Origin of the sequence: Endozoicomonas gorgoniicola (genome assembly GCF_025562715.2) — a bacterium.
Lineage (GTDB): Bacteria > Pseudomonadota > Gammaproteobacteria > Pseudomonadales > Endozoicomonadaceae > Endozoicomonas_A > Endozoicomonas_A gorgoniicola.
In genome coordinates, this window is the sequence record NZ_JAPFCC010000001.1 from 691,509 (window position 1) to 749,179 (window position 57,671).

The following is a 57,671-nucleotide window of genomic DNA, read 5'->3' on the forward strand; positions in this document are numbered from 1 at the left end:
AAAGTTCATGTTCTTATCCGGGGAGATCTGTTCAACATGCGATTGGTCAATCCCAGTTCTCAGCCACTGGTTACAACAGGCTCGGCGGACAGGGCTCATCATCCTGTTCGAGCAAACCCGATGTCCACCAATAGCGCCCGCAGGAGTAATTCTGTGTGGTGATTGAACAGAAGTCAGCAGACGTCATAGTAGTTGTTTGACAGAATTCGTTAATCTGATTGGAAGTCGTCAACGAAGGACTGAACACCGATGAAAAGAGGAGACTGATTCCCTCAACACAGTGCAGCCGTCCGGCGACTCACTGGGGTTGGCGAAAGAATCTTTAACCAACTTTGAACCACGATCTACTGAGTTGCGCACTGGAACCAGCCAATTTGCTGAAAGCATGGAAACAAGTCAGAAGTAACAAAGGAACTCCCGGAATAGATGGGATCACCATTGAAGCCTATCCTGACTTTGCCCGTCAGCGCTGGCCTTCAGCGCGCCAAGCCTTACTCAATGGGACTTACAGACCATCTCCCGTCCTCCGGGCTGTTATAGAAAAGCCCGATGGTGGAGAACGGTTGCTGGGCATCCCGACAGTCATGGATCGAGTGATACAACAGGCCATTGTGCAGGTATTATCACCCATCTTTGACCCTGACTTCTCTCCCAGCAGCTTTGGTTACAGACCGGGAAGGTCTGCACAAGATGCTGTACAGCAGGTTAATCGATACATTAAGCAGGGGCTGCATCAGGCGGTTGATGTTGATCTGAGTAAATTCTTTGACACAGTCAGCCACGATGTTCTTATGTCGAGAGTCTCTCGAAAGATTCACGACAAGCGTCTGTTGAAGCTGATTGGCCGCTACCTTCGTGCTGGCGTCATGATTGATGGGCAATGCTACCCAACCCGGGTAGGTATGCCACAAGGCGGTCCACTTTCACCGCTGCTGTCGAATGTCCTTCTCGATGACCTGGACAAGGAGCTGGAGTACCGGGGGCATTGCTTCGCACGCTACTGCGATGACTTTGTGATCCTTGTTGGCAGCCAGCGAGCTGGGGAGCGAGTGATGGAAAGCATCACAAGTTACCTTGAGCGCAAGCTGAAACTGAGGATAAACCCGACAAAGAGCAAGGTGGTGAAAGCTACCGAAGCTGAGTTCCTGAGTTTTACCTTCACAGGGAAGCGAATCCGCTGGTCGGAGAAGAGTCTGAACCGTTTCAGGCGGAAAATCCTGAAACTCACTGGCCGAAGCTGGGGAGTATCGATGGAATATCGCTTGAAGAAGCTGACCGAATATATCCGGGGCTGGATGGGTTATTTCAGGATAACCGAATATTACAGTCCCATACCGCGACTGGATCAATGGATACGTCGGCGGATTCGCTGTTGTTTTATCAAGCAGTGGCGAAAGCCGAAAACCCGTTACAGAAATTTAATCAGGTTAGGTGTTGATCACATCAAGGCCGCCTCGATTGCAGCCAGTAGCAAAGGGTATTACCGGCTAAGCAAAACCTATGCGGCACAGTTAGCATTAAACGACAGTTCTCTCAGTAAACTCGGGCTTGTTTCCCTGAAAGATTTGTGGATCAGGTTTCACCATCCTCGGTGAATCGCCCGGTGCGGACCCGCACGCCGGTGTGATGTGGGGGCTGGAGGTTAGAGACCTCCGGCTACCCGATTTAGCTGCGATTTGACGATCTTGATAATAGCAACCATAATGCAACCATATAGACACTAAAAAGGTTGTTAACTATGCCAGCACTCACGATAAAAAATATTCCTGACTCTTTGTATAAAAAGCTAAAAGAGGCTGCTAGTGCGCACCATAGAAGCATAAACAGTGAGCTGATCCACTGCCTTGAGCAAATGCTATTACCCAAAAGGGTAAGCCCCGCAGAACACCTGAAAAAAGCCAGGGAGCTACGACAAGGCATAGACTCCGACATGATTAATGTTGATGACATTCATGATGCTATAGATCGAGGTAGAGCATGATTGTTGTTGACACTAATGTACTTGCATACCTGTACTTGCCCACCAAGTACACACCAAATGCAGAAAAGCTACTGGAAAGTAACCCTGTTTGGGCTGCTCCCCATCTTTGGCGAAGTGAGTTTCGCAATGTATTGGCTTTGTACCTACGAAAAAATATTATCACTTATGAGAGAGCATTGCAGATTCAGGCTGAAGCTGAAAACCTCATGATTGGCAATGAATTTGAAATGAAGTCAATCAATATTCTTTCCCTCGTAAATAGCAGCGAATGCTCAGCTTATGATTGTGAATTCGTTTCATTAGCCGTAAATTTGAATACGAAGCTCTACACGATGGATAAAAAAGTTCTCAAAGAATTTCCAAAAATATCCTGCTCTCTGAAAGATGTCATCTGTTGACTTCAAGCAGCTAACGCCTGGTTCAGCCGCGTGCCGAAGGCACGTCGGGTGAGCGAAGCGAACGAACTGCAACCATTTGGTACGCCCGGCATGGGCATGAACTTATGGGGTGAAAGTCCCCTGTGGGTAAACCAGCATCGGATCTGGAGCCGAATAAGCCCACCGATGATAACCACTAGCTTAAGGCAAGTGCAATCTCACGAGGGGTTGTGCGGAGGCAGTCTGACTGCAAAAGTGCGAGCCGACGGACAGAAATCGTATACAAGGCCGAGTCTCGTGGGCGAGTGAGCCAAGGATCACAAAGCCCTCTGGTTTGAGAGATACGGTAAATGCGGCGGTTGTGTACTGAAAGTTCATGCTCTTATCCGGGGAGGTCTGTTCAACATGCGATTGGTCAATCCCAGTTCTCAGCCACTGGTTACAACAGGCTCGGCGGACAGGGTTCATCACCCTGTTCGAGCAAACCCGATGACCACCAATAGCGCCTGCAGAAGTAATTCTGTGTGGTGATTGAACAGAAGTCAGCAGACGTCATAGTAGTTGTTCGACAGAAGTCGTTAATCCGATTGGAAGTCGTCAACGAAGGACTGAACACCGACGAAAAGAGGAGACTGATTCCCTCAACACAGTGCAGCCGTCCGGCGACTCACTGGAGTTGGCGAAAGAATCTTTAACCAGCTTTGAACCACGATCTACTGAGTTGCGCACTGGAACCTGCCAATTTGCTGAAAGCATGGAAACAAGTCAGAAGTAACAAAGGGGCTCCCGGAATAGATGGGATCACCATTAAAGCCTATCCTGACTTTGCCCGTCAGCACTGGCCTTCAGCGCGCCAAGCCTTACTCAATGGGACTTACAGACCATCTCCCGTCCTTCGGGCTGTTATAGAAAAGCCCGATGGTGGAGAACGGTTGCTGGGCATCCCGACAGTCATGGATCGAGTGATACAACAGGCCATTGTGCAGGTATTATCACCCATCTTTGATCCTGACTTCTCTCCCAGCAGCTTCGGTTACAGACCGGGAAGGTCTGCACAAGACGCTGTACAACAGGTTAATCGATACATTAAGCAGGGGCTGCATCAGGCGGTTGATGTTGATCTGAGTAAATTCTTTGATACGGTCAGCCATGATGTTCTTATGTCGAGAGTCTCTCGAAAGATTCACGACAAGCGTCTGTTGAAGCTGATTGGCCGCTACCTTCGTGCTGGCGTCATGGTTGATGGGCAATGCTACCCAACCCGGGTAGGTATGCCACAAGGCGGTCCACTTTCACCGCTGCTGTCGAATGTCCTTCTCGATGACCTGGACAAGGAACTGGAGTACCGGGGGCATTGCTTCGCACGCTACTGCGATGACTTTGTGATCCTCGTTGGCAGCCAGCGAGCCGGGGAGCGAGTGATGGAAAGCATCACACGTTACCTTGAGCGCAAGCTGAAACTGAGGATAAACCCGACAAAGAGCAAGGTGGTGAAAGCTACCGAAGCTGAGTTCCTGAGTTTTACCTTCACAGGGAAGCGAATCCGCTGGTCGGAGAAGAGTCTGAACCGCTTCAGGCGAAAAATCCTGAAACTCACCAGCCGAAGCTGGGGAGTATCGATGGAATATCGCTTGAAGAAGCTGGCCGAATATATCCGGGGCTGGATGGGTTATTTCAGGATAACCGAATATTACAGTCCTATACCGCGACTGGATCAATGGATACGTCGGCGGATTCGCTGTTGTTTTATCAAACAATGGCGAAAGCCGAAAACCCGTTACAGAAATTTGATCAGGTTAGGTGTTGATCACATCAAGGCCGCCTCGATTGCAGCCAGTAGCAAAGGGTATTACCGGCTAAGCAAAACCTATGCGGCACAGTTAGCATTAAACGACAGTTTTCTCAGTAAACTCGGGCTTGTTTCCCTGAAAGACTTGTGGATCAGGTTTCACCACCCTCGGTGAATCGCCCGGTGCGGACCCGCACGCCGGTGTGATGTGGGGGCTGGAGGTTAGAGACCTCCGGCTACCCGATTTAGCTGTTCCTTCCAAGCTGTGAACTCTCGTATTTTTGCCCAATATTATCAACTCTGACCCATCCACATACTCTGAACTAAAAATGCTACAAGTTTCACAGACCTTGAGCTTATTTGCCCCAGATACAAACTCTGTTGCCTATTCTGGCGCTGCACGAAGGAAAGAAACTCTGAACCTGCTTGCCGACCACAAACTCAGGAGGTGATGCGAATGGAATGAGCCAAAAACTCTTGATTCGATGGTCGGCATTGCACGCTGGAAAAAGCAATAAGCCTGATCGCCAGATTGCACAGAACCAAAGAAGTCTTTTGCTGATGAACGCTACCGCCTACCAGCAAAGATAAAACTTACAGTACATTCCTTTGCGCATTTAGGGCTGACATGGATGAAAAATATACGACCGTTCCCAATCGCTAACTTTGTACGAAGAGAATACTGGTTTCAGGTGTTGATTTCGAGGGTTATATGAAATGAAAACAGCCTCTTGCTTTTGAGAAAGAAAAGGGACTGAAGTTTAGCGGACTAGCCCGCCCGGCGGGCACACAACCCAGAGTAACTCTTAGCTGCCAACCTCAATTCTTCGTCCTACGATAAGGAAGGAGGCATATCCGAGCCAGAGACCGAACGCACACTGGTGCTCTTGCCCGAAGTTTAGCGTGGTCGGGAGGCTGGCGACCGCATCACTGATGACGCCTGGCGATCTCGTTCAGAAGACTACATATGATCGACAGCCCCATACCCGGATATGCCTTCGTTCAGTAGTGTAGGAACGCAGTCATGAAACACAACCCAAATCCGGCTAAAGTTCAAAAGCGGATATCTGGCCATCTAAAAACCGTGAACCTCTATGCTGCAGGCATTGATATTGGTTCAGAGTTCCACTTTGTTGCTGTCCCTAAAGAGCTCGATGAACAGTCGGTTCGGTCTTTTGCCTGCTTTACCTCTGATCTCGAAATGATGACTCAATGGCTCGTGAAAATCGGAATTACGACCGTGGTCATGGAGTCTACCGGAATCTATTGGATTCCCGCTTTCGAAATGCTTGAAGAGCACGGCCTTGACGTCAAACTGGTGAATGCTCGTCATGTTAAAAACGTCCCTGGTCGTAAAAGTGATGTGCAGGACTGTCAGTGGTTACAACAACTGCATACTCATGGCCTGCTTGAGGGAGCTTTTCGCCCTGAAGATCAGGTGTGTGCCTTGCGTGCCTATATGCGTCAGCGTGAAACCCTGATCCGTTACCGGGCGTCGCACATACAGCACATGCAGAAAGCTTTACGGCAAATGAACCTGTTGTTGGACAATGTCGTTGCGGATATCACTGGCAAAACGGGGATGGGTATCATTCTCTCCATTCTCGCGGGAGAGCGTGACCCAGAGGTACTGGCCAAACACCGGGACTCTCATTGTAAAAAATCAGAGAAAGTCATTGCTAAGTCACTGCATGGGCATTACCGGGTGGAACACCTATTTGCCTTAAAGCAGTCTGTTGAGCTTTATGATTTTTACGAAAAGCAAATTGAAGCTTGTGACAAGGCATTGGAAGACCAGTTGAACCAGTTTGATGATAAGTCCGAGAGTATCTCTCTGCCTGCAAAACGCAAATCAGCCAGCGCCCCTGCTTTTGATGTAAGAACTCACCTTTACCGGGTGACAGGGGTAGATCTGACATCGATTGAGGGAATAGAGGAAAATACCGCCCTGAAGGTAGTTTCTGAAATTGGTACAGACATGAGTCGCTGGCCGACAGTGAAGCACTTTTGTTCCTGGCTGGGACTGAGCCCGGGAAACAAGATATCAGGAGGCAAAGTGTTGAGCAGCAAGACCAAAAGAATCCCTAACCGGGCCGCTTCTGCTCTGCGTATGGCTGCACTGACTCTGGTGAGTTCGAAAAGTGCGCTGGGAGCCTATTATCGTCGAATGAGAAGTAAGCTGGGGGCACCAAAAGCGATTACAGCGACTGCACATAAACTTGCCCGGCTGATTTACAGCATGCTGAAAAACGGCTCAGAGTACGTAGATAGAGGTCAGGACTACTACGAGGAGCAATACCGTGACCGAGTCATTAAAAACATGAGAAAGCGCGCTGAAGACATGGGTTACAAACTGGTCGAAATTGAAACAGCCGCACCATCTTGACTCTATGCAAATAACTAGTCCCGAAGGAGTTACTCAGAAGCAATTTCTGGCTGCTCTGATTCAAATAGTACAGCAAAAGTAGAAGCGTCTAATATCTATAGTGTCACTGACTTTGATTACACAATGAATAATCAACAAGCGGTTTCTCTATCATTTGGTCAAACAAATGAAAATTTTTGTTCTGCAACGATTTATAGATCCTCTGTAGCCAAAGGCTATAAAATTCAATCCAAACAAAATAACAACAAATCAATATCTGCTGACTGTCATTGGGACGGTAAATATTATGTCCAGTCTTCAAAACATCAGACATCAGTAGACCTCGAAATTTCTGACCTTGACAGGAATGCAAAAAATGCAGTTCTTAACATTTCATTGAAACTGATTGAACCAAAAAGTGGAGAATTCTTCACCTTGAACAACGTAGCTCTTAATCTTAGTGGCAATAATTTCGATAGCCTGGTGAAAGAAATATAACAAAAAGTTCCAGTTCGTTCCGGGGCTTCGCCCCTCCACCCGACGCGCCTTCGGCGCGCGGCTGAACTTGGCGTTATGCGGATAAACTCAACATATGATTTCTGTCGTAAACTTCAGATTTGTTGAGCATTTGGGTTTGTGAGCCTTTCCCAAGCTGGCGAATTGACTCTGTGCCTACCAATAATCAGTGTCGTGCAATGCCAGCAGAAAGTTCAGTTCTCTTCCCCGCTGCCAAGATGGTTTCGTGCCTGGTAGCGGCAGGGAGGCGCGCCAGCCCAGAGTTCAGAATGTTTGGCAAAGTTCAAACAAGCTGGCCGCAGCTTCCGAGTGCTTACCGCTTGGCATGGCAGCACATGGTTTCTGTGCGCCTTGTTGGCGTTAGTCTGTGCCCGGCTGGCAAGCAAGCTCTGTGTTCGTGCAACGCCAGTAATGAATTTTCTGTTTCGGTGCTGTTGGCAGGTTCCGAGAAAAACTCAACAGGTTTCGCAACGGTGGCAAAGTTCTTGCCCAGCAACAGAATCCGAGTAAAGCAAATCCGCATAACAAATGGTTGCAGTTCGTTCGCTTCGCTCACCCGACGTGCCTTCGGCACGCGGCTGAACCAGGCGTTATGCGGATAAACTCAACATATGATTTCTGTCGTAAACTTCAGATTTGTTGAGCATTTGGGTTTGTGAGCCTTTCCCAAGCTGGCGAATTGACTCTGTGCCTACCAATAATCAGTGTCGTGCAATGCCAGCAGAAAGTTCAGTTCTCTTCCCCGCTGCCAAGATGGTTTCGTGCCTGGTAGCGGCAGGGAGGCGCGCCAGCCCAGAGTTCAGAATGTTTGGCAAAGTTCAAACAAGCTGGCCGCAGCTTCCGAGTGCTTACCGCTTGGCATGGCAGCACATGGTTTCTGTGCGCCTTGTTGGCGTTAGTCTGTGTCCGGCTGGCAAGCAAGCTCTGTGTTCGTGCAACGCCAGTAATGAATTTTCTGTTTCGGTGCTGTTGGCAGGTTCCGAGAAAAACTCAACAGGTTTCGCAACGGTGGCAAAGTTCTTGCCCAGCAACAGAATCCGAGTAAAGCAAATCCGCATAACAAATGGTTGCAGTTCGTTCGCTTCGCTCACCCGACGTGCCTTCGGCACGCGGCTGAACCAGGCGTTATGCGGATAAACTCAACATATGATTTCTGTCGTAAACTTCAGATTTGTTGAGAATTTGGGTTTGCGAGCCTTTCCCAAGCTGGCGAATTGACTCTGTGCCAACCAATAATCAGTGTCGTGCAATGTCAGCAGAAAGTTCAGTTCTCTTCCCCGCTGCCAAGATGGTTTCGTGCCCGGTAGCGGCAGGGAGGCGCGCCAGCCCGGAGTTCAGAATGTTTGGCAAGGTTCAAACAAGCTGGCCGTAGCTTCCGAGTGCTTACCGCTTGGCATGGCAGCACATGGTTTCTGTGCGCCTTGTTGGTGTTAGTCTGTGCCCGGCTGGCAAGCAAGCTCTGTGTTCGTGCAACGCCAGTAATGAATTTTCTGTTTCGGTGCTGTTGGCAGGTTCCGAGAAAAACTGTAAGCGGTTGGTGAACCCCATCTACCCCTATTTCCACCAATCCGCTATTTTTAAATCATCCGGTGTGAGATTCATTGGTAACAGGTGCTCAACACTTGCCCCTTTAGGTAATTGCGGAACTCTGGACAGCACATAGCGGAACCAAGCATAAGGCTCCAGACCGTTGGCTTTGGCCGTTTCGATCAGGCTATACAGAACTGCGCTGGCATTGGCACCATTAACGCATTGGGCAAAGAGCCAGTTCTTGCGACCGATCACAAAGGGTTTTATCGCTCGCTCTGCGGCATTGTTGTCAATGTCCAGCAGTCCGCTATCAAGATAGCGCATCAGATAAGGCCACTGATTTTGCGCATAAGTAATGGCTTTGCCCAGCTTGTTTTTCGGGGCTATTTTCGGTTGCTGCCTGTCCAGCCATTTTTTCAGCTTATCCATAACCGGTCGGCTTTCCGATTGCCGGATCTGGAAGCGTTCTTCAACAGATTTGTCTTTGATCCTTCTCTCTATGGCGTAGAGCGTCTGGATCATGTTCAGCACCTGGGCCGGTTTGCTGATTTTAGTTTGCGGCCCACCCTTCTTTTTGGGGATAGCGTCCAGAGCTTCCTTGAATTTTCTGCGGGTGTGCGCAAGGCAGCCAACCAGCTCAATCTCTGGCTGCTTGCTGCTCAGGGTTTTATAGGCAGGCAAGCCGTCACACTGTAAATAGCCGCTAAAACCGGACAAAAACGCTTGTGGCCGTCCGTGATCCCTGCCTGACTGGTAGTTGTACAACACAACGGGAGAACCCAGCTGCCCTGTCGTACGATACAGCCACATGTAGGACTTGTTTTGCGGTGTACGATCAGGTTCGTTCAATACCTGTAGTGGTGTTTCATCCGCCTGGATGCATGGCTGCTTAACCAGCATCTTCTGTAAAGTGTCGTACAGTGGCTGAAGTAAAACCGACACCCTGATCATCCATTCAGACATTGACGCACGACGGATCTCTACGCCCATGCGCTTGAGGATAAACTCCTGACGGTACAGTGGCAGGGCGTCGCAGTATTTGCTGGTGATAATCCAGGCCAGCAGGCCGGGGGTAGCAATACTCTTGGGGATAGGCAGTTTCGGCATCGGCGCTGTCTTAACGCCAGACTCGCACTCACAGCGGTACTTTAACCGCTGAAATTCAATGACTTTAACCTGGGCCGGAACAATGTCCAGCTTGCAGCTACTTTCGTGACCAAACGCCTGAAGCGCTTTGCCGCAGCAGTCGCATTGTTTTTCTTCTTCGGAGACATCCAGTGTTACAACATCACGGGGCAGGTCTTCAGATAATGTTTTTCTGACAGGCTTTTTCCGCTGGTGAGCCTCAATGGTTTGGGTTTCAGGCTCTTGCTCTTCTTCAGTGGCTTCTTCAGCCAGTTCTTCCGCTTCATTAAAGCCGTCATTCACCACCCTATTCAGGAATAAATTTCTTGGTACGTTGAGCCCAAAATAAAAATGATCGTCGATTGCCTCTCCGATATTCCAACCATGTGTTTCTCCGTCCCGTTAACCGACAGCACATGAATCCCATCAAAGCACAGGAAAACCCATCTGCCCGTTGGGTTCTGGGCTGGTTTCTTCTTCATGTCCGGGAACGTTCGGCTCTGCCTTTTCAGTTCATAGCGGATTCGATGCTGAATTGCAGCATAGACCATAAGGCAGAGTGTCATCACCATTAACAGGGCCTCAATACGCTCAGGTTTTTTGAGATACAGTGAAGACACCAGAAAATCAGGGCTCTTCAGGAAGCGAAAACCTCTCTCAACCTGCTGCTGGGATTTATACGTCCTCAGTAGTTCGCCAGCGTCAAGCCGGGCTGTATCTGTATCGTTGGTTGCCAGAACAAAACAACCCAACGATGCTTCTGCATCACGACGAGTCTGTACAGCAACCGCGCAGGAGCCTGTCACATAATATTCATAGTGGTCGGGAACTGTCCCATCAGCAGGACGGCCTTTGGTTTTATAGCAGGGACTCTCGATGATCTCAGGTTCAGCCTGGCAGTATACGGACTGTTTTTGCCATAGCTTGAAAGCTTCCATGGCATCCGATTCGCAACAGAATGGCTTCTTGCCCAATTTCTCAAGTTCCTTGAATTCCTTCAGGGACTTTTTCTGCATACGCCTTGTCAGTGTCTTCTGTTCTGTTTTCTGGCTTTGATTATTTCGAAACAGTACCCAACGTTGTACGACACCTGCATAGTCAGACAGAGTTTCTACAGATTCGTAATGCTCAAACCCTTCAACCTCAACCATTGAGCGCAATGGCGCACTTTGAACCAGTTCTTTGGCTGCACCAATGTTGAGAGGAACTCTGGAGATAAACAACTGATCCTGCTGACTCAGTTCCTGAACGGTTTCAGCCACATACAATGCGGCATCACCGATGAAGTAACGGGCATTAAGTGCCGCTTTGAAGCTCTTTATATGCTCAGAAACCACTTGTTTGAAACTGGTCTTGTCCGTCACATTACCGCTGGCTGCTTTCATAAACATCGGAATGCCTGCCCGGTTTTCGGTCAGCAGGAGCAATATGGCCTGGTTCAGATCAGGACGATGATCTCGGCTGTAGCCCTTGCAAAGCCTGATGCAATTGAGGTCTTCGCCACTGACTTCCTCCTCGCTGTTATAACGGCCATCGACGTGAAATCCTGTGCCATCAAGGTTGAGTGCATCACATGGCAATTTGAGATGCGTAGCCACCTTGATAGCCAGCTCAAAATAGACTTTACTGACACCCAGTTCAAACAGTTCATCCAGTGTTCTTCCAAGAACTTTGTCGTTTATGTGCTCGGGCTCAATCCCCTCTCTGATCAGTTTATCGAGGGGTTTATTGGAGAAGAACTGAGGGAACATGTGGAGAGACTGCCCCGTAAAGCCGAGGCCATTGATAATCATCGCGACAACGGCCTCACCGTGGGAGATGTTCCATTCGTCAGATACTTTGGGCGCGCGCCTGTCGATATGGTCGGCAATGCCCAGCTCTTTGCACATTCCAGCCACTAGACCGAGATGATCCATGACCTGAGAGCGGTATTGAATAGGAGGCATAACAAGGCTTCTTGATATTTGCTTATCTGATAATAGATAGCAGGTATTAGGAAAATGTCATGCTGGGTGGTGAATGTCGGTTAAAGAGCAGTCCCTGATCTTCAAAACGTTCGCTGGAGGAACCAAATTTCTTATGCTGATATAACCGGAACTGTTCTTCATACCACGCCAGTTTCGTCTTCAGCTGGATAATTTCGTAAGCGGTTGGGGAACTCCATCTACCCCTATTTCCACCAATCCGCTATTTTTAAATCATCCTGTGTGAGCTTCATAGGCAACAGGTGTTCGACACTGCTGCCTTTGGATAGCTGAGGTAATTTAGACAGTACGTAGCGGAACCATGCATAAGGCTCCAGACCGTTGGCTTTGGCCGTTTCGATCAGGCTGTACAACACTGCGCTGGCTTTGGCTCCATCTACGCATTGGGCGAAGAGCCAGTTTTTGCGACCGATCACAAAGGGTTTTATCGCTCGCTCTGCGGCATTGTTGTCGATATCCAGTAGCCCGCTATCGAGGTAGCGCATCAGATAAGGCCACTGATTTTGCGCATAAGTAATGGCTTTGCCCAGCTTGTTTTTCGGGGCTATTTTCGGTTGCTGCCTGTCCAGCCATTTTTTCAGCTTATCCATAACCGGTCGGCTTTCCGATTGCCGGATCTGGAAGCGTTCTTCAACAGATTTGTCTTTGATCCTTCGCTCTATGGCGTAGAGCGTCTGGATCATGTTCAGCACCTGGGCCGGTTTGCTGATTTTAGTTTGCGGCCCACCCTTCTTTTTGGGGATGGCGTCCAGAGCTTCCTTGAATTTTCTGCGGGCGTGCGCCAGGCAGCCAACCAGTTTAATCTCCGGCTGCTTGCTGCTCAGGGTTTTATAGGCAGGTAAGCCGTCACACTGTAAATAGCCGCTAAAACCTGACAAAAACGCTTGTGGCCGTCCGTGATCCCGACCTGACTGGTAGTTGTACAACACAACGGGAGAGCCCAGCTGTCCTGTCGTACGATACAGCCACATGTAGGACTTGTTTTGCGGTGTACGATCAGGTTCGTTCAATACCTGTAGTGGTGTTTCATCCGCCTGGATGCATGGCTGCTTAACCAGCATCTTCTGTAAAGTGTCGTACAGTGGCTGAAGTAAAACCGACACCCTGATCATCCATTCAGCCATGGACGCACGACGGATTTCTACGCCCATGCGCTTGAGGATAAACTCCTGACGGTACAGTGGCAGGGCGTCACAGTATTTACTGGTGATAATCCAGGCCAGCAGGCCGGGGGTGGCAATACTCTTGGGGATAGGCAGTTTCGGCATCGGCGCAGTCTTGACGCCAGACTCGCACTCACAGCGATACTTTAACCGCTGAAATTCAATGACTTTAACCTGGGCCGGAACAATATCCAGCTTGCAGCTGCTTTCGTGACCAAACGCCTGAAGCTCTTTGCCACAGCAGTCGCATTGTTTTTCTTCTTCGGAGACATCCAGCGTTACAACATCACGGGGCAGGTCTTCAGATAATGTTTTTCTGACAGGCTTTTTCCGCTGGTGAGCCTCAATGGTTTGGGTTTCAGGCTCTTGCTCTTCTTCAGTGGCTTCTTCAGCCAGTTCTTCCGCTTCATTAAAGAGCAGTCCCTGATCTTCAAAACGTTCGCTGGAGGAACCAAATTTCTTATGCTGATATAACCGGAACTGTTCTTCATACCACGCCAGTTTCGTCTTCAGCTGGATAATTTCCAACTGAAGCGATTCAAAGGTCGGGCTGTCTGGCGTAGTGATCGTATTCATGTCGTTTATTATCCGACAGGCGCCCTGTAGTTTGCATTGAAGCAGGTCATGGAAATTCAGGCGGCAGGCTGGTAGTGCAGAGGTTGATGGGCTTTTTTCTGCTCTACCGGCAACCCGTCCAAGAGCCAGTTCAGTTCTCGGCGTGTTAATGCGATGGCCTGATCCGGAGCGTCCTGACGAGGCCAGTTAAAACAGCCCTTTTCCAGGCGGCGATAGTAGAGCCAGAAGCCGTTGGTTTGCCAGTGCAGAATCTTGAGCTTATTGCGCCCCCGGTTGCAGAAGACAAACAGGCTTTCGGAAAATGGATCCAGTTCCAGCACTTCACTGACGATGAGGGACAGGCCGTCAATGGACTTGCGCATATCCGTCACGCCGGGTACCAGGTAAACGCTGAGAGATGAGGATGCACCAATCATGCGACCTCCAGAAGGTTGAGAACCTGCTTTAAAGCACCCGGGTCAAACCCGGCGGCCAGCTCAACCCGGAAGCCCCCGGGGCTGATAAGGGAGATACCTGTTTCGGTTGTTTCTGCGGGTGTCTGTTTTTTGCTGACTGGTTCTTCTGCAATAGAAACAGGAATCAGGGGTTGTGAATCCTGAACTGGCTCAATGACAGCCTGGTTGAAGTGACGTCGCTTGTGATAGCCGAACGTTTTGACCGAAAGCTGATGCTTCCGGGCGTATTCCGTCTGGGACAGGCCGCTTTTATTCCAGGCGTGGATGTGGTTTTTCCAGAAATCGTTGGTGCGATAGGTTGTCATGACTGCTTCCTACAGTTTGGAAGCATTAGTGTTCAGGATTTTAAAGCAGTCTGGTAGATGGAGTTAGCCTGACGCTTACATAATTTCCAACTGAAGCGATTCAAAGGTCGGGCTGTCTGGCGTAGTGATCGTATTCATGTCGTTTATTATCCGACAAGTGCCCTGTAGTTTGCATTGAAGCAGGTCATGGAAATTCAGGCGGCAGGCTGGTAGTGCAGAGGTTGATGGGCTTTTTTCTGCTCTACCGGCAACCCGTCCAGAAGCCAGTTTAGTTCACGGCGGGTTAATGCGATGGCCTGATCCGGAGCGTCCTGACGAGGCCAGTTAAAACAGCCCTTTTCCAGGCGGCGATAGTAGAGCCAGAAGCCGTTGGTTTGCCAGTGCAGAATCTTGAGCTTGTTCCGTCCCCGGTTGCAGAAGACAAACAGGCTTTCGGAAAATGGATCCAGTTCCAGCACTTCACTGACGATGAGGGACAGGCCGTCAATGGACTTGCGCATATCCGTCACGCCGGGTACCAGGTAAACGCTGAGAGATGAGGATGCACCAATCATGCGACCTCCAGAAGGTTGAGAACCTGCTTTAAAGCACCCGGGTCAAACCCGGCGGCCAGCTCAACCCGGAAGCCCCCGGGGCTGATAAGGGAGATACCTGTTTCGGTTGTTTCTGCGGGTGTCTGTTTTTTGCTGACTGGTTCTTCTGCAATAGAAACAGGAATCAGGGGTTGTGAATCCTGAACTGGCTCAATGACAGCCTGGTTGAAGTGACGTCGCTTGTGATAGCCGAACGTTTTGACCGAAAGCTGATGCTTCCGGGCGTATTCCGTCTGGGACAGGCCGCTTTTATTCCAGGCGTGGATGTGGTTTTTCCAGAAATCGTTGGTGCGATAGGTTGTCATGGCTGCTTCCTATAGTTTGGAAGCATGAGTGTTCAGGATTTTAAAACAGGCTGGTAGATGGAGTTAGCCTGACGCTTACGAAAAACTCAACAGGTTTCGCAACGGTGGCAAAGTTCTTGCCCAGCAACAGAATCCGAGTAAAGCAAATCCGCATAACAAATGGTTGCAGTTCGTTCGCTTCGCTCACCCGACGTGCCTTCGGCACGCGGCTGAACCAGGCGTTAGCTGTAGCCAGAGTACAGTGAATGGTTTTCATCCGTTTCAGTGTTCTTGTCGTCAAGTTTTTTTGGTTCTGAGTTGCTTTCAGCAAAGCAGAAAAACTCAGCAAGTCAAGTTCAGTACAAGCTGGCGAGAGAGGACGGTGCATTTTCCAGCGTGCAATGCCGACCATCGAATCAAGAGTTTTTGGCTCATTCCATTCGCATCACCTCCTGAGTTTGTGGTCGGCAAGCGGGTTCAGTGTTTTGTAAGCGTCAGGCTAACTCCATCTACCAGACTGCTTTAAAATCCTGAACACTAATGCTTCCAAACTGTAGGAAGCAGTCATGACAACCTATCGCACCAACGATTTCTGGAAAAACCACATCCACGCCTGGAATAAAAGCGGCCTGTCCCAGACGGAATACGCCCGGAAGCATCAGCTTTCGGTCAAAACGTTCGGCTATCACAAGCGACGTCACTTCAACCAGGCTGTCATTGAGCCAGTTCAGGATTCACAACCCCTGATTCCTGTTTCTATTGCAGAAGAACCAGTCAGCAAAAAACAGACACCCGCAGAAACAACCGAAACAGGTATCTCCCTTATCAGCCCCGGGGGCTTCCGGGTTGAGCTGGCCGCCGGGTTTGACCCGGGTGCTTTAAAGCAGGTTCTCAACCTTCTGGAGGTCGCATGATTGGTGCATCCTCATCTCTCAGCGTTTACCTGGTACCCGGCGTGACGGATATGCGCAAGTCCATTGACGGCCTGTCCCTCATCGTCAGTGAAGTGCTGGAACTGGATCCATTTTCCGAAAGCCTGTTTGTCTTCTGCAACCGGGGACGGAACAAGCTCAAGATTCTGCACTGGCAAACCAACGGCTTCTGGCTCTACTATCGCCGCCTGGAAAAGGGCTGTTTTAACTGGCCTCGTCAGGACGCTCCGGATCAGGCCATCGCATTAACACGCCGAGAACTGAACTGGCTCTTGGACGGGTTGCCGGTAGAGCAGAAAAAAGCCCATCAACCTCTGCACTACCAGCCTGCCGCCTGAATTTCCATGACCTGCTTCAATGCAAACTACAGGGCGCCTGTCGGATAATAAACGACATGAATACGATCACTACGCCAGACAGCCCGACCTTTGAATCGCTTCAGTTGGAAATTATCCAGCTGAAGACGAAACTGGCGTGGTATGAAGAACAGTTCCGGTTATATCAGCATAAGAAATTTGGTTCCTCCAGCGAACGTTTTGAAGATCAGGGACTGCTCTTTAATGAAGCGGAAGAACTGGCTGAAGAAGCCACTGAAGAAGAGCAAGAGCCTGAAACCCAAACCATTGAGGCTCACCAGCGGAAAAAGCCTGTCAGAAAAACATTATCTGAAGACCTGCCCCGTGATGTTGTAACGCTGGATGTCTCCGAAGAAGAAAAACAATGCGACTGCTGTGGCAAAGAGCTTCAGGCGTTTGGTCACGAAAGCAGCTGCAAGCTGGATATTGTTCCGGCCCAGGTTAAAGTCATTGAATTTCAGCGGTTAAAGTATCGCTGTGAGTGCGAGTCTGGCGTCAAGACTGCGCCGATGCCGAAACTGCCTATCCCCAAGAGTATTGCCACCCCCGGCCTGCTGGCCTGGATTATCACCAGTAAATACTGTGACGCCCTGCCACTGTACCGTCAGGAGTTTATCCTCAAGCGCATGGGCGTAGAAATCCGTCGTGCGTCCATGGCTGAATGGATGATCAGGGTGTCGGTTTTACTTCAGCCACTGTACGACACTTTACAGAAGATGCTGGTTAAGCAGCCATGCATCCAGGCGGATGAAACACCACTACAGGTATTGAACGAACCTGATCGTACACCGCAAAACAAGTCCTACATGTGGCTGTATCGTACGACAGGACAGCTGGGCTCTCCCGTTGTGTTGTACAACTACCAGTCAGGTCGGGATCACGGACGGCCACAAGCGTTTTTGTCAGGTTTTAGCGGCTATTTACAGTGTGACGGCTTACCTGCCTATAAAACCCTGAGCAGCAAGCAGCCGGAGATTAAACTGGTTGGCTGCCTGGCGCACGCCCGCAGAAAATTCAAGGAAGCTCTGGACGCCATCCCCAAAAAGAAGGGTGAGCCGCAAACTAAAATCAGCAAACCGGCCCAGGTGCTGAACATGATCCAGACGCTCTACGCCATAGAGCGAAGGATCAAAGACAAATCTGTTGAAGAACGCTTCCAGATCCGGCAATCGGAAAGCCGACCGGTTATGGATAAGCTGAAAAAATGGCTGGACAGGCAGCAACCGAAAATAGCCCCGAAAAACAAGCTGGGCAAAGCCATTACTTATGCGCAAAATCAGTGGCCTTATCTGATGCGCTACCTCGATAGCGGGCTACTGGATATCGACAACAATGCCGCAGAGCGAGCGATAAAACCCTTTGTGATCGGTCGCAAAAACTGGCTCTTCGCCCAATGCGTAGATGGAGCCAAAGCCAGCGCAGTGTTGTACAGCCTGATCGAAACGGCCAAAGCCAACGGTCTGGAGCCTTATGCATGGTTCCGCTACGTACTGTCTAAATTACCTCAGCTATCCAAAGGCAGCAGTGTCGAACACCTGTTGCCTATGAAGCTCACACAGGATGATTTAAAAATAGCGGATTGGTGGAAATAGGGGTAGATGGAGTTCCCCAACCGCTTACAGTGTTTTTTTCCCTCGTGCAACGCCAGCGCAAACACCAGAGTCTGTCTCTGGGGCAAAAAATCTCTGGTTTATTCTGCTTCTCAACCTTTTGACTCTGTGCCAGTGGCCAGTTCAGCGAAAAAAATGTTGGGCAAAAATGATCAAGTTCATTCTTTAAACGCTACAGCTAACAAATGGTTGCAGTTCGTTCGCTTCGCTCACCCGACCGCCTTCGGCGGCGGCTGAACCAGGCGTTAGGCGCTAAAATAAACATCGTAAAAATTGAACCAATCAGCTATCTTATGACTCATAGTTATATGCTCTCAAATGAGCATCAATAACTTATTTTCTAAATGATTTATCCATGGGAGTGCTCAGATTGCCAACTATTTTAAGAATCGGGCCATACAGGTTTTTCTTCTATTCCAATGAGAATGGAGAACCTGCCCATATTCATATTCAGCGTGACAAATCTCTCGCAAAATTCTGGTTAAAACCTGTCATGCTTGCAAGTTCAACAAGATTCTCCGCCAAAGAGATAAGAGAGCTTCAAAAGCATGTAGAAAAAAATCGAAATCAATTCTTGGAGGCATGGAATGAATACTTTAAAGGTTGAAGCCCACCCTTTGGCACAGGATGTTCAATTTTCTGAATCTGAGCTAATTGTTAGCTTGGTTGACGGCAGAGTTATTCTCGTACCAATTTCTTGGTTTCCATCTCTTGCAAATGGAACCAAACAGCAACTCAGCAATTGGGAGTTGCTAGGCGAAGGAGATGGTATTCATTGGCCTGATCTTGATGAAGATTTGAGTGTTAAAGGTCTCTTGCTCGGCATCCACTAAAAATTCGATAAGTGCAAATCGCGCCTAACAAATGGTTGCAGTTCGTTCGCTTCGCTCACCCGACGTGCCTTCGGCACGCGGCTGAACCAGGCGTTATGTGGCTTTCCTGACTTTCATGATTGATGACTATACTCAGGTGTGTTTTCTGCTGGGTCACATTACTTGAGCTATATCATGAAATTTCGATTCCTATCTTTCTTGTATCTTGTTGTGTTTTTTGGGAGCCCTGTTCAGTCTGACAACAGAAATGTATCCTTTATCTGTAACTGCTCAAAATTGACTGGCAAATCAACCTCTACAGGTCAAAGAAAGTTATCCTGATCTTTCGTATATTTCACCGTATGCACCTGCCTGACTCACTATTCTCCAGTACAGACAATGAACAATACGCCACTTCAACCATTTTTTTTGAGAATGCTAGAGATCTTTTATATTTGACATAGAAATATGCATCTTTAATTATTTTATCAATTCTTTTTTCTTGGCTTTCCCAATCATAAGAAACGATTTCCTCTAATAGTTCATCATGATCAGAAAGATATTCAAGCACCGATTCGGTGTGTATGTCAGATTTATAAAAAATAGAACAGATTATAAAACCTGAATTCGTATCATAAGTGCATAACCTCTGTAACCAGAGGATTGTTTCAGAACCTTTGAAGTGAATCAGAACTCAGGGGTATTCTGTAAAGCAACCAAACCATACAGAGGAAGCCAAGGATGGCCTATACACACCTGAGCTCTGAAGAGAGATATTATATCGAAACTGAACTCAAAAATGGGACTTCACAAAACAAAATTGCTAAAAAGCTTGGCCGTTCACAGCCTACCGTGTCGCGAGAAGTAAACCGCAATAAAGGGCAAAGAGGGTACAGGCACCAACAGGCTAATCGCACAGCTCGGCAGCGGCACAAAGATAAGCCAAAAGCTATTAAGCTGACAGACGACATTAAACAACGTATTTCAAACGATATCCGTTCAGATTGGAGTCCTGAACAAGTGGCTGGAAGGCTTGAAAAGGACGGTGTAATCAAGCTGCATCATGAGACGATTTATCAATTTGTAGCGGATGATAAACGGCGCGGAGGCTCGCTCTATAAGCACTTGAGGCACCAGAAAAAAACTTATCGAAAGCGATACGGTTCAGCTCATAACCGAACCGGTATACCAAATCGGGTTGGCATTGAAGAACGCCCCGAAGTGGTCAACAACAGAGAGCGAGTTGGTGACTGGGAAGCTGATACTGTAATAGGTAAAAATCATAAAGGAGCCATCGCTACATTAGATGAACGAAAAACCAAGCTTCGCCTTGCTGTCCCTCTACCAGGCAAGAAGGCAAAAGCGGTTAAACAGGGAATAATTGACGTACTCAAGCCTCTGAAAAGGTTTGTAAAGACAATAACATACGACAATGGAAAGGAGTTTGTTCAGCATGAATCAATTGCCAAAGCTTTAAAATGTGACAGCTACTTTGCTGCCCCCTACCATTCTTGGGAAAGAGGCCAGAATGAGAATGCTAATGGTTTGCTAAGGCAGTATTTCCCCAAGTCGATGGAGCTTAATGGCGTGACAGAAAAAGATGTCATCATTGCAGTGGATAAGCTGAACAACAGGCCAAGAAAGTGCCTGGGCTACAAGACTCCTTATGAGGCATTTAAAGAGTCAACTGGAATAGATGCAAGAAAAGTCATGGGTTATGCACTTATGACTTGAATTCAGGAAAGAAGAATCTTCAAAATTTGAAATTATTTGATCGCATAAATTTAGTAACTGCTCAAAATTGACTGGCAAATCAACCTCTACAGGTCAAAGAAAGTTATCCTGATCTTTCGTATATTTCACCGTATGCACCTGCCTGACTCACTATTCTCCAGTACAGACAATGAACAGTTGCGTTCATTCGTCAAAAACCTTCTCGACACGGTCGAGAAGCAATCTGTGCAAATTGAAAGGCAGCGCGTTCAGATCGAACAGCTGGTCGAAGAGAACGAACAGCTTCGAGCAGAAATTCGCCACCTGAAGAAGCACAAGGGCAAGCCTAAAATCAGGCCTAATGTCTCGGACAAGGGCGATGATCAGGAAGACAGCTCTTCTGCGGAAGACACTGATCAGGCTGCCGGGAAAAGTGACACTGATCGTCCGCCGAAAAGTAAACGACCACGATCACAAGAAGCCGGTGAAACCGCTGCACCACCAATGACTGTTGACCGAGAGGAAATCTGTTCAATCGCTGCTCCCGGTGAGAACTGGCGCTTCAAGTGCTATATCGACTTTTTCCATACTGAGCTGGACTTGCGTTTTGTCACTACTCGCTACAGGCGTGAGTATTACACAACTCCGGAAGGCGGGGTGTCAGCCCCGCTACCTGATCATGTGAAAGACCGTTTTGGCGACAACCTGAAAGCCCATCTGCTGGATTTTTATCATTCATGCAGTACGACACAGCCACTACTGCTATCTTGGCTGCACGACCATGGATGCTCAATATCAGAAGGTTCCCTGAGCAACATCCTGACGAAAGGCCATGATATTTTCCACCAGGAAAAAGAAGAATTGCTGGAAGCAGGGCTGACTTGCTCTGATTATCTCCAGGCCGACGACACAGGTGCTCGCCACCAAGGAAAAAACGGCTACTGCCTGTTTATCGGCAACCCTTATTTTTCCTACTTCCATAGCAGCGACAGTAAGAGCAGGATTAATTTCCTGGGCTGTCTGCAAGGGCAGCAGCGGCTTTATCTTCTCAACGACGTTGCCATTGACTACATGGAGAATCAGGTTGATGTGTCGAAGAAGTGGATCACTGCGCTATCCGAATGCGGCGAGAAGCGTTTCTCAACAGAAGAAGAGTGGGAGAGCTTCCTTAACAGCATTGGTTGTGCTGCCCCGCAACAAAGGCGCTGGGCGACAGAGGGTGTTTTAAAGGCCGCATTGATGCTCAATCATCGCCTTGAGAACCTGATTATCCATAGCGATGGAGCCCGGCAGTTTGATACAGCCTTTCAGCATTCGCTGTGTTGGTACCATGCGGGAAGAAACATGGACAAGCTGATACCGGCCAATGACCTGGAACGAGCCGCCCGTGACACCGTGCAGGATCAGTACTGGTGCCTCTACGACGACATTGAGGCCTACCAGAAAAAACCAACGGACAAGGAGAAACAGAAGCTCTACCAGGAGTTTGATCGTTGGGTAACACAGCGGGTTGACTACCCTGCCTTGCAGGCTGAGTTGGGCAAACTGATGGTTGTCAGGGAAGAGCTGTTATTGGTTCTTGAGTATCCGTGGCTGCCACTGCACAACAACCTGAGCGAGAGGCAGATCAGAGAGTATGTGAAACGGCGAAAGGTTAGCGGTGGTACCCGGAGTAAACTTGGGAGGAAATGCCGCGACACCTTTGCCAGTTTGAAAAAGACCTGTAAACAACACGGGGTGTCCTTTGCCAACTATCTCAGGGACAGGCTGACTGGAACCAATCTGATTCCGCAGCTGGGGCATCTCATCCTGAAGGCATCAGGCTATCAGGAAACGGTTCTTGCCAATGGAATATGAGCAGTTACCTTTCAGGATCCCTTTGCTTCCCTGAACCCCCGTATGACCGCCAGCGAGATTATTGGTGAACCACTGATTATCCATAAACTGGTTAAGAACAAAGCAGAGCTTGCACAACGGGTTGAAGAGTTGATGGACCTGGTGGGACTAAGCAGACGTCTGGTCAACACCTACCCTCACGAACTGGACGGAGGAAGACGGCAGCGTATTGGTATAGCCCGGGCGCTGGCACTGAATCCAAAGTTTATTATTTGCGATGAGCCGGTATCGGCGCTGGATGTTTCTATTCAGGCTCAGGTGCTGAACCTGATGCAGGATCTTCAGGATAAGCTGGGACTGACTTATATCTTTATCACCCATGACCTCTCGGTTGTTAAACACTTTTCCGATGAGATTGCGGTGATGTATCTGGGGCAGATGGTTGAAAAAGCAACGGCAAAGGAGCTGTTTGAGCGACCATCCCACCCTTATACCAAAGCGCTGTTATCAGCCATTCCAACCACAGACCTGGATCAGCTGATGGAGCGTGAAGTGTTGCAGGGGGAAATCACTTCACCCATCGACCCTGCTCCGGGTTGCCGTTTTGCCGGGCGGTGTAAATATACGACGGCAGATTGCACCGCAGGAGAAATTCCCCTGCGTGATATCAGTAACAATCATTTTGTGGCCTGTAGCCAGGTGGGGTGTGCGACTCATTAGTCTGCTGCCCGGGTTGATGTGTGTTGGAAAGTTTAGTGTCTGGAATGCCATATCCCTATGTACGGGACAAAAAATTATAAACTCTTGATTTATCGGGTCTGGAGGGTATGAGCTGACCTTTCCATCAGGTAACCTATCCGGTCTCTCAACTCCGTAAAGTTTACCGTTGTCGTACATGGAAGAAGTCAGCTCATTAGCCGAGAAGCTTAAGGCTCATTTACCCCTGCATCAAGCCCGAATCAACTTCATCTCACAATTTGTTCTATCTTTGATACGCGCCCGTTCTACTAATCTCTACCGAGTAGCCGAAGAGTTCCAGTCTGAAGCCGATGCCGAATCCAGTTATCGACGCATCAAACGGTTCTTTGCTGGTTACGAATACAGCTATGAGCAGTTGGGGGAATTTATCCTGAGCTGCCTCGATATGGATCGCTATACGCTATGCATGGACAGAACCAATTGGAAGCATGGCTCTAAGGATGTGAACTATCTGGTGGTCTCTATTTCCTGGCAAGGAAACTCTATACCCATTGTCTGGGAGTGTCTGGACAAACGTGGTGGCAACTCCAATACAGATGAACGCATTGCCTTGATAGAGCGGGTTTTGAAGATTATTCCGGCGGAAAAAATTGACAACCTTCTGGCTGATCGTGAGTTCATAGGTCATGACTGGTTTGAGTGGTTGCGACAGAAGAAAATATTGTGTCGCCTCCGTATAAAAGGTGATGTCGCAGTAGAGCATGACAATCGCAAAACCACAGCGGGGAAGCTTTGCCGTAGTGTGAAGTTTAATCAAACCGTCACTTGGCATACCAGAAAAAAAGTGGCGGGAGTACCGCTTTACATTGCTGCGCACCGCACCTTGAAAGGGTTGCTCATAGTTGTGGCTACTGAAAAGCCGGACGGCATGATCGAGGACTATTACAAACGCTGGGATATAGAAACGCTGTTTGGTTGTTTGAAAAGTCGTGGGTTCGATATGGAGTCTACACATATGACGAAGCACGACCGCATGGACAAACTTATGGGACTCCTCGCCATTGCGTTCGCGTGGTGTCTGCTTGTGGGGCACTGGCATTACGGTGAGGCTAATCAGCTCCCACTGAATAAACATAACAGACCAGCAAAAAGTCTGTTCAGACTGGGGCTTGACATGCTCAGACGAGTACTTAAAAACAAATGCGCAAAAAATGATCAGATTGCATTTCAGGAGCTGTTAAATGTTTTGTCCCGTACATAGGCCATATCCTCAAGCAGATAGCGCTTGTAATAATTGTAAATAAGCTTCTTGTTTCAACTTGAGGCTGAATGCTTTCATCGGCAGTTTCATTTTCATCAGTCTCAGGTTCATTCTGAGTGAGCATTTCAGTAATGCCAATAGAGGTTAGCCAGTTCATCGCATTACAGTGATGGTTGTTTCTGGCTTGAATCAACGCTTCCTGAAAGGCGCGAGGATTCCGTTGCTGATTTTCTCGCAGCCAGTTTAAAATTTGATCGAACTCGGACGGGGTGGGCTCTCTATCTTCGCTATGAGAGAAATAAGGATTTACATAAAAAGTTCCCCCCATGTTATCGTTTGGATAAGGCTCATACGAGAAACCTTCATCGTCAAATTCAAGGCTATCAGTAGAACGTTCTTCCCAGATTTGGGGCTGTGTTGCAAGAATTTTCAGTATCAGGCGTACATAATGAGAACTATACGGGAACTTTTTATGCCCAAGGATAAGGTTAATAAGGCGGTAGTTTCTGTTGGGTAATGCAGCTTGGATCAGACTATCGTAATTGAATGGAAAATTCTGAAAAGAACCATGAGAGGTTATTATATTAAACAGTGCCTCACCTAAAATAGGGTTCTCACTGATACTAAAGGCTGATTCCAATAAGCGGTTAATTCTGAAGTTGGGAATAAAGGTTTCATCTGTACGGGCATCTATTGCTATATTCGCCAGAGCTGTGAGTTGACTGTTGTTTATTGTAAGGTTTTCTTCATCAATTGAATGTTGGATAAACCACCAGATAGCGTGAGCATTTGTATTAAGCAACTGTAAGGGGGTATAGGTAGAACCATCCAGAGTTAGATTTGAGTGAAGCCATTGATATACGCCACTATGTCCCAGCTCAGAAGCCCAGTTATCGAATTTGCTTAACTCTTGGATTGTTTTATCGAAAGGCATACCTGCAATCCTTGTTAAATCATGGGCAATGGGGGCAAGAACAGCATTAGCTGATACTGACTGCAACAAAAAGCTAATGAGTAAAAAGCGCTGGCAGAATGTTCTCATGATGAAAACCTGACAAGGATAAATTTTTTTAGAGTAAACTTGCAGAGAAGTAGTTTAGATACTGAATCAGTAATGGTCAGATTAATCAGTCATTATTCGGATAGCCCTACCCGTTCCCCAATGTAAACATAGGTCAGTGCGGTTTACGATGCTATCGATAAGCTATATTCTTCGATGATTTTCTCAGCTCTATGATTTGGCTTAATGAACGCTCCAGCTTTCTTAATACACGACAGTAAAAAGACACAGCGGTTGACTGGTAATCATTATTCGTCTTCCTGTTTCGAGCTGAGTGGCGACTGGGTCCATGCATCTGTCCAGCCATATAAACAACAATTGTCAGATGTTCTGAAGCAGGAAAAAATCGAGGTTATCTACTTTTCTGAGGGCAAAGGCTTTCGCTGGGACTCTGGCACCATGGCATTTATCCTGTCCTGCCAGCGACTGTGCCAGAGATATAACTGCACACTGGACGTTCAGCAGTTGCCTGACGATATTCAGTCCCTGTTAAAGTTGGCTACCAGCGTTCCTCCTAATCAGGAGAGCAATAAAAAGCACATTGATTATTTTCAGCTTTTTCGTCAGGGTCTGGACTGGATTAAGGACTGGTTGCGTTTTTCCGGGGAAGTAAGCCTCAGTGTTCAGAAAATGATTCGGGGACGCAGCGATGCGCGCTGGTCTGATGGTATAAACTTTCTACATCAGGCGGGGCCGTCTGCCGTTCCCATCGTTACTCTGCTCAGTTTTCTGGTAGGAATGATCCTTGCTTATCTGGGAACGGTACAATTGCGGCAGTTTGGTGTAGAGGTGTATGTGGCTAACCTGGTGGGGCTGGGCATGGTGCGGGAAATGGGCGCATTGATGACCGGTATTATTATGGCCGGGCGCACTGGCGCGTCTTATGCTGCACAGTTGGGTACCATGCAGGTTAATGAAGAAATTGATGCACTGACGACGCTGGGTATCAAGCCTGTCGATTATCTGGTTTTGCCCAGAATGCTCGCCCTGATAGTTGCCATGCCTTTACTGACGATTTACAGCAATATTCTGGGGATGCTCGGGGGCGCTATGGTGGCTATCAGTATGGATATTACGCCACGAATGTATTATTTCCAGTTATCCCAGGCGTTTTCGATGGCGGATTTGACGACAGGTGTCTTCAAAAGCATTATCTTTGGTGGTCTGATCGGTTTTGCTGGCTGTCATGCCGGCCTGAGATGTGGGCGATCTTCGGCTGCGGTGGGGCAGGCGACAATGTCTGCGGTTGTGACGGCTGTTGTTTATCTGGTGGTAGCGGATGCCGTACTGAACATTCTGTACTTTCATCTGGGTATTTAAACGACATGAACTCTACAGTAAATCCAGATCGCGACAATGCCATCGAAGTGCGTAATCTCAGGTTACAATATGGTCACAAACTGATTCAGAAAGACCTTAATTTTAATGTTCAAAAAGGCGACGTATTTGTCATAATGGGCGGCAGTGGCTGTGGTAAAAGTACACTGCTGAAGCATATGATTGGCCTTTATTCTCCTGCTCAGGGGCAGATTCTTTATCATGGTCAGGACTATTTTTCTGCCTGTGAAGAAAATCAGCTGTCAATGCGCATGCGCTGGGGTGTCACTTATCAGGGTGGAGCTTTATTCAGCGCAATGACCCTGGCTGAAAATATCGCCTTGCCAATGCAGCAGTACAAAGACTGGGACAAGGATGAAATCAGGGACCGGGTGGCCTATAAGCTGGCTCTGGTCGGCCTGTCCGGTTATGAAGATTACTATCCTTCAGAAATCAGTGGTGGCATGAACAAACGTGCCGGGTTGGCGCGGGCGTTGGCACTGGACCCTGAGGTTCTGTTTTTCGATGAGCCATCCGCCGGGCTGGACCCTCTCAGTGCCGGACGTCTTGATGACCTGATTCTGGAGCTGAGTCAGTCGTCCGGGGCGACGGTGGTTATTGTTACCCACGAGCTGGCGAGTATATTTGCCATTGGCAATAACGGTGTTTTTCTGGATGCTCAGTCCAGAACTCAACTTGATACCGGGGCACCGTCTTATATGCTCAGGCACAGTAAAGCACCGTTGGTGCGTGAATTTCTATCCCGTGGTGAAATAGCTTCGAATCCTGTATGACTTTCACCGAAATGACCCAAGGAGTAAGGACAGGCTGTAATGAGTCGCACAGCGAATAAACGATCTTTAGGCACAGCATCCCGCCCGATCATGGTGGGCATTTTTATGCTGGCTATGGCTGCACTGGTCACTGCACTGATTGTCTTTGTGAATCAGGGCAATTTTTCCGGCAGAAACAAAGAACGCATGGTCGTCATATACGACACTAGCATTATGGGTCTGAATATCGGGGCGGCAGTGACATTGCGGGGCGTCAAGATTGGTGAGGTAGCCGATATCAAAGCCAAGCTCTATGACGACTCTCATCTGGTGTTGAATACGGTCTATGTTGACATCTATCCTGATACGATTGTTTCGTCAGACGAGACCACCGAACTGAATCTGGATGAACTGTACCATCGAGGGTTGGGCGTTAAGCTTAAGACTCAAAGCCTGTTGACCGGGCTTTTGTATATGGAAGTTGATTTCTACCAGAAGACTCAGCCCCGGTTTACGGATGTCAAAACCCGATATCCCCAGATTCCTACCGTCCCCAGTGATCTGGAAAGTCTTACCGAGCAACTTCACGATATGAATCTGCCGGAACTGATGAACGACCTGGGTCAGCTGGCAAAGAATCTTAAAGAGGTCACAGATACCGAAGCATTCCGGCAACTGCCCGGAACAGTGAACGACGCTATGTACTCATTCCGGATTATGTCGACAAAGATGGGAACCAGCATGTCGGATATGCGCAATGAGTTTGTTGGTATGGCGCAGGGTATGGAAAAAATGTCCAGAACCATTGCCGATGGCTTTCCACAAACAAACGCCAACATTAACAGGATGCTGGAGACTCTGACGCAGACTCTGGACTCTATGAATGAAACCATCGAACTGCTGTCCGATACTGTGGCACCGGATTCACCGCTGATTTATCAACTGGAACGCAGTGCAACTGACCTGAGGAGCTCGGCAAGGGCTATGCAGGGTTTGGCGGAACTGCTGGAAGAGCAGCCAAATGCGTTGGTATCAGGAAAAAGCCAGGAAAGATAATGAAGATTGTGTTGTATCGCTCACTCGCTGTATTCATGGTTCTGCTGCTGGCTGGTTGTGCCAGCTCAGTACCCTATCGTTACTACACTCTTCAGCCAATGGCTGAACAACAGGAAGCCGGGCTGACAGGGTCTGTCGGGATTATGCCGGTTGTCATACCATCCTGGCTGGATCGCAGTAATATGGCTTACATTGATGATGGGTTTCAGTTGCATAAGCTTTGTCTGGATCGCTGGGGTGAACCTCTGGAAGAGTCCATTACCCGGGTGTTGACCCAGAATCTGCAACGTAAAAACCCCCGGGCCGATGTGTTTCATGGTCCCTGGTTACGCAGTCAGAGGCCGGATATCGACATTCAGGCAGAGGTTCAGAACCTGATGCTGAAAGGCCGGCAGCTGGAACTGGAAGTCAGCTGGCGTATAAATGGCGAGCGTCACGTGAATCGCTATAAGGCGACCATCGATGAACAGCCTTCTGCCGTTGAACTGGCAAGAGCCATCAGTGGACAGTTGCAGCAGTTTTCAGATGATCTGCAGCAGAGCCTGATGGCCGGGAGTTAGAAGGGAGTATTAGTGTTTTGAGTTTGGTCAGTTTGAACAAACACAACTATGCCTGTGCCCCCTGTTGGCTGTGATGCAGTAGTGACACTTTTTGCCTCAAGACTGGCTATTCTGGCATCGCGCTGCTGGATCTTTAACTTAAGGTTGGCTATTTCGGCATCGCGATTTTTAAGAGTAGCCTTGAGGTAATTATTGATAACTGTGTCATTGGCCTTCACAGAACTCTCATTAGGCTTCGTTGCTTCTCCCTGTTCAGAAGTAGAATGTCCAGAGCCATATTTTTCTTCATAATAAGCCTCAAAAGCATTTTCAACTATTTTTATCTCTTCACTATAGTGCTGTAATGTCTTGTCGTAGTTGTTCATTTTTTCTGTTAAGGCTGTATTAACTTTTATTAAGGATTTATTCTCGGCTTCGAGATTTTTAACTCGCTGACTCATCTCGCAGTAATTTTTTTCCTTATTTTGCCTGGACTTTCGTGCAGACTCCCTGTTTTTTCGCTTTCTCTCATTTGCTTTAGAGATTTTTTCTGGATCGTCCTGACTATAAGTGACTTCTCGTTTCACTTGAGGAGTGGGGGCAGCGACAGTTGGTTGGTTGAAGCTTAGGGAAGAAGCAGACAAATTTATCCCATCGTCATCCCCGCGAAGGCGGGGATCCACTGTCGTGGTAGATTCCCGCCTTCGCGGGAATGACGGTATATTTTGTTCTGCCGCGTCCCTTAGCTGCCAGTCAGGAAGAACTGTTGTTGTACTGGGGCTTGTTGTCGTTTCTGTTACTTGATCAGGCCTGCTGCTGATTTTTGGATCGCAAAAAACGTTGATAATAGGCAGGTCAGGATTTGTAAAATAGTTTAAGGGAGAGAGGTTACATACACTGTCTAAATTATCAGCAGATTCAGGTGACTTTTTTGGTATGTGGAGGCCATCTTCAGGTACAGTTTTTTCACTGACTTGATGCCCCCAAAAAACACCGCCTGCCTCACTGTCTTTAATGTCATGGTAGCGCGAATCATGGGCTTTTTCGCCCGTGCCAAAAATATTTTCTGGCAGCCCAAAAGAACTGTTTCCCTCAATATTCATAATAACTTTCCTCTCAGTGGTTCCTGGTAATACGATATAATCCAACTTTTAAAAGCGTGCTGCTCATCAGACTGCAATAATGGATATTTGTTCATTACTTTTATAAAAAAAGTGCTTTAACGGTTGTTGAGGGGTAAGTTGAGGGGTAAGTTGAGGGGTAAAAAGTGAACCAATATTCTTTTTGGCAGTCATACCGTATAACCTGCTGCTGACTATATGCTGGTGGTGTTTAAATCATGGAACCCTGAAAGAAAAATATTATGGATATTAAAAAGCCCAGCTCCCCAGAGGTGCCCGTTAAATCATTTCAGGATCAAGCAAAAGACTCTGAAATTCCTGAAGCAGATAATAACTTTATGGGACTTCCTGTCAGAAAGCGACCTGCTTCAGAGGTAGAACTCTTAATCGGCAAACGCTTTCGACAGATATTACCCGCAGGTCAGTCTGTTCCTACGGCGAACGCCGGTTCATGCTCATCAGTGGAGGAAGAACTAACAGATGCTCAGAAAAAGCAGCAGGAGCGCAAGGCTAGAAACAGAGTCAGTTCGCAAAAATTCAGAGATAAAAAAAGAAATGAGCTCGATAGCCTGAAGAAAGAACTTGAGTGTGCCAGGGCAGAGCTTGTAAAAGCTGATATCGATAAAGAAATTCTGAGGGTGGAGCTGACGAGTAATGAAATCGAGATTAATCGACTTAAGGCAGAAATCCTGCAGCGTGATAAAACGATTGCCAGCCTTAGGGAAGTAGCAAATAAAAATATCCCACCGTCATTCCCGCCTTCGCGGGAATGACGGAGGAGCTGGTATGTTTTTGAGTGCCACTTCCCTTAGCAGGGGTAACTCCGGGACTTAATTTGCTGACCTTAAAGTCGTTTTCCGTACCAAGAGGATTTCCAAACTCAGTTGAAAATCCTCTTGCACTATGGAAGGCGGTTATTCGCCAATCTTGATCAGCTCAACATCAAAGACCAGAACAGAGCCAGGAGGAATGGAGCCTGCCGGACGATCACCATAAGCCAGTTCAGCCGGAATCGTCAGCTTGTATTTAGAACCTTCAGGCATCAGCTGAAGACCTTCCTGCCAGCCTTCGATCACACCACTCAGAGGGAAGGTAGCCGGCTGTCCACGTTCAACGCTGCTGTCGAAGGTGGTGCCGTCGATCAGCTTGCCGGTGTAGTGAACCGTTACGGTGTCTTCCAACGTTGGCTTCTTGCCATCTTCTTTGCCCGCTTCAATGATTTCATACTGCAGGCCGGACTCGGTGGACTTCACGCCTTCTTTTTCAGCGTTTTCTTTCAGGTAGTCTTCCGCTTTTTGACGGCTTTCTTCCATCATTTCCTGCTGACGCTTTTCGATCAGAGGGCGCAGAGCCTTGTCGTGTTCCTGCAGGGCGGAGATAATGGCTTTTTCATCCAGCTGGCTCTTGCCGTTAACGGCGTCGGCAAAGCCTTTGATGACCAGCTCGCGGTCCATTTTCAGACCCAGTTCATCCTGGCTGTCCAGAGTCTTCTGGGCATAGCTGCCCATGGAGGCTCCCATAGCGTAAGCAGAAGTCTGCTCAGGTGTATCCAGTTTAGCTTCAGCGTCAGTCGCGCTTTGCTGGTTACAACCTGCCAGAACAACGGCAGCCGCCAGTGCTGAAATCTTGAGAATCTGTTTCACTCTTTATCTCCAAAGTGTCCTGCTGCGGGGCAGGAATCACGAGCCCGATGTTAAACAAGCGAGGAAAAACACCGGTTACCAAAATCAATAAGATGCGAATAATCGCACATAGGTGTCTGTTGTTGAACCGCTTATCTGCAGTTTTATTGATGTTGACACGTTTTTGACATGGAGCAGACAGAGTGTGAGGAGAGGAAAACCTCTCCTCACCGACGGCTATGTCGCAGAGGAATGTGGTTGAGGATGATGGCCTGGCAGGGCCAGGGAAATAATAACGGTAAGGGCTATAAACAGACTGGAAATCCACAGACAGATGGTTAAACCACCGATGCCAAACATCAGGCCGGATAACACGGTTCCGATCAGTCGCCCCATGGCATTAGCCATATAGTAAAAGCCGACGTCCATAGAGGCACCATCTTCCCGGGCATAGCTGACAATCAGGTAAGAATGCAGCGATGAATTAATGGCAAACACCGCGCCAAACACCAGCAGACCTGCGACGATCGTAAACTGGGGGTGCCACTGCCACTGAATGCCCATCGCGACCAGAACGGATACTGCCAGCAACACAGCCGCCCAGGCAATGGCAGACAGCCGGCCAGCCTGATTCCCCGTGATTTTAGGGGCAATACCCTGTACCAGACCATAGCCTATGACCCAGGTCGCCATAAAGCCCCCGGTCTCCGAATGGCTCCAGTCGAAGACACTGGACAGGTATACGGGCAGCGCCACGACAAACCAGACGTCTCTTGAGCCAAACAGAAACATTCTGGCTGCAGAGAGAATGTTAATGCTGCGCTGACCTGAGAAAATATGGCTGAACTTCGCCTTGCTTTTTGCTTTGCCCATGTCCTTATCCAGCCATAGGAGGCTAAGGCAGAAGACGGCAGCGAGTACCGAAGCCATTGCCAGAACCGCAAAGCGAAAACCTGCCAGACTCAGTAACGCACCACCAATAAAGAAACCGGCACCTTTCAGGGCATTTTTAGAGCCTGTCAGAATGGCCACCCATTTATAGAGCCTGCCCCGCTGTTCGCCACTGACCAGCTTTTTGATAGACGTTTTTGCGCTCATCTTGTTCAGGTCTTTGGCGATGCCTGACAACGCCTGGGCAAACATTACCAGTGGCACCGATAGCCATTGCGATGGTACTGCCAGCAGGCACAGTGACAAAATCTGCATGGCAAGACCGACATTCATGGTTCGGCTCAAACCGATCCGGGCACCAATCCAGCCACCGACCAGGTTGGTGACCACACCAAAGAATTCGTAGAACAGAAACAGCATGGCAATTTCCAGCGACTGGTAACCCAGGGCATGGAAATGTAACACAACCAGCATTCGCAGGGCGCCATCGGTGATGGTGAAGTTCCAGTAATTAAACGTCACCAACAGGTATTGGCGCACATCACGACTGAGCGACGACAGCAGGCGATTCATCTCAGGCAGATCCTACTTTTTTCACCAGCTCAGCAGTACGGACGGAATAACCCATTTCGTTGTCATACCATGCGTAGATTTTCACCATACGACCATCAACCACCATAGTGCTGAGAGCATCGACAATCGTAGAACGCTGGTCGCCTTTATAGTCGATGGATACCAGTGGCTTCTCTTCATAACCGAGAATGCCTTTCAGCTCGTTTTCGGAGGCTTCCCTGAGCAACTGATTGACTTCTTCAGCGGTTGTATCGCGGGTGACATCGAACACCATATCGGTGATGGACGCATTGGCCAGAGGCACTCGTACAGCATGGCCATTCAGGCGGCCTTTCAGCTCCGGGAAAATTTCCGTGATGGCGGTAGCAGAACCGGTGGTGGTTGGAATCAGGGACATACCGCAGGCACGGGCGCGACGCAGGTCCTTGTGCGGTGCATCCAGAATGGTCTGAGTATTGGTCAGGTCGTGGATGGTGGTCATGGAGCCGCGTTCAATGCCCAGCTTTTCCTGAATCACCTTAACAATCGGTGCCAGACAGTTGGTGGTGCAGGATGCAGCTGTGACAATACGGTGCTGTTCAGCATCATACAGGTGATCATTAACACCCATCACAACATTCAGAACACCCTCTTCTTTCACAGGCGCTGTTACAACAACACGTTTTACACCCTGATCGAGGTACTGTTGCAACAGGTTTTTTTTACGATGAACGCCGGTACCTTCGATGACAACGTCACAGCCGGACCAGTCAACCGCACTGATCTCACGTTCCTGTGTGCAACGGATCGTTTTGTCGTTGATAATGATGTTGTTGCCATCGGCACGGGTCTGGTGGTGCCAGCGACCCTGTACAGAATCAAACTCCAGCAGGTGCGCCAGGGTGGTGGCATCGCCAGCGACATCGTTGATCTGCACAAATTCCAGTTCCGGCCAGTCGAATGCAGCGCGCAGTGCCAGGCGTCCAATACGACCAAAGCCGTTTATACCTACTTTGATAGTCATGTCTATACTCCAGTGAGTTTTTTTATAAGGATTCAAGTGCTGGTCAGCAGCAGTGAACTACGGAGCCGGGTTAGGGTATTGCTGGTGGATACGCTCTATCGCTTCCAGCACATCAGCTGACAAGCTCAGCTCACTGGAACGGAGATTGTCGTTCAGCTGCCCAAGGTTAGTGGCACCTATGATGGCACTGGTGACAAAAAAGCGAGAAGTCACATAGGCAATCGCCATCTGGGCGGGGTTGAGGCCTGCATCCCCGGCCAGGTTTACATAAGCTTCGGTAGCCTTTAGTGACTGTGGTGATGAGGTGTAACGTGAAAACCTTTTGAACATTGTCAGCCGGGCGTTAGCCGGGTTTCGGCCATGCAGGTACTTGCCCGTTAATGTGCCAAAGGCCAGGGGTGAATAGGCCAGTAGCCCAAGCTGTTCCCGGTGGCTGATTTCTGCAAGACCGACCTCAAAGCTGCGATTCAGGAGGTTGTAGGGATTCTGGATAGAGACCGGGCGGGTTTGCTGCTTTTCCCGGCTGGTGCTGAGGTGTTTCATTGCCCCCCAGGGGGTTTCATTGGACAGGCCGTAGTGGCGGATTTTTCCTGCCTGTACCAGATCGTTCATTGCTTCAAGGGTGATTTCTATGGGGGTGCCGTCTGTTTCGGGGGGCGTGCTATAGCCCAGTTGCCCAAAGAAATTGGTGTTGCGGTCAGGCCAGTGCAGTTGGAACAGGTCGATACAGTCAACGCCCAGGCGTTTAAGGCTGCCTTCAACAGCATCATGAATATGCTGCGGTGTCATCAGGCGGCCGCCGTTCATATAGTCATAGCCAGGGCCGCAGATTTTGGAGGCGATGACAAGATCCCGATGGTGTCCTCTGTGCTTTAGCCAGTTGCCAATGATGGTTTCTGTAGCGGTATAGGTCGCCTCCCCGGGGGGAACGGGATACATTTCCGCCGTGTCAATAAAGTTGATGCCGTAATCAACCGCGCAGTCCAGCTGTTGAAAGGCTTCCTGTTCAGTGTTCTGTTCACCCCAGGTCATGGTTCCGAGGCACAATGTACTGACCTTTATATCGGTCTGTCCCAGTTGACGAAACTCCATGATGCAACTCCGTTAAATTTGTTAGACATTCTACGCTCAGGTCGCAGCAATATTGAACTTTGTCCTATGATGATTAGTCAAATGCATTTCAAATAACTATCTAAAAAGAGATGTCTATGAAGAATGTATGGTTGAAAGTCTCATATTGACTGGTACTATCATTCTGTCTTCTGCGAAGGGAACGGAATGACATTATCTACTGCCGACGGGCTTCATCCAGCAGTTCAGAGAGTGAGTTCTTCAACGTCACTTTTTTACTTTCGGGCATCCGCCCGATTCTGACAGTTGACAGGCGTTCACCCCAGGCATCGTAAAACGACAATGTTCCACAACTGACCTCCTGACAACTGGCTGGACCACGGGTTCGCTTACCGCCGCTTTTATTTTGTTCGCGTTTTCCCTTACGCTTGCCGTCTTTCATCGGCAGCATGACACCGTCGAGAGATGTTGCCCTACAATGCCTTGCTTGATAGCGCACAAGTCACAACGTCGGAGTATTCCATCATTACCCGATCTTTGAGCACGACTCCGATCTGACCCTCCGTTACGCGATGCCGCCTGTAATACTCAGGAAAAAAAGAGAAAAAGTCCTGTTTACTTTCGAACCAGAACTCTCCGTAATTTGGTTCAAAAAAACAGGCATCTCCCCTGATAGGATCGGAGCCTCCAAGCCAGGCGGCGACAGCATGTTGTTTACACGTCTTCTTGACGTAATCTCTCAGACCAAAAGAAATCAGGGCGTAGCAGTTATATTCATTTGTAAGAGTGGTGATAATACGGTATTCACTATCCGGCCTGTCAGTAGCACCGTAACCCATGTTCAGAAGTACCATGCCATGCATTTGTAACCATATCATTGAGCTATTAATGGGTCCCTTTTTTTGTAAAGTGTCCTGCAAAAAAATTGCATGCTGTATTACAAGATAATCCTGATTATTAATATCCAGATGATTGGCCAGACTGTCGTTATGGGCATGATAGTTTATCCAGCTGAGACTCAGGCTATTGCATAGACCGCCAACCCCTTGTCTGCGGTAGTGTTCTCGTAAACTACTTTGACTGAATTCCCAAACAGGAATGCCCTTAAACTCTCTGACCAGGTCCTGAATGTTCATTTGAAACTACCTGCGGAAATCGGTTTAGCCTATTCCAGACTAGTACTGGCAAGCGTTAATATCCATACTGCAGTCATTTCCCGCACAGACGGCACGTCTGGAACACCGGTTAGAGTCTGCTATGTACCTGGCAATTCGAATCATAAAGCGGTTTGGTACTTATCAGTAAGAGCAAGTCAGGGAAGCAGAAGGCAAGAATATCCCTGTTTCCACTTCTTGCCTGCAAAAAAGGACTATTTTGAACGGCTGCCGTTGAGAGACTCAGGAGATGTCGCAGACAACGCTCTCCGAAGCCATTTGCTATACAGCATTCAAGAAAAATGAACCTGTTATTCCTGTGCTACCTTTTATCACTCCTTTGAAAATCAGGACAGAAGAATGTTAAGAGCTATCAAGTACACCCTGGTGAGTGTTATTTTTTTAGGAACATCTGTTTGCTATTCAGTAATCAATAAAATTGAGCCTTATAAATTTGAAGTTTCAAACGAAGATAGTAAAAAAACCTTAAACATTAAAGGTATTTCCGGGACAGTTGAGTATTTGGCAGAAGTTAAGAATACTGACAGTGGTCTTATCATGTATCTGGTAAAAAATAATAATGGGGTTTGGTATTTATGCCACCAAAGAGATTTTCATGTTGAAGAAATACATACTGAAGAATTCCATATTCAAAACCTTAATGCAGACTTAAATGTACTGGGAGCTTCAGAAGAATCCGGCCTGACATATTCATATTCAGGTATGATTTATTTCAACCCAAACCATATAAGTCACAATGAATTGATAGCTCATTCAATTGATAGCTTAATAATACTTCCAAATGGTATTTATCATATCCCAAAGGTAGTAACTACTCATGTCAATCAGGTTGAACTTTCAGGTAATTATGAAGTAATTCAGGAGCAATCATTTGATTAATCAGGTTCTCTCATATCGAACGCGGGTCGTCATATCATTATGAATCTGCTTCACCTCTTTTCATCTTTGCGTAGCCGTTTCACCAAAAACTAGTAGGGGCAAGCCACATAGCAAATACTTCCATTTCAAAGGAATTCAAGCCTCCTCGGTCAATGCAGTGATAAAGGTGCGTTTTCAATTGGGTCAAGGTTTATTTATCTAGCGGGATTCATTCACTGACCAACATTTCCAGGGAACTGTCCTTTTGTGAATGAGCGTTCAGCCTGCTTCTTATGCTCCAGCGACAGTTGGCAGAGAACTGGCTGCTCAGGTATTCCGCCTGTTCAGGCAGAATTCTGCGACTGTTCACCATGGCAAGGTATTCAGCAGCATTGGGACGATAGGGCAAGGCCAGCAGCGACATGTCCAGTTCTTCAAGCAGGTAGTTACTTTTGTACTGGTTGCAGCGTTTACAGGCAGCGACGACATTCATCCAGTCGTCTTTTCCACCTCGCGAGGTAGGAACAATATGGTCCCGGGTCAGCAGGGTTCGGCGGAAATATTTACCGCAATAAAGGCATTGGTAATTATCGCGTTCAAACAGGGAAACATTGGTCAATGCAGGGTTGTTACGGAAAGGAAATAAACGACGACCGCCGCAGGCCACAATACTGGGAACCTCAATCACTGTCGGGTTATCGTGCCATCGGTTGCGTCCACCCCTGATTCGATAAATGATGTCGCCCAGGCTCCAGACGACCAGTTCCCTTGAATACAGACAAACTGTCTGTTGCCAGGTCAGCCACTGAACTGGCTGGCCTGCAGTGTTCAGGCGCAGAATATACAAAACAGGACCTCCGCTTATCAGTCCCTGATAAAGGTCAACCTCTTTATGTTCACCGAATAAGCGGGCTGTCGGCAAGTGTTTATTTAAATGCAGCGTTTTTTGGCAGGTGCTGACACTGTTTTGCCATTTGCAGTTGTGCCTGAATATATAGCTGATTGGGCGACAGCGTCCTGTTATCACTGAAGGTCTGCAACTGCTGGATGCCATTGGCGGAACACTCGTTTAACAGGTTGCTGATCAGTTGGTTCAGCATCGTTGACGACCGTTCAGGCTGGTTGTTCAGCAGGGCAGTAAAGATACTCTGTCGAAGTGCAGGCACCAGGGAGTATTGCGAGGCAGGAAACAGAACACGGCTGATGGCGTCAGCGTCCAGCCAGGGCAGGCTTTCGAGCCGGTTGAGCCACTGGCTTTTTACCAGTGTATCGGGCCGGCTGGCATCAGCCATCTGATACAGTCTGGTCGTCGTGGGAGAACGATGTTTCTGGTACTCACGGTGTGCCAGATCCCAGCTGTTTTTGGCGGCTTTTCCGGTGAAAGTGTTCAAGCGAATAATAATCTGCCAACGTCTGGCCGGAGTCAGTTGCAAATCGCTGATCTCCCAGCGCCCTTCGAGCAGGCGCTTCAACTGCATGGCACTGTCGTCGGTATGGGCAATATGCAGGAAAAAATCAAACCAGAGATTCTGAATTGGACTGCCCGGTTCTGCGATATTCAGCTGTTGCCATGCCAGTTCTTCCAGAGTTAGCAGCCAGTGGCTGTTGACGGTTTGTACTGCCGGATTGGCAGACTTCAGTCGGAACAGCTGGTCACTCAGCTGTTTCAGTCCGGACAGCTGGCTTTTCAGTCGCCAGACATTTGTTTCATCCGGTAGTCTGGCAGTCGCGAATGTCATAGCAGACTGGACACTGACCGGTGGTTGATAGAGATGGCTGTCGATTAAGGTCTGCGTTAAAGGCTCACTGAATGCCTCTTTAAGAATCGTTTTCAGAGACTTCTCATCAAGCTGTACCCGAACATAACCTTTATCATCAACATTGGGGTAAACAAAGTCCGGGCAGGGCTGTTGCCCGGGAATGTCAACCTTTGTGGATTTGCCATCAAGAGTAACAGGCAGTGTCCGGTAGCGCTGAAGTGAGGAGTGACTGTTTTTAAACAATCCTACATGAACGATCTGGGAGCGTTTTCCGGGGTCAGGCTGGTCAACCTGAAGGCTGCTCAGGCTGCCTTTTTTGCATTGGTATGAGGCGGAAACCGTCTGCACACCCGTGGTATCAAGCCACTGCTTTTCCCAGTTTTTTAATGGCTGACCCGAGGTGTTGTGAATCAGCTCAAAGAACGTCTGAGCCCTGGTGCTACTGTCTGTGTATTGTTGTAGCAGTCGTTGTAAAGCCTGGCGAAACGCGTCGTCGCCAAGGTTGTGGTGAAGCAGCTGAAGAACGGCAGCGGCTTTGTTGGCTTTGATATCGCTGTTTTGGGCAGCCGCACTATTGATATCAACAGTGTGGCGCAAGGGTTCTGCCGCTGGCAGCTGATCATAAAAATACGCAGGCTGCTTCACCTGGTTGTGGAATAAAGACCAGCTTTCGCCACTGCTTTCAGTTTCAGAACGAGCCAGGGCCATGTAGGAAAGGTACCTGGACAGGCCATTCATCAGCCACTGGTCACTCCACCAGTCCATACTGACGCTGCCACCAAACCAGCTGAAAGCCAGATGTTCGAGCAGTTGCTGACGGGTTTCCGGCTGATCGGCAGAGTGTTGCGGTAACAGGTATTTTTCATTCAGTACAATACTGGCTGAAGTCATTTCAGCGTTCAGGACATCGACGGGCAGTGCAACAATATCGTATTTAAAGAATGGATAAGGCTGCTGCAGGTACTGTTGATAGAAGAATCTGGCATTATCGACCGTTGCAAACAGCTTCAGGGGATTCGATTCATCATGAAATGACTGACGTAACAGCAGGCGTGTGGGCAGTTTGCCTTGTTCATAGCGGCTGATTTTGTAAGGTCCGGCCTGCAGTGAGAATGAATGAGGGCTGACAGGCCGGGTTTCCGGGAAATACCACCAGCGTTCAGGTCCGCCGCTAACCGCCTGCTGTTCAAGAGTCTGGGTGATAACCTGCCATTGTGGGGGCGCTTTAACCGTCAGCCTGTAGCTGGCTTTGATATCAGGCTGGTCAAACAGTGGCAGTATCTGGCTGGTGGCGTACACGCCGGGTTGGCTGTAGAGATAGTGGTTATTGTCTTCCGGGTCGGTGAACTTTGTCAGCCCGGTATCGCTGTTGCTGCTGTTGCTGTAAGCGTGGGTGAATTCGATTTCAATAGTGTTTTCACCGGTTCTCAGACTCTTGCGCGGCAAGGTCAGAAACTGACCATTATAATCCGGTGTCAGGCGGTTACTATTGACCAGCAGCCGGTGAATCTGCCCTTGCTGGAAATCCACGGTCAGAGGCTTGTCTGCTTTATGCAGATCCAGGTGAATGGTTATTCGGCCGGTGTATTCTGAAGCTTCTTCGTCAGTAATATCCAGATAGACATCATAATTTGCCTGTCTGATCATGGCTTTGCGCTGCTGAGCCTGTGTCCGGGTCAGTGAAGGCTCTGAGACAGTCACCGGAACCTTATGGGCGTGTTGCTCGGGGCGGTCGGAAGACTGGCAGCCTGTCAGACTGGTCAGCAGTGCAATACTGATGACAACTCTGATAAACACAGGGCTGAAAAGGGTTAAACAGTACCTGAGCATTCATTCCACCTGTAACATCACGACCCGGAAGCCTTTTAAGGCACAGAATAAAAGAAATAAAGATAGACCAGCTTATACGTAGTTCAACTGTTATTTCCTTTTAAGCTCCCTGGCAGCCATTTGAAATGGGTGGCAAGTGCGTGGTTGTTTCTTGTCCAATTAACGGCTCGTTATTGGCTGATCGCGTCTATGCTAAAACGCTTTCCAAAGCTGGAAGTAGTAAAAGAAAGCCACGCTTTGGGTATACATAATCTTCAAACGACAGGAAGACCATTTAATGACGCGTTGTGTTTTATTTAGTTATGACATTAAGCGCTTGCTGTTTAACACTCTATTTGGTTTTTTTTTGATGATGGCTATGTTGGGCAACGGTTATGCTGCACCGACAATCCTATCAACAACAGCTGAACTGGAACGATATGGACTTGTTGTAAATGAGGATTCAGGGTGGAGGTTAACCATGGAAGGCACAAATATGGTTCAAATTCATCTATACCAGACGTATTTACCCAATCCCATTGATAGGCCTTATCAGGTAACAACAGATAACGGAGTTGTCTCTATAGAGATAGAGTCAGGTAGTGAAGCGCACGTAGCTCTGGAATCGATGGAAAGTCAATTAAACAATCAATTTTTAGAAGCCTATAACGAGATTATTTCCGAACTAGAAAATTTTTATCCCCCTGCACCAGGACAATTTTATCCCCTTACCCAAGAACAAATTTATCCCCCTGCGCCAGAACAATTTTATCCCCTTACCCAAGAACAAATTTATCCCCCTGCGCCAGGACAATTTTATCCCCTTACCCAAGAACAAATTTATCCCCCTACCTCAGAACAAATTAATGATATACTGAGTAGACTTCTGAGTAGCTATACGCGAATAGTGGTTCCAAGATTTGCTACACACAGTACGCTACATGCCCCAATAGAAACCGCCGACGCAGCAATACAAACTGGCTCCTCACAAATCGCCGAAGCAGCAACACAAACTGACCCCCCACAAACCGCCAACGCAGAAATACAGACTGGCTCCTCACAAACCGCCGAAGCAGCAACACAAACTGACACCCCACAAACCGTCAACGCAGAAATACAGATTGGCTCCTCACAAACCACTGACGCAGAAATACAGACTGGCTCCACACAAATCGCCGACGCAGCAATACAAACTGGCTCCACACAAACCGCCGAGGCAGGAATACAAATTGGCTCCTCACAAATCGCCGAGGCAGAAACACAAATTGACACCCTACAAACTGCCGGGGCAGAAACAACAATAGACAGCACACCAGCTGTTGAGGATGGAATACAAACGGGTGCTTCACAAACTGCCGGGGCAGAAACACCAACAGACAGTACATCAACTGCTGAGGAGGAAATACCAACTGGCACTTCGCAAACCGCCGGGGCGGAAACATATAACGATGAATCAGCAATACAAGCCGATGCAGAGACACCGACATCAGTGCAAACTGCCACGGAAGAGGCACAAACTGTCACTGAAATAGAAACCACAGCCGAAGAACAAATTGTTAATGCTGCAAGTCCAATAGTAACGCCACTTTTGGCAGTTGCCCCACAATGCGGCGGTGAAGACCATGAAAATGGCGGGGGGAACAATGAAAATAATGTACCCGGTATTTTCACACAATCCTGGCAACAGATAGTTTTTGCTTCAAGGGCTATTGCCAACGGTGTGACCAATATATCCAAACGTCTGGCCAGTGGCGCAATCAGCAAGACCAGGTCTCTGGGTAATGGTGTGGTTGGTGTCACAAAATACTTAGGACGCGAAGCATCTAAGACTGTAAGCTATTTATACAATCTGGCCAGTGGCATAGTGAAGCCTGTTTTATCAGCGCATAACAAAAGCAAAAAACAAACCAGCCGTCGTTTAGGCAGAGCCCGCAGGGCAAAAGCTGCCCCCCTTCTTACAACTTTCCACTATGCCGTTTTCTCAGCTATAGCCGGTATTACCAGTGTGGCTGGTTATTATTATTGGGACTCCGTTAATAATAACCAGCGATCAACAGTTACCAGTCTACACCTTCTGGGAAAAGCAAAATATTTTAAAGATGCTTTGGAAGAACAATCTGCAAAAAAGCAAAAAGAAATAGCTCTGTTAATTGAAAGGTTTTCCCAAAGTCGCTGGGAAAAACACCATTTTCCCATCACAGCCATTTATGAAAAAGATTCCCATAAAAGCTATATTGATGATTACCTTCATGGCTGGCAAAACTGTCAGTCCCTGAGATTTGGCATGATCGGCTATAATCCGGCAACGGAAGAGGTCATTGAGCCTTCAGATCATTCAGGTCCTAATTTTCCGGTCAGTCACAAACAATTTTCCAGATGGGTGACAAAAACCGTCAGCCAGCTTTTTGATAAAATTTCCGAATTACTGAATCCTGAAGATCCTGCAGTCATCGATACAATTGCTCAAACGCTGATGTTGTGCGGTATTCCCATAGGCAAGCCCGGGCAGGCAATGCACAAAGAGTGCGTGGCAACTGTTGCAGATATAATTGGCAAGAATGGCATTGACTGGTACCAAAAAGGCATGCACATACATTCCATGCATAATACTCAACGTCATGAATTAACGGGACATCAGGCCAGTCTGACTTTTGTGCCTAACTTTACCCTGAACCAACATTGCACACACCTTGATAAACTCTCTTATGCTCCAAGAATCAGACAAAGCGCTGACGCGCCATTTCCATCCTTGAACAAACCATTTTTTGCAGACTCTGGCCAAACCTTCGAGTGGTCACCCGATGATCTGCCAGAACAATTCAACCTTCTGTATTATCATCTTGAAGAAGGCTGGACGCTGGATAAGGCGTACAACAACACATCATCCACGATGGAACTCAACATGGGTTCGATCTACGGAATACAAGCAGAAGGAGAGGACACACCGAGCCGGATTCTGGCATTCACTAACCGGCAAATGATTGAGTCACACCCGGCAGGCACCAAGACAGAAACACAGGATGGTTCCGTAATCCATTGGTTCTCCTCAGCCCCCGGCACTGATCGTTACTGGCTCTATCAACAAAATGATATGGAAGAAATCAGGTCACAGCGAGTAAGGCAGGATACAATGTCTTATTTAAACAGCGTCAAACAAACTCAATTGGCGAATGTTGTGAAGGCTTTTTCTGTATTTTCTCAAATTCTCCTTTTTGATATAACAGTTCGCCGTTATCGCATTGTTCCTAAAGGCTCAGGACTATCACCTTTATTAGATGTGTTCATGGGTTTTTCGGTGTTCGGCTATCATGAATTACTCGTTATTCCTCTTCGTAACTTTATGCACAGGCCACCTTATGCCGACCCGGAACAAGAAGCTGCCGGGCGGTACCACGGACTAAAGCAGTTACACGGTTATTATCTGAATGATCAACAAAACTACCCGCATCACAATCTTTTAACCTCTTTGCTCTCTGATACGGAAGCTCCTTTGGGTGTTATTCGTTACTGGACTGAAAATGTGGATAACTCAAACAAAAGGCTGACTGCTGACTATTATGAACCTTTGTCCTATATGAGCTTTAAACAACAGAGAACGTTTTTTGATAAGGCTGTAGAACGCTGCGCCAGATATTTTGGCAGGAACTCATGTGACCCACAAAACCGTGAGCATCTTGATTTTATACAGTTTTACCTGACTATTTGTTCAACCACACAATTTGAATCATGCGAAGCTATGTGGAAGCAAAGCCAGTCAAAAGAAATATGGAAAATCATTGTAAACCAATATGACTGGGCTGAAATCCGTTATCCGCTGGGTATTCTTAATTCTCAATTTGATACACATGGTATTGTCCCGGTTATCAGAGCCTATAAAAGACGACCTGAACTAGACCTTATAATCAGCAAACCATCGCAGGGGCTTGTCCAGCGCAAATTAGACCAGTACCAGCCTAAACCGCCCGCTCCGGTTTTGTCTGTAACAGGTGAAAAACACACGGCTTTTCCAGAACTAAACAGCATATCCGCCTTTGATAACGAGACTCAATCGCTCTGGGTACTCCCATGGAAGGAAACGGCATTAATTAAAATGACAAATATTGATGACTCTTATTCAATACATCCGGTCATCATTAATAATAATCAATTGTTGCCTCAAACATCTAACCGCATGATTAAATGGTATGAAGACAACAAGGTTCGGGTCAAGGAGTGTCATGAAGTAGATTTTCCTAATTTATTTCATCTTTGTAAAAAGGTGTCAGGTGACAATCAAAAGCAATTCCTGATTTTCTTACTAAACTCAAGAATCAAGAAATCACCGTGGATAGCGGTTTACAGACCGGAACTGGAGCATGGTGCCAACCCGGAAAAAGACCTGTATTTTCGCTTTAGTGATCGAATTCATTTTAAAGACCTTTCCGTTGACAGGTTAGAAAGGCATATCGATAGAATCAATTCTTTCTATGGTAAAAAACGTTCAGGAATGGTAAAGCTGATCGACTCAGAAATTTTAACCGAATCTCTGGCTGAAGTAGGCTTATTAATCTTACCTAGTATTAATGAAGCAGCACAAAACCACTTCTATGAAGAAAGTTATAAACTGGCCTTCGGAAAAAAAGAAAAGCCAAACAATCTGTTTTCAGACTGCATCATGGACAAATTACAAAAAGATCAATTATGTGCAGAGTCTTCGACCTGTGTATTAATGATGCAGGGCTGGAAACTTGAAAGCAGTAAGAATTCTTACAGTCACCACCCCCTGCCAGTATGGGTACAAAATGGGAAAGTCTATAATTTCATGCCTGTTGATAATGCTAACAGCATGGCAGTAACTTCCGACACCACGGCGTATGACCAGACAATGAATACTTATGTATACGATGATGGATGGCAAGGGATAACAAAGGCCCCTTTAACGTCACCCAACGACTCATTGATCGATTACAATCAAAGCCGTCTTTACATAAGTAGCCCTGAGCCAGTTAAAAAGGTTTTTCGCCGCTTTGATCTGACCATCTACAGAAATGGGCAGAAATATATGGACTCTTGTCCGGGGGCAGAGAAGCCTTAAGTTATGGCGGATGGTCGGTAAAAGGATTATATCGTTCCATCCGTTACTGAATCCCTGACAGAGAGTCAGGGTTTTTCTGGTATTATTGGCTAAATGCCTGCAAATCAAGTAAATTAGGTCGGTTAAGATCAACGAAAACATGTGGGCTTGGCTGTTGCAGCGCCTGGTGTCTCTGTTGGTAACGTTTTTTTCAATTGATGTAGATGGTGGTTATTCATGCTTTATACCGATGGCAATCGACTGATGAACCAGGCTGACAAGTTCAATCGTGGTTTTGAGCGCAAGAAAACCGCCAAACTGGGTACTGAAAAGAATCCGGCCTGTGTAGTGGTTCAGACTGAAGAGCGTTTTAAGGAAATTGAGGCTGTTTTCAGCGAAAATGGCTGGTTCGTGGATCTTGAACTGAACGAAGAGAAGGAAGAGAACATCGCCGATCTGGATGTTTTGATGAACACTCCTAAAACCACCGTTGTTGAAAAAACACCGGGTCGTAATGATCCATGCCTCTGTGGCAGCGGTAAGAAATATAAGAAGTGCTGCGGCTGATTCAGGCTGGATGATTGTCGGGGGGTATCCATTATCCCCCGGTCTGATCAGAGTTACGAAAATCAGAGTTACAAAAATTAGAGTTACGAAAATTAGAGTTACGAAAAATTGACCTTTGTCGCCTTGAGCCATGGATAGCAACTGTCACCAAAATCCACCACGTCTTTTGACACTGCCACAATACTCCTGAGAAGGGTGGCCATGTTGCCTGATACCATGGTTTCAGTCAGTGGGAACTGTATTTGTCCGTCTTTGATGTAGTAGCTGTTTTTGGCGACGCCTGAAAAATCCCCTTTGTCAGCAGGCGTGCCGCCTGACAGACGACCCAGAATGACGCCTTCCCGGGTATTGGCAATGATATCAGCCAATGTCTGCTCGCCGGGCTCCAACACCATACAGCCACCTTCGTTAACGGCTTTTTTCAGGCCGGTTTTTCGGGCGCCGTAATCCGTCAGCAGAAAACTTTCCAGCACACCGTTATTTAACAGGGTCAGGTTTTCGGCTTGAAAGCCGTCGCTGGTGAATGGATAACCATTGGGCATGGTGCTGTCCAGCGGCAGGCTCTTAAGGGTCAGGCAGGGGCTTGTCACCGCTTCGTGCAGTTTGTCTTTATACAACGATATATTGGCAATCAGGGGAGCATCCGTCACAGAACCCACCAGAAAACCAATAAAATCATCCATGGCATCCGGAGTGATAATCAGGTCGCCGGTAAACTTTTTCGGAAGGGGCTGCGCCCGGAACTCTGCCTGTGAACTTCGAAGCAGTTGTTCAATGGAGCCAAACTGGTGAAAGGGTTTGTCGAGGGTGAAGGTTGTGAACCCGGTATAGTTCAGGGAGGTGATGTCATGGTCGTTTTTCGCATTAAACATCAGGGAGCCATTATAGTTGCCCCGGGTTTCGGTAAAGTCGATACCGTTGCTGTTAACCATTCTGGAATGGATACGGGTGTAATCCAGTGAACATTCGGTCATGACGATGCTGGGATGGTTTTGCTTCAGGTGCGCCAGAAATGCTTTAAGACTGTCGTACATTGCCTCAAGGTCAGCCAGTTGCGGACCAGCGGAAAAAACACCTGTGGGTTGTGCTGGTGCAATCGTGTAAGCGTCGTCTGCTTCAGAGCCTTTTGCCATCAGCAGGAGTTCGGCAACGGCTGAATCAATGCTGTCATGGCTCAGGTCATTAATGGACAGTGAGGCTTTTTTCTGGTCAATAATCCCGCTCAGGTACAGTTCCCGGTCGCTACCACTGCGCAGAAGGGTTATGGCTCCGTTTTCAACATTGAGTTCCTGCCTGTAATCGCTGGAGAGGGAACACTGGGTTTTCTCAAAACCAGCCAGACGCAGCTGCTCCATCGCATAGCTCAGGGGGCAGCTCTGGTCATAGCAGCTATGGTTTTGGCAGCCCTGATTGAAGCCCGGGTGATTGGAAGACTGACTCATGGACACCTCAGGTATAAGGTCAACAGATTGTTAACATTCATCCGGATTATTCTCCGCCAATATGGAGTTTGCATTTAATCGCCGGGCCGCCACAGGCGACAGGGATATCCTGTTTTTTGCCACAATAGCCAGAGCATTCCCAGTGCAGGCTATCCGACACCATAGTGACGGTTTTTAAGACATCAAAAGCCATACCGGAAATAGTGGTATCCTGAATGGCGCGGCCCAGTTGACCGTTTTTGATTTCGTACCCAAGGGTGATGCCAAACATAAACTCGGCAGTTGCGTCCGCTTCGCCGTTGTTGCTTTTTATCAGGTAGTAACCGTCGTCAATGGAGGCGATCATTGCTTCCAGCTTGTCGTGGCCGGGTAAAATAGCCGTGTTGCGCATACGAATCAGCGGTTCATCAAAGTACTTGAAGGCCCGGGCGTTGCCCGACGATGGTTGTTTAAGCTGTGCGGCACTGTAGCGATTGTGCATAAAGCTTGTCAGCCTGCCCTGGTCAATCAGTACCGCATCTTCCGGTTTACTGCCTTCATCATCAATAAAGACTGGTACCGGCAGAGTTTTTCCGTCGCAGGAGTGGGCAAAGTCCACCATGCTGACAAGAGGGCTTGCCACCATTTCTCCCTGCAATTCTGCTGCCACCGATCCAGCCAGCACCAGGTCAGCTTCGACTGGATGACCAATCGCCTCGTGAGCCAGCAGTCCGGACAGTTCCGAATCCAGAATGACTTCTTTATATCCGGCGCTGGCGGGAACTGCCTCTTTTTTATCCAGAAGCTGTTGATACAGCTTGTCAATGTCAGCGTACAGGCTGGATGGTTCAGTAAGAACATCCTGATAGTCTCCGCAGTCACTGACAATATGCAGTAGTTCTACCGGCTCCTGCTGGTCGTTACTGGTCACCAGACAGACCGTCAGGATGGTTCTGGGAATACGGGTAAAGCCCTGAGAACCGGTACTGGTGTGAACCCGTTTGCTGATGGTTTCCAGATGCAGGCGGATAATACGGCTTTCAAGGCCGGGACAGTTTTCCTGAACATAGCGATCAATGGTTTTCAGGAAAGCCAGCTTCTGTTCCAGCGGGGCGGCTGGCTGCTGGCTGGAAAAATCTTTACTTACAGAGAATGATTGGTCTGGAAAGCGGACACTCTGTCCTCCCTGCTGATGAGCCAGAAAGGCGGCATTATTGCCTGCTTCCTGCAACACCTGCGTAATTGAGCGGTCATTGATTTCTGGCAGTGAAGCAAACCCCCACTGTCCCTGGTCACATATTCTGGCTGATACGCCGCTGACTGTTTCGACAGAGTTGCTGGTGACATCGCCGTTCATCAGTTGCAACGTTTGTCGTACATTTTCCTGAAGGCGCAGTTCGGTATACAGCGGACGATTTGTCAGATCTGGAATAGGGTGGTCTTTGACGGTCATTACCTGTAACACCTCAATAATCATCTGTTAATGTCCTTAAAAGCCCTTCCTGAAAAGCATCGAAAGATTCGTTATCAATAAACGTTCCACTGCTTTGCGTTACAATGGTTGTCTCTGTTGACCCGACTGATTGAGTAACCACCTGAACCGGAGCCATTTTTTCAGTGTTTGGCGACTGAATATAGCTGACGCTGGTTGTACCGGAGCTTGTACTGGTCGTATGTGTTGTTGTTGTGACTGTTCCGACAGGTTCTTTATGGGATTCTGTCGTGACATCTGTCGTCGGGTTTGAGTGAGCGTTTTTCATGTGCAGTTGGAGTGAACTGTTTCGTGTAAAAGTACGTTTACAGGTTGGACAAACATGTGAATGTTCACTTTTATGGCTTAGCATGTGATTGCTGAGGGTGGCGCTCTGCGCAAAGGCTTTTTCACAAACCGGGCACTTGTGTGGCCTTTCACCTGTATGGGTTCGCATGTGATCTTTGAGGTGGTGATTCTGTGAAAATTTTTGTCCACAGGTTTTGCAACTGTAAGGCTTTGTACCTTCATGGCTCCGCACGTGTCTGGCGAGTTCGTTCCTGAACGGAAAAACCCTCTTACACACGTCGCATATATGTAACTTTGGCATGGCAAAACCTCTTTTTGTGTCACACCTACATTCAGAACGGCTTCAAATCATACGCCTGTATCTGTAAATTACTGAATAAACTCTAAACGACTTCTGTCTGCTTATGTTGTCTCCTGAAGTCAAGTAATAATTGCATAAATTCTTCAACTATCCTTACCATGGCTTGCCACCCTTTTATACCTCTGTCGTCTGCTATTATCGGGAATGTCTCATGTGCAAGAAGTGGAAATAGTTATCACTAACCACCAAGGTGATGGTGGGGATGATCTCTGGACGTACCACTGGGCAGCACCATAAACATGGATGGCACTGCCATTATGCAGGGTGTGGCTACCGTGTTTATTGCCCGGGCATTCAGCATTGACCTCGGGTTATCCGATTATGTGACTGTTATCATGACCGCAACCCTGGCATCCATTGGTACCGCCGGAGTACCGGGAGTGGGACTGATCATGCTGGCCATGGTGTTGCAGCAGGTGGGGCTGCCGGTAGAAGGGATTGCCCTGATAATGGGCGTTGATCGTCTACTGGATATGATTCGCACTGCTGTTAACGTGACCGGCGACAGTGTCGTTACCTGTATTGTGGCAAAGAGTGAAGGTGCGCTGGACACTGCTATATTTAATAGTCCTGAAGCTGGCCTCAAAGAAGAGGAAATTGATTTTCATCATATCCGATGAATCATTAATTTTTGAGGCCGCCATACAAGTCTGTGTATGTGTAATTGCTACCGGAGGCAATCAATGCAGTGGCTCCTTAAGAGTGGTTTGGTCGTGCTATTAGTTCAGGCTGTCAGTGCCTTTTCAGATCCGCCTCCCTGCTGGCAGTCTTCAGCGGTTAAGGCACCACCAGATGGACGACTTTGTATTGCATTAAAGTTTAATTTGCCAGACAGTGTTTTTTATGGTCGTTCGGCGCTTAACCTGGCTTATCTTGATGGTGAAGAGAGTAAAATGCACTTCTGTGCTTATGAATCAGACAGTGGCGTTAAACGAGAGGATACCTATTTCTGGTTGGAGGGTACAGAAAATCAAGTGAGGGAGGTTTTAAATAAAAAACCACTATATATAAATGATCCCGAGAGTCCTGATAAATCTAAAAAGTGGAAGTTTGAGCTGGGTGACTTTATCAGCCTGTTTCAAAGTTGCAACGCTGGTAACCAGCTAACTAGCCAACAGCATAAAGGAGCTACTGGTCAGCAGCAGGAAGGAATTAATTCTGCTAAGACAGAAATCTGCATCAAGTCGACAGACGACAACACTCTGGACTTCGGTAAAATCAGCCGCACTGGGAAGTGTAAGATATTTGATGCCACATTGTCTGATAAAAAGCGACCGTTCACACTGGATGAGCTGAATGAAAAAGCTAAACGTTTGAAAAATTTGTCACATCCCTGGGTTTATTCAGGCTGGGCTGTACGAGAGGGTGAACCCTTTGCTTCACATTCTCCTTATGGGTTCGCCCACGTTAATGATTACTGTATTCTTCAGGCTTTTATTCGTGGTCATAGATATTGCTCAACTGATGATCAAGGACGCTATCAGACAGGTGACAGTATAAATTATGAAGATCGGGATAAAGGCAATAACAATGCCTTCAAGGTGTTATATGCAGATCTACCACCTGAAAACAATGTTGAACCCCCCTCCCTGAGTGCTGACGCTGATGATGATCTCCAGAGTGCTGACGAAGACGCTGTTGTTGAGGATCTCCTGAGTGCTGACGAAGACGCTGTTGAAGAGAACCTCCGGGAGCATCACGACTTATAATCTCTTATAACCCCATCCCTTTGAAGATTAGCCATCCCACTGACTGCTGTAGATGTCAGGAGTGGGGTGGCTCATTCTCTGCAATATTTGCTATGATCCGTTGAGCATCCGAAGCCTTTAGCTGGCTTCCTGAGGGTACAATAATAAATCGATTTATGGACAATCATCATGGCAAGCAGCAATGCACGTCGCCAACTGTTTATCTCTCTGGCTGTTCTGGCACTATGCAGTGGCATAGGTTTTGGCCTGACCAGGCTGGTTAACCCGCCTGAAGAAGAGAAAAAAACAGCCACCATTCCTCTGGTTGAATCTCGTTTACTCACCACTGAATCTGTCCGGTTTTCAATTAACAGCCAGGGCGTTGTTCACCCATCTGTTGAAACAACATTAGTGGCCCAGGTATCCGGACTGATTACTGAAGTTGCCCCGGTGTTTGTCAGTGGTGGTGTTTTTCAGAAAGGTGATCTGCTTGTCAGAATTGACGACAGTGATTATCGGGTAGCGGTTCGTCAGGCTGAAGCCACTCTGGCTGCCAGTGAAGCCCGTCTGGCTGAAGAAGTAGCCCGGTCAAAGGCTGAAAAGCAGAGCTGGTTACGCAGTGGTCGTAAGCTGGATGATGCGCCTGAGTTGTTATTGAGGGAACCTTATGTGGCCGAAGTTCGGGCGCAGGTCAAGGCGGCAGGGGCGCAACTGGACAAAGCCAGAAGGGATCTGGAACGAACGGTTATTCGTGCGCCTTATGACGGCATGGTTCGGGAGCGTACTGTTAATATTGGTCAGTTTCTTAGTACCGGCGCACAGCTGGGCATGGTGTTTTCTGTTGAATTCTCTGAGGTGCGGCTGCCATTAAGGCCGGCGGATCTTGCCTTTATCGAACTGCCAGCCGCCGGACGTCAGGTGTCTTCTGATATTCAGGTTATCCTGAGCCAGTCCCTGGGCGGACGATTAGTCAGCTGGGAAGCAGAGCTGGCAAGGGTGGAAGGTATCGTCGATGAGACGAGCCGTATGCACTATGTGGTGGTACGGGTGGCTGATCCTTATGCATTGAATTCTGAGGCAGACGTCAGCTCCGGCAATCAGCTCGCCTCTCAGAATGTTGAACCATTGAAAGCAGGCAGTTTCGTTACTGCCCATTTGCAGGGGGAAGAGGTAGAAGGGCTGTTTCGCATCCCCCGGCGTGCGGTTTATGCCGATGGAAAAATTCTGGTGGTTGATGCGAACAACAGTTTGCGTTACCGGCAGGTGCAGCCGGTTTATGCGGATGAGAACACGATTTATGTGGCTGAAGGGCTGGTTGAAGGTGAACGCTTATGTCTGACTCCACTGACTAACCCTGTTGAGGGTATGAAAGTTCGTCTGGCAGACGGCGACGTTGCTTCCGGATTTAACAGCTAAGGCAGGTGGCAGGATGTCCCAGAACACGCTTCAGAGCACTCCTCAGAACGAAGATAACAGCGCCAACGGGAAAGGTGTGATTGCCTGGTTTGCCAATAACCCTGTGGCGGCTAACCTGCTGATGATCAGTATTATTGCTGCCGGGCTACTGGGCGTATTTACGATCAAGAAAACAATATTTCCGGATTTTGCCGCCGATACCATTCAGGTTTCAATCACCTACCCTGGCGCCGGTGCCGACGACATTGAGCAGAGCGTTCTTCTGAAAGTAGAAGAAGCGGTTCGGAATCTGTCTGGTATCAAAAAAGTGGTCAGTACCACCTGGGAAGGTTTGGGGCGTGTCCGTATAGAGGTGGAAACCGGATTTGATCTCGATACGCTGTATAACGATGTCAAAGTGGCAGTAGAAGGCCTGACCACTTTACCGGTGAAGGCAGAGACCCCGATTGTTACCAAAATCGAACCTGAAAATCGTGTATTGCTGGTGACGGTGTCGGGAGACATAGACCGACTGTCGTTGCAGCGAACAGCGCAGTCTTTACAGGAAGCATTACTGACCCTGCCTACGGTTACCAAAACCCGGCTGTTAGGTGAAGATGATCTGGAGATATCCATCCAGCTGTCGGAGTCTGCATTGCGAAAATACGGTTTAACCTTTGATGAGGTCTCAAGGGCTTTGCAAGGGGCTTCCATTGATGTAGCAGGCGGTTCCATTAAAACCCGTGATGGCGATATTTCCGTAAAAACCCGGGGGCAGGCGTATACCGGATTTGACTTTGCTGACTTTGTCGTACGAACCAATGCAGACGGCAGTCGTCTTTATTTGCGGGATATTGCTGAAATACACGACGGGTTTGTTGAGGATGAGGGTATTGTCCGCTTCAATGGTCGGGGGGCGATTACCATCAGTGTCATCTCTGAAGGGGATATCAGTTCCCTGCAAACCTCCAGAGACGTACGTCAGTTTCTGGCCGGGTATCAGAGTCAGCTACCGGTGGGGGTAGAGGCACAGGCCTGGGGGGACGGTGCCTATTATCTGAAAAGCCGGCTGAGCATGATGATGGAAAATATGCTGAGTGGCGGGATTCTGGTGTTTCTGTTATTAACCCTGTTTCTGCGTATGCGCATTGCCTTCTGGGTCGTGGTAGGAATTCCTGTCTGCTTTCTGGGGGCTATCTGGCTGATGCCCAATCCCATTATGCCAGTTTCCATCAATATGCTGAGCCTGTTTGGGTTTATTCTGGTGCTTGGGGTCGTGGTGGATGATGCCATTATTATGGGCGAGAGCGCCTATACCAGCATTTCACGTTATGGTCATACGACCGACAATGTTGTTGCCGGTGTCCGGCGGGTTGTGGTGCCAGCTACCTTTGGTGTGTTGACGACGATGGCAGCCTTTCTGCCGGTGTTGTTTATCAGTGGGCAGGCATCGCCTTTCTTTCATGCCATCGGGCTGGTAGTGATTCTGTGCCTTTTCTTTTCGCTGGTGGAATCAAAGCTTATATTGCCCGCACACCTTGCCCACATGCGCAAGATGGAGGCAGGGAAGCCACCTGCTAACAAACTGGCGAGGCTTCAGGCCAGGGTTGACCGGGGGCTGCAAGGGTTTGTCAACACGGTTTATCAGCCATTGATGGAAAAGGCACTGCGCAATCGTTATGTCACTCTCAGTGTGTTTGTTGGGATTATGATTATTACCGTTAGTGTATTGGTCAGCCCGATTATTCGTTTTGTTTTCTTCCCGAAAATTCCCAGTGACATGATCGAAGTGACGCTGAATATGCATGCCGGTGTGCCTATTGCGGACAGGAACGACACCCTGATACGTCTGGAGCAGGCGGCGATGCGTGTGGACGAACGCTACCGTCAGGAGAACGGGGGGGAAGCCCTTGTGGAGAGTATTATGCTCTGGTCGAGAGGCGATGATGAAGGCGTCATTCTTGCCGAGCTGAGTAAGGCTGAAAATCGTTCTGTTGAAGTAGAAGATGTGGCTGGCTTATGGCGCAATGAAACAGGTTCAATACCTGGCGTACAGACGCTGGATTTTTCTACAGAGCGTCATGCCGGTGGTTCCAAGCCGGTTTATTTCCGCCTGAGCAGTAATGATAACGTTCAGTTACAGCAGGCAGCGGCTGAACTGGAAGCACAGTTAACATCATACGACGGCGTTTATGATGTTGAAAATACGTCAGAGTCTGCCATTGATGAAGTCATTCTGGATATTCTTCCGGGGGCTCAGGCGTTGGGGCTGGATCTTGCCAGTTTGGGTAATCAGGTGCGGCAGGGCTTTTATGGTGAGGAAGTCCAGAAAATTCAGCGTGGGCGTGAAGAAGTGAAGGTTATTCTGCGCTACCCAAGGGAAGACCGGGATAATTTAACCGACCTGGACCGGGTGCGCATCCGAACGGCAGATGGCAGCGAAATCCCCTTTTACCAGGTAGCGACCATTAAGCCAGGGCAGGGTACCAGTTATATCCGCCGTACCAATGGTAAACGGGCTCTGGCTGTGTCCGCCAATGTTGATGTAAAACGTATTGAGCCTGATGCGGTCATTAAGGATATCAGGGAGAATTTCCTGCCGGAGCTTTATGCCCGTTATCCGGATGTGACCAGTGGGCTGGATGGTGCCAGTCTGGAACAGAAACAGACTGTGGAGCAGCTGACGGTTCTGGGTTCCATGGCATTGCTGATGATCTATGCGCTGATCGCTATTCCCCTGCGCTCTTATATGCAACCGGTCATTATTATGGCCATCATTCCATTTGGGCTGGTGGGTGCGCTGATCGGGCATTTATTGCTGGGTAAATCTTTCAGTCTGATGTCGGTATTTGGCCTCATTGCTTTGGCGGGTGTGCTGGTGAATGACAGTCTGATTCTTGTGGATTTTATCAATAAGGCAAAAGCGGCAGGCAAAGGACTTTATGAAGCAGCGGTTTTTGCGGGGTGTGAACGCTTCAGGGCGATTATCCTGACGTCGCTGACGACCTTTCTTGGGCTGGTGCCGATTACTATGGAAAAGAGCCTTCAGGCTCAGGCTGTGTCTCCTATGGCGATTTCCCTTGGGTTCGGAATACTGTTTGCCACGGCCATTACTTTGATCCTGACTCCAACCCTGTATGTCGTCATTGCTGAGCTGGGACAGGGTTGTCGACGGCTCTGGTATGGGGAAAGGGCATCAAAGCCCCTGGGGGAGCTTTCAGTTAAGCAGGATCAAAAAAGATAAAGGCAGAGCATAAAGATCAGCCCTGGTGCAAAGAAGCCGATCAGGGCTCCGGATTCGCGGTCTCCCCACTTTCTTTCAGAGAATTCTCCGACGAAATAAGTGGCTAACGTCCAGAGGCCAAGGCATAAAAGGACGATTATCCAACCGGTGAGCGTCATGTTTTCCAGCATTTGATGAAGATTAAACATTACAACCTCATATGTTTTATTGTTAGGACGGGTTCCTGAGATCAGGATAGTCGCAGTTCTAAAAATTGCCTGATCATTCTTTAGAGAGTCTGGGGGGAGGTTAGTTCCGGCAAAGGGTTGGATTGATGTCAGGAGTGCTGACTGTATTGTTATGAATCAGAGAAATTTACCTTGCAGGACAATCTTTCATGCATATATTGCAGCCTGCCAGGGTTTCTATTCTCTCCTGAATGCTCTTCACAAGGTCACCCTCGGCTAAGTTCGTGTTAGCAGTTGAATGAGCTATACTTCCCATGCCTTCTAGTTTTCAGGCACAGCGTTATGCAATTCGAGATATTTAAGAATTTTGTTGATGCCATTTCGACATTAACCCTTGAGCAATATGAAACCCTCAGCAGAGCAATGACAGATGCTCAAATAGGTTCTGATGAAGCAGAAGAATCCATTGGTTCTGTCGCTATAGAAAGCGAATACTCCTCCAATACTAAAAACTCTACATCTGAACTTGAAACCTGCATTTTGTCTCACTTTGCAGAACAGCCAGTTTGCCCTAAGTGCCAAGGACATGATATTGGTCGGTGGGGTTTTCAAAACGAGCGTCAGCGCTACCGTTGCAAGACATGTAAAGCTACTTTTAACGCTTTCTCTGGTACGCCTCTAGCAAGACTTAGATACCCCGAAAAATGGAATGACTATCTAACTGGGATGACTTACTCCATGACATTGCGAGCATCGGCCAGTGAATATGGCGTTAGTCTTGAAACAGCGTTCCGCTGGCGTCACCACTTCCTTGAGGTCATAAATAATGATCAGGCAGAAGAGCTCAAAGGCATTACAGAATTAGACGAGACTTTTTTTCGAGAGTCATTCAAAGGTCAGAGAAAAGACCTGCCAAGGCCTACGCGGAAGCGTGGCAATGATCCCAATAAAGCGCGAAAGGTGCCGGTTTTAGTGGCTCGAGATCGTGAGAAGAACACTGTAGATGGCATACTCGAAAACGAAAGTGCTAATGAACTATGCCGTCATTTAAACGGCCGCATATCGATTGAAGGTACGGTCTGTGCCGATGCACACCTTGCCCAC

At 48.1% G+C, this 57,671-nt stretch carries 55 protein-coding genes and 1 pseudogene (1 of these 56 only partly in view); 30 read left to right on the plus strand and 26 right to left on the minus strand.

Features of this window, described 5'->3' with window-relative positions; translation table 11 throughout:
- Nucleotides 1–332 precede the first annotated feature (332 nt).
- From ltrA (NX722_RS03210) to NX722_RS03240, 7 genes are all read left to right on the plus strand, one after another.
- On the plus strand, nucleotides 333–1,595 hold the full coding sequence (gene ltrA, locus NX722_RS03210) for a group II intron reverse transcriptase/maturase (RefSeq protein ID WP_262564722.1): 1,263 nt from the start codon (nucleotides 333–335) through the stop codon (nucleotides 1,593–1,595).
- 143 nt (nucleotides 1,596–1,738) lie between these two features.
- Nucleotides 1,739–1,981 (plus strand): FitA-like ribbon-helix-helix domain-containing protein, encoded by a 243-nt coding sequence (locus NX722_RS03215; RefSeq protein ID WP_262566689.1) that lies wholly within the window; start codon nucleotides 1,739–1,741, stop codon nucleotides 1,979–1,981.
- Complete coding sequence (locus NX722_RS03220; RefSeq protein ID WP_262566690.1) at nucleotides 1,978–2,379, plus strand: type II toxin-antitoxin system VapC family toxin; 402 nt, start codon at nucleotides 1,978–1,980, stop codon at nucleotides 2,377–2,379. The genes NX722_RS03215 and NX722_RS03220 overlap by 4 nt, the downstream gene beginning before the upstream one ends.
- A 680-nt stretch (nucleotides 2,380–3,059) precedes the next feature.
- Nucleotides 3,060–4,322, plus strand: a complete 1,263-nt coding sequence (gene ltrA / locus NX722_RS03225; RefSeq protein ID WP_262565434.1) for a group II intron reverse transcriptase/maturase — start codon at nucleotides 3,060–3,062, stop codon at nucleotides 4,320–4,322.
- A 287-nt stretch (nucleotides 4,323–4,609) separates the two neighbouring features.
- Entirely contained in the window at nucleotides 4,610–4,738 is a 129-nt protein-coding gene (locus NX722_RS03230) for a hypothetical protein (RefSeq protein WP_262566645.1), read from the plus strand.
- A gap of 433 nt (nucleotides 4,739–5,171) precedes the next feature.
- Nucleotides 5,172–6,533: an IS110 family RNA-guided transposase gene (locus NX722_RS03235; protein ID WP_262566691.1), complete on the plus strand. Its 1,362-nt coding sequence runs from the start codon at nucleotides 5,172–5,174 to the stop codon at nucleotides 6,531–6,533.
- A 123-nt stretch (nucleotides 6,534–6,656) separates the two neighbouring features.
- A complete protein-coding gene (locus tag NX722_RS03240) occupies nucleotides 6,657–7,010 on the plus strand; it encodes a hypothetical protein (protein WP_262566692.1) in 354 nt (117 codons plus the stop codon).
- A gap of 331 nt (nucleotides 7,011–7,341) precedes the next feature.
- Here the strand turns inward: NX722_RS03240 and NX722_RS03245 are convergent, their stop codons facing one another.
- From NX722_RS03245 to NX722_RS03290, 11 genes are all read right to left on the minus strand, one after another.
- Nucleotides 7,342–7,584, minus strand: a complete 243-nt coding sequence (locus NX722_RS03245) for a hypothetical protein (RefSeq protein WP_262566693.1) — start codon at nucleotides 7,582–7,584, stop codon at nucleotides 7,342–7,344.
- Nucleotides 7,585–7,876: 292 nt separating this feature from the next.
- Complete coding sequence (locus NX722_RS03250) at nucleotides 7,877–8,119, minus strand: hypothetical protein (RefSeq protein WP_262566693.1); 243 nt, start codon at nucleotides 8,117–8,119, stop codon at nucleotides 7,877–7,879.
- A 463-nt stretch (nucleotides 8,120–8,582) separates the two neighbouring features.
- Nucleotides 8,583–9,986: an IS66 family transposase gene (tnpC, locus tag NX722_RS03255; protein ID WP_262566694.1), complete on the minus strand. Its 1,404-nt coding sequence runs from the start codon at nucleotides 9,984–9,986 to the stop codon at nucleotides 8,583–8,585.
- 8 nt (nucleotides 9,987–9,994) lie between these two features.
- A complete protein-coding gene (locus NX722_RS03260) occupies nucleotides 9,995–11,629 on the minus strand; it encodes an IS1634 family transposase (protein ID WP_262566695.1) in 1,635 nt (544 codons plus the stop codon).
- Nucleotides 11,630–11,675: 46 nt separating this feature from the next.
- Nucleotides 11,676–11,867, minus strand: coding sequence for a transposase (locus NX722_RS28760; protein WP_407648057.1), 192 nt, complete (start codon nucleotides 11,865–11,867; stop codon nucleotides 11,676–11,678).
- Complete coding sequence (tnpC, locus tag NX722_RS03265) at nucleotides 11,854–13,407, minus strand: IS66 family transposase (protein WP_262566696.1); 1,554 nt, start codon at nucleotides 13,405–13,407, stop codon at nucleotides 11,854–11,856. The genes NX722_RS28760 and tnpC (NX722_RS03265) overlap by 14 nt, the downstream gene beginning before the upstream one ends.
- Before the next feature lie 56 nt (nucleotides 13,408–13,463).
- Nucleotides 13,464–13,823 carry an IS66 family insertion sequence element accessory protein TnpB gene (gene tnpB / locus NX722_RS03270; RefSeq protein ID WP_262565324.1) on the minus strand — a complete coding sequence of 120 codons (360 nt, stop codon included), beginning with the start codon at nucleotides 13,821–13,823 and terminating at the stop codon, nucleotides 13,464–13,466.
- Nucleotides 13,820–14,167 carry an IS66 family insertion sequence element accessory protein TnpA gene (gene tnpA / locus NX722_RS03275; RefSeq protein ID WP_262566697.1) on the minus strand — a complete coding sequence of 116 codons (348 nt, stop codon included), beginning with the start codon at nucleotides 14,165–14,167 and terminating at the stop codon, nucleotides 13,820–13,822. Before tnpA (NX722_RS03275) ends, tnpB (NX722_RS03270) begins: the two co-directional genes overlap by 4 nt.
- A gap of 194 nt (nucleotides 14,168–14,361) precedes the next feature.
- Complete coding sequence (gene tnpB / locus NX722_RS03280) at nucleotides 14,362–14,721, minus strand: IS66 family insertion sequence element accessory protein TnpB (protein WP_262565324.1); 360 nt, start codon at nucleotides 14,719–14,721, stop codon at nucleotides 14,362–14,364.
- Nucleotides 14,718–15,065, minus strand: a complete 348-nt coding sequence (gene tnpA, locus NX722_RS03285; protein WP_262566697.1) for an IS66 family insertion sequence element accessory protein TnpA — start codon at nucleotides 15,063–15,065, stop codon at nucleotides 14,718–14,720. The genes tnpB (NX722_RS03280) and tnpA (NX722_RS03285) overlap by 4 nt, the downstream gene beginning before the upstream one ends.
- Nucleotides 15,066–15,105: 40 nt before the next feature.
- Nucleotides 15,106–15,456, minus strand: coding sequence for a hypothetical protein (locus NX722_RS03290; RefSeq protein ID WP_262566698.1), 351 nt, complete (start codon nucleotides 15,454–15,456; stop codon nucleotides 15,106–15,108).
- 154 nt (nucleotides 15,457–15,610) lie between these two features.
- On the opposite strand from NX722_RS03290, the gene tnpA (NX722_RS03295) reads away from it, so the two are divergent.
- The 10 genes and pseudogenes from tnpA (NX722_RS03295) (at nucleotide 15,611) to NX722_RS03330 (ending at nucleotide 24,263) form a co-directional block, all read left to right on the plus strand.
- Nucleotides 15,611–15,958, plus strand: a complete 348-nt coding sequence (tnpA, locus tag NX722_RS03295) for an IS66 family insertion sequence element accessory protein TnpA (protein WP_262566697.1) — start codon at nucleotides 15,611–15,613, stop codon at nucleotides 15,956–15,958.
- The gene (gene tnpB / locus NX722_RS03300; RefSeq protein ID WP_262565324.1) at nucleotides 15,955–16,314 is read left to right on the plus strand and encodes an IS66 family insertion sequence element accessory protein TnpB; all 360 of its coding nucleotides are present in this window, start codon (nucleotides 15,955–15,957) and stop codon (nucleotides 16,312–16,314) included. Before tnpA (NX722_RS03295) ends, tnpB (NX722_RS03300) begins: the two co-directional genes overlap by 4 nt.
- 56 nt (nucleotides 16,315–16,370) lie before the next feature.
- Nucleotides 16,371–17,924, plus strand: a complete 1,554-nt coding sequence (tnpC, locus tag NX722_RS03305; RefSeq protein WP_262566699.1) for an IS66 family transposase — start codon at nucleotides 16,371–16,373, stop codon at nucleotides 17,922–17,924.
- Between the two features lie 373 nt (nucleotides 17,925–18,297).
- A complete protein-coding gene (locus tag NX722_RS28765; protein WP_407647954.1) occupies nucleotides 18,298–18,549 on the plus strand; it encodes a DUF4160 domain-containing protein in 252 nt (83 codons plus the stop codon).
- On the plus strand, nucleotides 18,530–18,775 hold the full coding sequence (locus NX722_RS03310) for a DUF2442 domain-containing protein (RefSeq protein WP_262566700.1): 246 nt from the start codon (nucleotides 18,530–18,532) through the stop codon (nucleotides 18,773–18,775). Before NX722_RS28765 ends, NX722_RS03310 begins: the two co-directional genes overlap by 20 nt.
- A 720-nt stretch (nucleotides 18,776–19,495) precedes the next feature.
- Nucleotides 19,496–20,488 (plus strand): IS30 family transposase, encoded by a 993-nt coding sequence (locus tag NX722_RS03315; RefSeq protein ID WP_262563592.1) that lies wholly within the window; start codon nucleotides 19,496–19,498, stop codon nucleotides 20,486–20,488.
- A 132-nt stretch (nucleotides 20,489–20,620) separates the two neighbouring features.
- Nucleotides 20,621–22,324, plus strand: a complete 1,704-nt coding sequence (locus NX722_RS03320; protein ID WP_262563696.1) for an IS66 family transposase — start codon at nucleotides 20,621–20,623, stop codon at nucleotides 22,322–22,324.
- Nucleotides 22,325–22,339: 15 nt separating this feature from the next.
- Nucleotides 22,340–22,579 (plus strand): annotated as a pseudogene (locus NX722_RS28665) (ATP-binding cassette domain-containing protein); the annotation flags it as partial.
- A 162-nt stretch (nucleotides 22,580–22,741) separates the two neighbouring features.
- Complete coding sequence (locus tag NX722_RS28670; protein WP_322740963.1) at nucleotides 22,742–23,023, plus strand: oligopeptide/dipeptide ABC transporter ATP-binding protein; 282 nt, start codon at nucleotides 22,742–22,744, stop codon at nucleotides 23,021–23,023.
- Nucleotides 23,024–23,198: 175 nt separating this feature from the next.
- Complete coding sequence (locus tag NX722_RS03330; protein WP_262566701.1) at nucleotides 23,199–24,263, plus strand: IS4 family transposase; 1,065 nt, start codon at nucleotides 23,199–23,201, stop codon at nucleotides 24,261–24,263.
- On the opposite strand, the gene NX722_RS03335 is transcribed toward NX722_RS03330, so the two are convergent.
- Nucleotides 24,193–25,305: a hypothetical protein gene (locus NX722_RS03335; RefSeq protein WP_262566702.1), complete on the minus strand. Its 1,113-nt coding sequence runs from the start codon at nucleotides 25,303–25,305 to the stop codon at nucleotides 24,193–24,195. The genes NX722_RS03330 and NX722_RS03335 overlap by 71 nt on opposite strands.
- A gap of 204 nt (nucleotides 25,306–25,509) precedes the next feature.
- Here NX722_RS03335 and NX722_RS03340 point away from each other — a divergent pair, with 204 nt between their 5' ends.
- From NX722_RS03340 to NX722_RS03355, 4 genes are read left to right on the plus strand one after another with little or no spacing between them, the layout of a single operon-like run.
- Nucleotides 25,510–26,643: an ABC transporter permease gene (locus tag NX722_RS03340; RefSeq protein WP_262566703.1), complete on the plus strand. Its 1,134-nt coding sequence runs from the start codon at nucleotides 25,510–25,512 to the stop codon at nucleotides 26,641–26,643.
- Between the two features lie 5 nt (nucleotides 26,644–26,648).
- The gene (locus tag NX722_RS03345) at nucleotides 26,649–27,434 is read left to right on the plus strand and encodes an ABC transporter ATP-binding protein (protein WP_262566704.1); all 786 of its coding nucleotides are present in this window, start codon (nucleotides 26,649–26,651) and stop codon (nucleotides 27,432–27,434) included.
- Between the two features lie 39 nt (nucleotides 27,435–27,473).
- Complete coding sequence (locus tag NX722_RS03350; protein WP_262566705.1) at nucleotides 27,474–28,469, plus strand: MlaD family protein; 996 nt, start codon at nucleotides 27,474–27,476, stop codon at nucleotides 28,467–28,469.
- Nucleotides 28,469–29,029, plus strand: a complete 561-nt coding sequence (locus NX722_RS03355; RefSeq protein ID WP_262566706.1) for a PqiC family protein — start codon at nucleotides 28,469–28,471, stop codon at nucleotides 29,027–29,029. Before NX722_RS03350 ends, NX722_RS03355 begins: the two co-directional genes overlap by 1 nt.
- On the opposite strand, the gene NX722_RS03360 is transcribed toward NX722_RS03355, so the two are convergent.
- Nucleotides 29,026–30,111 carry a hypothetical protein gene (locus tag NX722_RS03360; protein WP_262566707.1) on the minus strand — a complete coding sequence of 362 codons (1,086 nt, stop codon included), beginning with the start codon at nucleotides 30,109–30,111 and terminating at the stop codon, nucleotides 29,026–29,028. The two genes, NX722_RS03355 and NX722_RS03360, sit on opposite strands and share 4 nt — an antisense overlap.
- A 260-nt stretch (nucleotides 30,112–30,371) precedes the next feature.
- Between NX722_RS03360 and NX722_RS03365 the strand changes: the two genes are divergently transcribed.
- On the plus strand, nucleotides 30,372–30,902 hold the full coding sequence (locus tag NX722_RS03365) for a bZIP transcription factor (protein ID WP_262566708.1): 531 nt from the start codon (nucleotides 30,372–30,374) through the stop codon (nucleotides 30,900–30,902).
- A 141-nt stretch (nucleotides 30,903–31,043) separates the two neighbouring features.
- On the opposite strand, the gene NX722_RS03370 is transcribed toward NX722_RS03365, so the two are convergent.
- The 6 genes from NX722_RS03370 to NX722_RS03395 form a co-directional block, all read right to left on the minus strand.
- Nucleotides 31,044–31,772: an FKBP-type peptidyl-prolyl cis-trans isomerase gene (locus NX722_RS03370; protein ID WP_262566709.1), complete on the minus strand. Its 729-nt coding sequence runs from the start codon at nucleotides 31,770–31,772 to the stop codon at nucleotides 31,044–31,046.
- Between the two features lie 216 nt (nucleotides 31,773–31,988).
- A complete protein-coding gene (gene arsJ, locus NX722_RS03375) occupies nucleotides 31,989–33,215 on the minus strand; it encodes an organoarsenical effux MFS transporter ArsJ (protein ID WP_262566710.1) in 1,227 nt (408 codons plus the stop codon).
- A 1-nt stretch (nucleotide 33,216) separates the two neighbouring features.
- Nucleotides 33,217–34,218, minus strand: coding sequence for an ArsJ-associated glyceraldehyde-3-phosphate dehydrogenase (locus NX722_RS03380; RefSeq protein ID WP_262566711.1), 1,002 nt, complete (start codon nucleotides 34,216–34,218; stop codon nucleotides 33,217–33,219).
- A gap of 57 nt (nucleotides 34,219–34,275) precedes the next feature.
- Nucleotides 34,276–35,310 carry an aldo/keto reductase gene (locus NX722_RS03385; RefSeq protein ID WP_262566712.1) on the minus strand — a complete coding sequence of 345 codons (1,035 nt, stop codon included), beginning with the start codon at nucleotides 35,308–35,310 and terminating at the stop codon, nucleotides 34,276–34,278.
- Nucleotides 35,311–35,506: 196 nt separating this feature from the next.
- Complete coding sequence (locus tag NX722_RS03390; RefSeq protein ID WP_262566713.1) at nucleotides 35,507–35,731, minus strand: hypothetical protein; 225 nt, start codon at nucleotides 35,729–35,731, stop codon at nucleotides 35,507–35,509.
- A gap of 31 nt (nucleotides 35,732–35,762) precedes the next feature.
- Nucleotides 35,763–36,425 carry a YopT-type cysteine protease domain-containing protein gene (locus NX722_RS03395; protein ID WP_262566714.1) on the minus strand — a complete coding sequence of 221 codons (663 nt, stop codon included), beginning with the start codon at nucleotides 36,423–36,425 and terminating at the stop codon, nucleotides 35,763–35,765.
- Nucleotides 36,426–36,803: 378 nt separating this feature from the next.
- On the opposite strand from NX722_RS03395, the gene NX722_RS03400 reads away from it, so the two are divergent.
- The gene (locus NX722_RS03400; RefSeq protein ID WP_262566715.1) at nucleotides 36,804–37,343 is read left to right on the plus strand and encodes a hypothetical protein; all 540 of its coding nucleotides are present in this window, start codon (nucleotides 36,804–36,806) and stop codon (nucleotides 37,341–37,343) included.
- Between the two features lie 208 nt (nucleotides 37,344–37,551).
- On the opposite strand, the gene NX722_RS03405 is transcribed toward NX722_RS03400, so the two are convergent.
- On the minus strand, nucleotides 37,552–38,169 hold the full coding sequence (locus tag NX722_RS03405; RefSeq protein ID WP_265442329.1) for an HNH endonuclease: 618 nt from the start codon (nucleotides 38,167–38,169) through the stop codon (nucleotides 37,552–37,554).
- Between the two features lie 79 nt (nucleotides 38,170–38,248).
- On the minus strand, nucleotides 38,249–40,912 hold the full coding sequence (locus tag NX722_RS03410) for a M1 family metallopeptidase (RefSeq protein ID WP_262566717.1): 2,664 nt from the start codon (nucleotides 40,910–40,912) through the stop codon (nucleotides 38,249–38,251).
- A 277-nt stretch (nucleotides 40,913–41,189) separates the two neighbouring features.
- On the opposite strand from NX722_RS03410, the gene NX722_RS03415 reads away from it, so the two are divergent.
- Both NX722_RS03415 and NX722_RS03420 read left to right on the plus strand, forming a co-directional pair.
- Nucleotides 41,190–45,965: a hypothetical protein gene (locus tag NX722_RS03415; RefSeq protein ID WP_262566718.1), complete on the plus strand. Its 4,776-nt coding sequence runs from the start codon at nucleotides 41,190–41,192 to the stop codon at nucleotides 45,963–45,965.
- 216 nt (nucleotides 45,966–46,181) lie between these two features.
- A complete protein-coding gene (locus NX722_RS03420; RefSeq protein ID WP_262566719.1) occupies nucleotides 46,182–46,511 on the plus strand; it encodes a PBPRA1643 family SWIM/SEC-C metal-binding motif protein in 330 nt (109 codons plus the stop codon).
- Between the two features lie 31 nt (nucleotides 46,512–46,542).
- On the opposite strand, the gene NX722_RS28770 is transcribed toward NX722_RS03420, so the two are convergent.
- Genes NX722_RS28770 through NX722_RS28675 form a run of 4 tightly spaced genes read right to left on the minus strand, consistent with a single transcriptional unit; the run spans nucleotide 46,543 to nucleotide 50,013 of the window.
- Nucleotides 46,543–46,659: a pentapeptide repeat-containing protein gene (locus tag NX722_RS28770; RefSeq protein WP_407647955.1), complete on the minus strand. Its 117-nt coding sequence runs from the start codon at nucleotides 46,657–46,659 to the stop codon at nucleotides 46,543–46,545.
- The gene (locus tag NX722_RS03425; RefSeq protein WP_262566720.1) at nucleotides 46,610–47,953 is read right to left on the minus strand and encodes a TldD/PmbA family protein; all 1,344 of its coding nucleotides are present in this window, start codon (nucleotides 47,951–47,953) and stop codon (nucleotides 46,610–46,612) included. Before NX722_RS03425 ends, NX722_RS28770 begins: the two co-directional genes overlap by 50 nt.
- 46 nt (nucleotides 47,954–47,999) lie before the next feature.
- On the minus strand, nucleotides 48,000–49,409 hold the full coding sequence (locus tag NX722_RS03430; RefSeq protein WP_262566721.1) for a TldD/PmbA family protein: 1,410 nt from the start codon (nucleotides 49,407–49,409) through the stop codon (nucleotides 48,000–48,002).
- Entirely contained in the window at nucleotides 49,399–50,013 is a 615-nt protein-coding gene (locus NX722_RS28675) for a C2H2-type zinc finger protein (protein WP_322740908.1), read from the minus strand. The genes NX722_RS03430 and NX722_RS28675 overlap by 11 nt, the downstream gene beginning before the upstream one ends.
- A 281-nt stretch (nucleotides 50,014–50,294) precedes the next feature.
- Here NX722_RS28675 and NX722_RS03440 point away from each other — a divergent pair, with 281 nt between their 5' ends.
- From NX722_RS03440 to NX722_RS03455, 4 genes are all read left to right on the plus strand, one after another.
- Nucleotides 50,295–50,693: a dicarboxylate/amino acid:cation symporter gene (locus NX722_RS03440; protein WP_322740964.1), complete on the plus strand. Its 399-nt coding sequence runs from the start codon at nucleotides 50,295–50,297 to the stop codon at nucleotides 50,691–50,693.
- 63 nt (nucleotides 50,694–50,756) lie between these two features.
- On the plus strand, nucleotides 50,757–51,782 hold the full coding sequence (locus NX722_RS03445; protein WP_262566722.1) for a hypothetical protein: 1,026 nt from the start codon (nucleotides 50,757–50,759) through the stop codon (nucleotides 51,780–51,782).
- A gap of 168 nt (nucleotides 51,783–51,950) precedes the next feature.
- Complete coding sequence (locus tag NX722_RS03450; protein WP_262566723.1) at nucleotides 51,951–53,177, plus strand: efflux RND transporter periplasmic adaptor subunit; 1,227 nt, start codon at nucleotides 51,951–51,953, stop codon at nucleotides 53,175–53,177.
- A gap of 13 nt (nucleotides 53,178–53,190) precedes the next feature.
- Nucleotides 53,191–56,400, plus strand: a complete 3,210-nt coding sequence (locus tag NX722_RS03455; protein ID WP_262566724.1) for an efflux RND transporter permease subunit — start codon at nucleotides 53,191–53,193, stop codon at nucleotides 56,398–56,400.
- Here the strand turns inward: NX722_RS03455 and NX722_RS03460 are convergent.
- Nucleotides 56,388–56,588: a hypothetical protein gene (locus NX722_RS03460; protein ID WP_262566725.1), complete on the minus strand. Its 201-nt coding sequence runs from the start codon at nucleotides 56,586–56,588 to the stop codon at nucleotides 56,388–56,390. The two genes, NX722_RS03455 and NX722_RS03460, sit on opposite strands and share 13 nt — an antisense overlap.
- 321 nt (nucleotides 56,589–56,909) lie before the next feature.
- Here NX722_RS03460 and NX722_RS03465 point away from each other — a divergent pair, with 321 nt between their 5' ends.
- On the plus strand, nucleotides 56,910–57,671 hold the 5' portion of the coding sequence (locus NX722_RS03465; RefSeq protein WP_322740909.1) for an IS1595 family transposase. 279 nt of this gene lie beyond the right edge of the window; the window shows 762 of its 1,041 coding nt (coding positions 1–762); its start codon is at nucleotides 56,910–56,912; its stop codon lies off the right edge, out of view.

Bases quoted from the DNA above. Each gene is read 5' to 3' on its own strand.
- NX722_RS03215 (WP_262566689.1), top strand. From the start codon at position 1,739: ATGCCAGCACTCACGATAAAAAATATTCCTGACTCTTTGTATAAAAAG.
- NX722_RS03220 (WP_262566690.1), top strand. From the start codon at position 1,978: ATGATTGTTGTTGACACTAATGTACTTGCATACCTGTACTTGCCCACC.
- NX722_RS03230 (WP_262566645.1), top strand. From the start codon at position 4,610: ATGAGCCAAAAACTCTTGATTCGATGGTCGGCATTGCACGCTGGAAAA.
- NX722_RS03235 (WP_262566691.1), top strand. From the start codon at position 5,172: ATGAAACACAACCCAAATCCGGCTAAAGTTCAAAAGCGGATATCTGGC.
- NX722_RS03240 (WP_262566692.1), top strand. From the start codon at position 6,657: ATGAATAATCAACAAGCGGTTTCTCTATCATTTGGTCAAACAAATGAA.
- NX722_RS03260 (WP_262566695.1), bottom strand. From the start codon at position 11,629: ATGCCTCCTATTCAATACCGCTCTCAGGTCATGGATCATCTCGGTCTA.
- tnpC (WP_262566696.1), bottom strand. From the start codon at position 13,407: ATGAATACGATCACTACGCCAGACAGCCCGACCTTTGAATCGCTTCAG.
- tnpB (WP_262565324.1), bottom strand. From the start codon at position 13,823: ATGATTGGTGCATCCTCATCTCTCAGCGTTTACCTGGTACCCGGCGTG.
- tnpA (WP_262566697.1), bottom strand. From the start codon at position 14,167: ATGACAACCTATCGCACCAACGATTTCTGGAAAAACCACATCCACGCC.
- tnpB (WP_262565324.1), bottom strand. From the start codon at position 14,721: ATGATTGGTGCATCCTCATCTCTCAGCGTTTACCTGGTACCCGGCGTG.
- tnpA (WP_262566697.1), bottom strand. From the start codon at position 15,065: ATGACAACCTATCGCACCAACGATTTCTGGAAAAACCACATCCACGCC.
- NX722_RS03290 (WP_262566698.1), bottom strand. From the start codon at position 15,456: ATGGTCGGCATTGCACGCTGGAAAATGCACCGTCCTCTCTCGCCAGCT.
- tnpA (WP_262566697.1), top strand. From the start codon at position 15,611: ATGACAACCTATCGCACCAACGATTTCTGGAAAAACCACATCCACGCC.
- tnpB (WP_262565324.1), top strand. From the start codon at position 15,955: ATGATTGGTGCATCCTCATCTCTCAGCGTTTACCTGGTACCCGGCGTG.
- tnpC (WP_262566699.1), top strand. From the start codon at position 16,371: ATGAATACGATCACTACGCCAGACAGCCCGACCTTTGAATCGCTTCAG.
- NX722_RS28765 (WP_407647954.1), top strand. From the start codon at position 18,298: ATGGGAGTGCTCAGATTGCCAACTATTTTAAGAATCGGGCCATACAGG.
- NX722_RS03310 (WP_262566700.1), top strand. From the start codon at position 18,530: ATGAATACTTTAAAGGTTGAAGCCCACCCTTTGGCACAGGATGTTCAA.
- NX722_RS03315 (WP_262563592.1), top strand. From the start codon at position 19,496: ATGGCCTATACACACCTGAGCTCTGAAGAGAGATATTATATCGAAACT.
- NX722_RS03320 (WP_262563696.1), top strand. From the start codon at position 20,621: ATGCACCTGCCTGACTCACTATTCTCCAGTACAGACAATGAACAGTTG.
- NX722_RS28670 (WP_322740963.1), top strand. From the start codon at position 22,742: ATGGTTGAAAAAGCAACGGCAAAGGAGCTGTTTGAGCGACCATCCCAC.
- NX722_RS03330 (WP_262566701.1), top strand. From the start codon at position 23,199: ATGGAAGAAGTCAGCTCATTAGCCGAGAAGCTTAAGGCTCATTTACCC.
- NX722_RS03335 (WP_262566702.1), bottom strand. From the start codon at position 25,305: ATGAGAACATTCTGCCAGCGCTTTTTACTCATTAGCTTTTTGTTGCAG.
- NX722_RS03340 (WP_262566703.1), top strand. From the start codon at position 25,510: ATGAACGCTCCAGCTTTCTTAATACACGACAGTAAAAAGACACAGCGG.
- NX722_RS03345 (WP_262566704.1), top strand. From the start codon at position 26,649: ATGAACTCTACAGTAAATCCAGATCGCGACAATGCCATCGAAGTGCGT.
- NX722_RS03350 (WP_262566705.1), top strand. From the start codon at position 27,474: ATGAGTCGCACAGCGAATAAACGATCTTTAGGCACAGCATCCCGCCCG.
- NX722_RS03355 (WP_262566706.1), top strand. From the start codon at position 28,469: ATGAAGATTGTGTTGTATCGCTCACTCGCTGTATTCATGGTTCTGCTG.
- NX722_RS03360 (WP_262566707.1), bottom strand. From the start codon at position 30,111: ATGAATATTGAGGGAAACAGTTCTTTTGGGCTGCCAGAAAATATTTTT.
- NX722_RS03365 (WP_262566708.1), top strand. From the start codon at position 30,372: ATGGATATTAAAAAGCCCAGCTCCCCAGAGGTGCCCGTTAAATCATTT.
- arsJ (WP_262566710.1), bottom strand. From the start codon at position 33,215: ATGAATCGCCTGCTGTCGTCGCTCAGTCGTGATGTGCGCCAATACCTG.
- NX722_RS03380 (WP_262566711.1), bottom strand. From the start codon at position 34,218: ATGACTATCAAAGTAGGTATAAACGGCTTTGGTCGTATTGGACGCCTG.
- NX722_RS03385 (WP_262566712.1), bottom strand. From the start codon at position 35,310: ATGGAGTTTCGTCAACTGGGACAGACCGATATAAAGGTCAGTACATTG.
- NX722_RS03390 (WP_262566713.1), bottom strand. From the start codon at position 35,731: ATGAAAGACGGCAAGCGTAAGGGAAAACGCGAACAAAATAAAAGCGGC.
- NX722_RS03395 (WP_262566714.1), bottom strand. From the start codon at position 36,425: ATGAACATTCAGGACCTGGTCAGAGAGTTTAAGGGCATTCCTGTTTGG.
- NX722_RS03400 (WP_262566715.1), top strand. From the start codon at position 36,804: ATGTTAAGAGCTATCAAGTACACCCTGGTGAGTGTTATTTTTTTAGGA.
- NX722_RS03410 (WP_262566717.1), bottom strand. From the start codon at position 40,912: ATGCTCAGGTACTGTTTAACCCTTTTCAGCCCTGTGTTTATCAGAGTT.
- NX722_RS03415 (WP_262566718.1), top strand. From the start codon at position 41,190: ATGACGCGTTGTGTTTTATTTAGTTATGACATTAAGCGCTTGCTGTTT.
- NX722_RS03420 (WP_262566719.1), top strand. From the start codon at position 46,182: ATGCTTTATACCGATGGCAATCGACTGATGAACCAGGCTGACAAGTTC.
- NX722_RS03425 (WP_262566720.1), bottom strand. From the start codon at position 47,953: ATGAGTCAGTCTTCCAATCACCCGGGCTTCAATCAGGGCTGCCAAAAC.
- NX722_RS03430 (WP_262566721.1), bottom strand. From the start codon at position 49,409: ATGATTATTGAGGTGTTACAGGTAATGACCGTCAAAGACCACCCTATT.
- NX722_RS28675 (WP_322740908.1), bottom strand. From the start codon at position 50,013: ATGCCAAAGTTACATATATGCGACGTGTGTAAGAGGGTTTTTCCGTTC.
- NX722_RS03445 (WP_262566722.1), top strand. From the start codon at position 50,757: ATGCAGTGGCTCCTTAAGAGTGGTTTGGTCGTGCTATTAGTTCAGGCT.
- NX722_RS03450 (WP_262566723.1), top strand. From the start codon at position 51,951: ATGGCAAGCAGCAATGCACGTCGCCAACTGTTTATCTCTCTGGCTGTT.
- NX722_RS03455 (WP_262566724.1), top strand. From the start codon at position 53,191: ATGTCCCAGAACACGCTTCAGAGCACTCCTCAGAACGAAGATAACAGC.
- NX722_RS03460 (WP_262566725.1), bottom strand. From the start codon at position 56,588: ATGTTTAATCTTCATCAAATGCTGGAAAACATGACGCTCACCGGTTGG.